The sequence below is a fragment of the Cellulomonas bogoriensis 69B4 = DSM 16987 genome (assembly GCF_000767165.1).
GTDB lineage: Bacteria > Actinomycetota > Actinomycetes > Actinomycetales > Cellulomonadaceae > Actinotalea > Actinotalea bogoriensis.
In genome coordinates this window covers 1-54,240 of record NZ_AXCZ01000003.1, presented here as the reverse complement: position 1 = coordinate 54,240, position 54,240 = coordinate 1, and the positions used below count along the sequence as shown (strand labels likewise).

The 54,240-nt window shown below is 69.9% G+C and carries 40 protein-coding genes, 1 pseudogene and 1 CRISPR repeat array; of the genes and pseudogenes, 20 read left to right on the top strand and 21 right to left on the bottom strand.

From position 1 onward, the window contains the following. The 8 genes from N869_RS00905 to N869_RS16315 form a co-directional block, all read left to right on the top strand. Positions 1 to 1,887 (top strand): hypothetical protein (locus tag N869_RS00905; RefSeq protein WP_232229537.1); only part of this gene is annotated, 1,887 nt, incomplete at its 5' end. Further along, positions 1,884 to 3,467, top strand: a complete 1,584-nt coding sequence (locus N869_RS00900) for an RAMP superfamily CRISPR-associated protein (protein ID WP_035056494.1) — start codon at positions 1,884 to 1,886, stop codon at positions 3,465 to 3,467. The genes N869_RS00905 and N869_RS00900, both read left to right, overlap by 4 nt. 17 nt (positions 3,468 to 3,484) lie before the next feature. Further along, positions 3,485 to 3,985, top strand: coding sequence for a type III-D CRISPR-associated protein Csx19 (gene csx19 / locus N869_RS00895; protein ID WP_035056491.1), 501 nt, complete (start codon positions 3,485 to 3,487; stop codon positions 3,983 to 3,985). 1 nt (position 3,986) lies between these two features. Further along, positions 3,987 to 6,176, top strand: a complete 2,190-nt coding sequence (locus tag N869_RS00890) for a TIGR03986 family type III CRISPR-associated RAMP protein (RefSeq protein ID WP_035056486.1) — start codon at positions 3,987 to 3,989, stop codon at positions 6,174 to 6,176. A 19-nt stretch (positions 6,177 to 6,195) separates the two neighbouring features. After that, positions 6,196 to 6,909 carry a CRISPR system precrRNA processing endoribonuclease RAMP protein Cas6 gene (gene cas6 / locus N869_RS16325; RefSeq protein WP_156968272.1) on the top strand — a complete coding sequence of 238 codons (714 nt, stop codon included), beginning with the start codon at positions 6,196 to 6,198 and terminating at the stop codon, positions 6,907 to 6,909. 213 nt (positions 6,910 to 7,122) lie between these two features. Then, positions 7,123 to 8,802, top strand: coding sequence for a CRISPR-associated endonuclease Cas1 (cas1, locus tag N869_RS16320; RefSeq protein WP_198025916.1), 1,680 nt, complete (start codon positions 7,123 to 7,125; stop codon positions 8,800 to 8,802). Between the two features lie 3 nt (positions 8,803 to 8,805). Then, entirely contained in the window at positions 8,806 to 9,084 is a 279-nt protein-coding gene (gene cas2 / locus N869_RS00875) for a CRISPR-associated endonuclease Cas2 (RefSeq protein ID WP_052104812.1), read from the top strand. Positions 9,085 to 9,237: 153 nt separating this feature from the next. Then, positions 9,238 to 9,618: a CRISPR direct-repeat array (repeat unit 36 nt; unit sequence GTTCCACCCATGGCCCGAAACTGAGGGCATTGAAAC). 192 nt (positions 9,619 to 9,810) lie between these two features. Beyond that, positions 9,811 to 10,788 (top strand): HNH endonuclease, encoded by a 978-nt coding sequence (locus tag N869_RS16315; RefSeq protein ID WP_052104811.1) that lies wholly within the window; start codon positions 9,811 to 9,813, stop codon positions 10,786 to 10,788. Positions 10,789 to 10,795: 7 nt separating this feature from the next. Here the strand turns inward: N869_RS16315 and N869_RS00865 are convergent, their stop codons facing one another. Beyond that, positions 10,796 to 12,451 carry a HelD family protein gene (locus N869_RS00865; RefSeq protein ID WP_052104810.1) on the bottom strand — a complete coding sequence of 552 codons (1,656 nt, stop codon included), beginning with the start codon at positions 12,449 to 12,451 and terminating at the stop codon, positions 10,796 to 10,798. A gap of 692 nt (positions 12,452 to 13,143) precedes the next feature. Between N869_RS00865 and N869_RS00860 the strand changes: the two genes are divergently transcribed. From N869_RS00860 to N869_RS00850, 3 genes are read left to right on the top strand one after another with little or no spacing between them, the layout of a single operon-like run. Continuing rightward, a complete protein-coding gene (locus tag N869_RS00860; protein WP_035056483.1) occupies positions 13,144 to 13,782 on the top strand; it encodes a hypothetical protein in 639 nt (212 codons plus the stop codon). A gap of 16 nt (positions 13,783 to 13,798) precedes the next feature. Further along, complete coding sequence (locus N869_RS17605; RefSeq protein WP_035056480.1) at positions 13,799 to 14,287, top strand: hypothetical protein; 489 nt, start codon at positions 13,799 to 13,801, stop codon at positions 14,285 to 14,287. A gap of 5 nt (positions 14,288 to 14,292) precedes the next feature. Further along, on the top strand, positions 14,293 to 14,610 hold the full coding sequence (locus tag N869_RS00850) for a hypothetical protein (protein WP_156968270.1): 318 nt from the start codon (positions 14,293 to 14,295) through the stop codon (positions 14,608 to 14,610). Here the strand turns inward: N869_RS00850 and N869_RS00845 are convergent. From N869_RS00845 to N869_RS00795, 11 genes and pseudogenes are all read right to left on the bottom strand, one after another. Continuing rightward, positions 14,590 to 15,210, bottom strand: a complete 621-nt coding sequence (locus N869_RS00845) for a 5' nucleotidase, NT5C type (RefSeq protein ID WP_035056474.1) — start codon at positions 15,208 to 15,210, stop codon at positions 14,590 to 14,592. The two genes, N869_RS00850 and N869_RS00845, sit on opposite strands and share 21 nt — an antisense overlap. After that, entirely contained in the window at positions 15,207 to 16,919 is a 1,713-nt protein-coding gene (locus tag N869_RS00840) for a hypothetical protein (RefSeq protein ID WP_035056472.1), read from the bottom strand. Before N869_RS00840 ends, N869_RS00845 begins: the two co-directional genes overlap by 4 nt. Continuing rightward, positions 16,907 to 17,467, bottom strand: a complete 561-nt coding sequence (locus N869_RS00835) for a hypothetical protein (protein ID WP_035056470.1) — start codon at positions 17,465 to 17,467, stop codon at positions 16,907 to 16,909. Before N869_RS00835 ends, N869_RS00840 begins: the two co-directional genes overlap by 13 nt. Then, positions 17,464 to 21,048: a TM0106 family RecB-like putative nuclease gene (locus tag N869_RS00830; protein WP_052104809.1), complete on the bottom strand. Its 3,585-nt coding sequence runs from the start codon at positions 21,046 to 21,048 to the stop codon at positions 17,464 to 17,466. The genes N869_RS00835 and N869_RS00830 overlap by 4 nt, the downstream gene beginning before the upstream one ends. 80 nt (positions 21,049 to 21,128) lie before the next feature. Then, positions 21,129 to 24,110 (bottom strand): restriction endonuclease, encoded by a 2,982-nt coding sequence (locus N869_RS00825; protein ID WP_198025915.1) that lies wholly within the window; start codon positions 24,108 to 24,110, stop codon positions 21,129 to 21,131. Next, entirely contained in the window at positions 24,110 to 26,032 is a 1,923-nt protein-coding gene (locus tag N869_RS00820) for a site-specific DNA-methyltransferase (RefSeq protein WP_035056530.1), read from the bottom strand. Before N869_RS00820 ends, N869_RS00825 begins: the two co-directional genes overlap by 1 nt. Positions 26,033 to 26,089: 57 nt before the next feature. Next, positions 26,090 to 28,987: an SNF2-related protein gene (locus N869_RS00815; protein WP_084136306.1), complete on the bottom strand. Its 2,898-nt coding sequence runs from the start codon at positions 28,985 to 28,987 to the stop codon at positions 26,090 to 26,092. Positions 28,988 to 29,327: 340 nt separating this feature from the next. Further along, positions 29,328 to 29,561: a hypothetical protein gene (locus tag N869_RS00810; RefSeq protein WP_198025914.1), complete on the bottom strand. Its 234-nt coding sequence runs from the start codon at positions 29,559 to 29,561 to the stop codon at positions 29,328 to 29,330. Positions 29,562 to 29,770: 209 nt separating this feature from the next. Next, positions 29,771 to 31,570: a DUF262 domain-containing protein gene (locus tag N869_RS00805; RefSeq protein WP_052104807.1), complete on the bottom strand. Its 1,800-nt coding sequence runs from the start codon at positions 31,568 to 31,570 to the stop codon at positions 29,771 to 29,773. Positions 31,571 to 31,792: 222 nt separating this feature from the next. Then, a pseudogene (locus N869_RS00800) lies at positions 31,793 to 33,031 on the bottom strand (IS256 family transposase). 274 nt (positions 33,032 to 33,305) lie between these two features. Beyond that, positions 33,306 to 34,553 (bottom strand): hypothetical protein, encoded by a 1,248-nt coding sequence (locus N869_RS00795; RefSeq protein WP_035056521.1) that lies wholly within the window; start codon positions 34,551 to 34,553, stop codon positions 33,306 to 33,308. A gap of 151 nt (positions 34,554 to 34,704) precedes the next feature. Between N869_RS00795 and N869_RS16310 the strand changes: the two genes are divergently transcribed. Both N869_RS16310 and N869_RS00785 read left to right on the top strand, forming a co-directional pair. Then, positions 34,705 to 37,113, top strand: a complete 2,409-nt coding sequence (locus tag N869_RS16310; protein ID WP_052104806.1) for an McrB family protein — start codon at positions 34,705 to 34,707, stop codon at positions 37,111 to 37,113. Then, positions 37,091 to 38,305 (top strand): McrC family protein, encoded by a 1,215-nt coding sequence (locus N869_RS00785; RefSeq protein ID WP_052104805.1) that lies wholly within the window; start codon positions 37,091 to 37,093, stop codon positions 38,303 to 38,305. Before N869_RS16310 ends, N869_RS00785 begins: the two co-directional genes overlap by 23 nt. A gap of 136 nt (positions 38,306 to 38,441) precedes the next feature. On the opposite strand, the gene N869_RS00780 is transcribed toward N869_RS00785, so the two are convergent. After that, a complete protein-coding gene (locus N869_RS00780) occupies positions 38,442 to 39,161 on the bottom strand; it encodes a TY-Chap2 family putative peptide chaperone (RefSeq protein ID WP_408606332.1) in 720 nt (239 codons plus the stop codon). Positions 39,162 to 39,292: 131 nt separating this feature from the next. Next, complete coding sequence (locus N869_RS17600) at positions 39,293 to 39,841, bottom strand: hypothetical protein (RefSeq protein WP_198025913.1); 549 nt, start codon at positions 39,839 to 39,841, stop codon at positions 39,293 to 39,295. Positions 39,842 to 40,047: 206 nt separating this feature from the next. On the opposite strand from N869_RS17600, the gene N869_RS17595 reads away from it, so the two are divergent. From N869_RS17595 to N869_RS00755, 4 genes are all read left to right on the top strand, one after another. Continuing rightward, positions 40,048 to 40,857 (top strand): SIR2 family NAD-dependent protein deacylase, encoded by an 810-nt coding sequence (locus N869_RS17595; RefSeq protein WP_035056454.1) that lies wholly within the window; start codon positions 40,048 to 40,050, stop codon positions 40,855 to 40,857. Positions 40,858 to 40,952: 95 nt separating this feature from the next. Continuing rightward, positions 40,953 to 41,237, top strand: coding sequence for a hypothetical protein (locus tag N869_RS00765; RefSeq protein ID WP_035056451.1), 285 nt, complete (start codon positions 40,953 to 40,955; stop codon positions 41,235 to 41,237). 58 nt (positions 41,238 to 41,295) lie between these two features. Further along, positions 41,296 to 42,795: an ADP-ribosylglycohydrolase family protein gene (locus N869_RS00760; protein ID WP_035056449.1), complete on the top strand. Its 1,500-nt coding sequence runs from the start codon at positions 41,296 to 41,298 to the stop codon at positions 42,793 to 42,795. A gap of 28 nt (positions 42,796 to 42,823) precedes the next feature. Continuing rightward, positions 42,824 to 43,312: a hypothetical protein gene (locus N869_RS00755; RefSeq protein ID WP_052104804.1), complete on the top strand. Its 489-nt coding sequence runs from the start codon at positions 42,824 to 42,826 to the stop codon at positions 43,310 to 43,312. A gap of 53 nt (positions 43,313 to 43,365) precedes the next feature. On the opposite strand, the gene N869_RS00750 is transcribed toward N869_RS00755, so the two are convergent. Next, positions 43,366 to 43,551 (bottom strand): hypothetical protein, encoded by a 186-nt coding sequence (locus N869_RS00750; RefSeq protein WP_035056447.1) that lies wholly within the window; start codon positions 43,549 to 43,551, stop codon positions 43,366 to 43,368. A 323-nt stretch (positions 43,552 to 43,874) separates the two neighbouring features. Here N869_RS00750 and N869_RS00745 point away from each other — a divergent pair, with 323 nt between their 5' ends. Further along, entirely contained in the window at positions 43,875 to 45,296 is a 1,422-nt protein-coding gene (locus tag N869_RS00745) for an ATP-binding protein (protein ID WP_084136301.1), read from the top strand. 186 nt (positions 45,297 to 45,482) lie between these two features. Here the strand turns inward: N869_RS00745 and N869_RS00740 are convergent, their stop codons facing one another. From N869_RS00740 to N869_RS00730, 3 genes are all read right to left on the bottom strand, one after another. Further along, positions 45,483 to 46,775: an ATP-binding protein gene (locus N869_RS00740; protein ID WP_035056444.1), complete on the bottom strand. Its 1,293-nt coding sequence runs from the start codon at positions 46,773 to 46,775 to the stop codon at positions 45,483 to 45,485. A 96-nt stretch (positions 46,776 to 46,871) separates the two neighbouring features. After that, on the bottom strand, positions 46,872 to 47,525 hold the full coding sequence (locus tag N869_RS00735; RefSeq protein WP_035056442.1) for a response regulator transcription factor: 654 nt from the start codon (positions 47,523 to 47,525) through the stop codon (positions 46,872 to 46,874). Between the two features lie 58 nt (positions 47,526 to 47,583). Continuing rightward, positions 47,584 to 48,135 (bottom strand): GNAT family N-acetyltransferase, encoded by a 552-nt coding sequence (locus tag N869_RS00730; protein ID WP_232229538.1) that lies wholly within the window; start codon positions 48,133 to 48,135, stop codon positions 47,584 to 47,586. Positions 48,136 to 48,324: 189 nt separating this feature from the next. On the opposite strand from N869_RS00730, the gene N869_RS00725 reads away from it, so the two are divergent. Continuing rightward, positions 48,325 to 49,923: a methyl-accepting chemotaxis protein gene (locus tag N869_RS00725; RefSeq protein ID WP_232229536.1), complete on the top strand. Its 1,599-nt coding sequence runs from the start codon at positions 48,325 to 48,327 to the stop codon at positions 49,921 to 49,923. A 60-nt stretch (positions 49,924 to 49,983) separates the two neighbouring features. Here the strand turns inward: N869_RS00725 and N869_RS17195 are convergent, their stop codons facing one another. After that, a complete protein-coding gene (locus N869_RS17195) occupies positions 49,984 to 51,264 on the bottom strand; it encodes a sensor histidine kinase (protein WP_156968268.1) in 1,281 nt (426 codons plus the stop codon). Between the two features lie 198 nt (positions 51,265 to 51,462). Between N869_RS17195 and N869_RS17190 the strand changes: the two genes are divergently transcribed. Beyond that, entirely contained in the window at positions 51,463 to 52,146 is a 684-nt protein-coding gene (locus N869_RS17190) for an Ltp family lipoprotein (RefSeq protein WP_052104802.1), read from the top strand. Positions 52,147 to 52,331: 185 nt separating this feature from the next. Here N869_RS17190 and N869_RS16775 read toward each other — a convergent pair whose 3' ends face one another. Both N869_RS16775 and N869_RS00705 read right to left on the bottom strand, forming a co-directional pair. Then, on the bottom strand, positions 52,332 to 52,652 hold the full coding sequence (locus N869_RS16775) for a superinfection immunity protein (RefSeq protein WP_269545852.1): 321 nt from the start codon (positions 52,650 to 52,652) through the stop codon (positions 52,332 to 52,334). A gap of 502 nt (positions 52,653 to 53,154) precedes the next feature. Continuing rightward, positions 53,155 to 53,928, bottom strand: a complete 774-nt coding sequence (locus tag N869_RS00705) for a nuclease-related domain-containing protein (RefSeq protein WP_156968267.1) — start codon at positions 53,926 to 53,928, stop codon at positions 53,155 to 53,157. Between the last annotated feature and the right edge of the window lie 312 nt (positions 53,929 to 54,240).

Below are 54,240 nucleotides of genomic sequence, written 5' to 3'. Positions count from 1 at the left end.
CCCGAGGCGGCGCGCCTCGCTGCCGCATGCGTGACGCTGCGACCCGGCGTGGCGCTGGACCCCCGGACGGGCCTGGCGGAGAGCCACACCTTCCGCGTCGTGGAACGGGCGCGGGCCGGCCTGGTGCTCCGTTCCACGGCTGTGGTGCAGCACCCCGAGCTGCCGTGGCCTGCGGAGCTGGTCCTGCTGGCGGCAGCCCGGTTGACCGAGCACGCGGGCGGGAACCGCCGGCGTGGCGGAGGCAGGTGCACGGTCACGGTCCCGGACTCGCCCCGGGGCATGGCGGAGGTGCTGCGCCTGCTCGCGACCGCTGAGGTTCCCGAGCCACCGCGGGCGCCGGCCCACGGGGCGGCGGCACGGTTGGGCGACCGACCGCAGGAGCCCCTGCAGCACGTCGCCACCTTGCACCTGACGTGCCTCACCCCGGTGACGGCTGCTCGGTCGAGGTCAGGCAACCTCGTCACCTGCAGGGAAGAGGTACCCGGCACGATGCTGCTGCCGATCCTCGCGAGGGCCCTCGGTGGGGAGGCCACACCTGCGATCACCGGCGGTCGGGTCGTGGTGACGGATGCGACCCCGGCCGCCGGGCCGTGGCGTTCGCTCCCGGTGCCGCGTTCGATCCAGGCCCCCAAACGCTCCGACCCCGGTCGGGCGACCACTGCCGTCAACGTGCTGGTGGAGGTGGCCGCCGAGCGTTTGCGGCCCCTGGCCGGCCACCTCGCCCCGGGGGCCGACGGGACGGCCGTGCGGGTGGGCGCACCTCTGGTCCAGCAGGCGCACGCCGTGATCGACCCCGATCTGGGGCGACCCAGCGAGGACTCGGGCGGGCTGTTCGTCCAGGAGGCCATCGCCGAGGGCACCGAGCTGCGTGCCGAGGTGTGGGCGGCCGCGGACGTCGACCTGGACCTCGCCATCCTCCCGGGACGGTACCGGGTGGGCTCGTCGAGCAAGGACGACTACGGGTGGGTCGAGGTGGACGTCGCCGACCCTGCACCCCACCCGTGGCTGGGCGGGGACCCTGAGAGTCGGGTCCTTACGGTCTGGTTGACCTCTGACCTGCTGCTCCGGGACGGGTCCGGACGGCCCGCGACGGGTCTCGGCACCGTGCTGGGCGCGCTGAGCCACTCCCTGGGCACAGCCGTCGATCTCGACGAGGGTGGGCACGCGCCGGCCGCGTTCACGACCACGCGGCGGGTGGACTCCTGGTCTGCGCGTTGGGGTCTGCCGCGACCCTCCCTGGTCGGGTTGCGAGCCGGTTCGGTGCTCCGGGTGCGGTGCGCGGACGTCCCGGAGGCGTCGCGGGTCTCCCGGTTGCAGACCGATGGCCTGGGTGAGCGACGTGCGGAGGGATTCGGGCGGGTGCTGATCGGCAGCCCTCTGCTCGCGCAAACCCGAGTCGCAGTGCGACCCGACGCGGGCACCGGCGGCCCCAGGTCCGTCCCGCGACCTGCTGACCTGGACCCGGACGGGGCACAGGTACTCGAGCTGTTGCGCACGGACGCCTTGCGGGCGCTCATCACCGAACAGGTGGCGGCGGTGACCACCGACGCGCAGCGGCGCCGCGCGCTCCTCCCCGCCGGTCCCACCCGGGCCCAGCTCGGGGTCCTGCGGGAGCTTGCACGCGCCGTGCTCGCCGGTGACGACGGCGCCGTCCGCGAGTGGTGCCGCAAGACCAGGGACAAGACGAGGGCCACGGCCCACGACGTGACCCGCGTGGAGGCCCTGCTGCTGGACGGCTCGGTGTGGGCGCATCTCGACATGGCCGACCCGGGTGCCACACCCGCGTTGGTGCGCGAGGCGCGGGCACTGCTGGTGGAGAACCTCGCCCGCGAGGAGAGCAAGCACATGACCCGGGCGACGTCCGGGCAGCGAGGGGGTGCCCGATGACCACCACACGTCCACGCTCAACGGTCCGCTACGAGCTCACGGGAACGCTACGGGCCCTCACCCCGCTCCACATCGGCAGCCTGACCGGCGACCTGGTGGACCGGCCGGTGGCCCTCGACGGCCAGGGCCGTGCCTTGATTCCAGGGAGCTCGTTGGCCGGGGCCCTGCGCTCCGCCTGTGAGCGCGCGTCCGACCTGGCGGGCCTGTCGGCCGAGGCGTCGACACGACTGTGGGGTTCCAGGAACACCGCGGACGAGGGCGCGGCCGCCGGGTTCGTCACCGTGGACGACGCGACCGGTCAGGACCTGGTGCTCCCCGAGGTGCGTTCCTCCACGTCGATCGACAGGCGTCGCGGGGTCGCGGCCGACGGCACCCTCCGATCTGCCGAGGTACTCCCCCGCGGCACCTCGTTCGCATTCCGCGTACTGGTGGCGGAGCCGTCGGGGCGCGAGGGGGACGGTGCGGCGCTCGCGGCCCTGATCGAGGGTGTGCTGACCGGCCCGGGGCTACGGCTGGGTGCAGCCACGACCCGGGGTCTGGGGCACGTCGTTCTCGAGGGCGCCCGTCGCACACGCCGCGACCTCGGTTCGCGTGCGGGCCTGCTCGCGGCCTTGGAGGGCCGGGAGCCGGACGTCTTGCAGGCGCCTGTGGAGGTCGGCGCTGCCCCGGGCACGCTTCGCGTCACGGTTCCGTGGCGCGCGCGCGGCCCGGTGATGACATCCCTGCGGGTCCAGGGGGCTGCCGCCGACACCGTCCCCTTGACGAGCCGCGACGCGCTGGACGGTTCGGTCCGGTTCCTGCTGCCCGGGTCGTCGATCAAGGGGGCGTTGCGTTCGCAGGCCGAACGCATCGTCCGCACGCTGACGGGGAGCGAGGCTCCGTCGGACCATCTGGAGGGCATGGCCGGGCCACCCGCGGTGGTGGCACTGTTCGGGCGGCCGGCCCAGGACGACGCCGCCGGGACGGGATCGTCGGACGATCCCGGTCAGCAGGGACGCAAGGGGGCACTGGTGGTCCAGGACTCCATGAGTGAGCGCGCCGTCCCTGGTGCGAGGTGGCGGGAGGTGCTGAGGGCCGCCCACGACCCGGGGACCGGGCCGGTGCCACCGCTGACCGGCGCGTTGTGTGAGGCGCTCGACGGGCCTGGTGAGCTGCGGTCGGTGACAAGGGTCGCCCTGGACCGGTGGACGGGGGGCGCGGCAGACGGGGCTCTGTGGACCGTGGTCGAGCCTCACCTGACAGGCCCGGGGCAGTGGCGTCCGATCGAGCTGGTCCTCGACCTGGAGCGCGCAGGCGACGAGGCCGAGGCGGCGCTGGCTCTGCTGCTGCTGGTCCTGGTGGACCTGTGCGAGGGCTGGTTCGGCCTCGGGTACGGCCAGACGCGTGGCTACGGCTCGGTGGAGGTGGACCCGGGGCAGGTCAGGTTCGACCTCGACCCGGGTACCGCCCCGCGTTCCCTGGCCGAGGTGGCTCAGGAGCTCGCCGGGGCGTCCCTGACGGGTGTCAGGGCGAACGGCACCGTTCAGGAGTGGTCGGTGCGGGTGCTCGCCGCACTGGCCGGGCAGGGGGTGGGGCTGTGAGGGTACGGACCGGTCCGGTGGCAGAGGGGCGGCTGGTGGGTGCGGACGAGGCACTGGCTGCGTTGGGTGGTGCGGGAACGGCCTTGCTGATGGGGCCGGCCGGGGCCCGCGCGGTCCGGGTGACTGCGGCGGGAGCCGCTGTGGGCCGGGACGGCGAGCCGGTGGACCTCTCGGACGTGTTCGAGGTGTGTGCGTTCGACGGCGTCCGGGAGGTCAGGTGGACCCATGGGACGGGCGGGCTGGGTTGCGCCGTGATGATCGAGGAGGCCGACGACGAGCAAGGCCCCGACCGCCTGTGCGTGACCACGTTCCTCTTGTGGGGCGAGGTGACCGAAAGCACGGCCGGCTGGTCGACCACGGTCTCTGCCCGGGTGGGGGGCCTCGAGGTGCCGATCGACGCGCCGATCGGGTCGCGGCTCGCACTCGAGGTGGTGGAGTACGCCGCCGAGGACGAGCACGGCACGTCCCGCGTGGTGCAGGAACGCACGGTGCGGATCATCACGACGGAGAAGAGCTGAGATGTCCGAGAACCCTCGCGTGGACGACGAACGGCCCCACACGGTGGCCGGCGATCACTTCGTCCACCCTTACGGCTTCGTCCCTGCTCCTGCGCGGTCCGGACTCCCAGCAAGCTTGGCGGACGGGCCACCGGCGGGCCACGACCGGTACCGGTCGGACCGGTTCCACGGCCGTGTCGCCGTGACGATTGAGACCGTCACCCCGCTGCTGCTCCTGGACACGGCCCGGCCGGTGCAGGACCAGGATGGCCTTCGGACGTTCCCGGTGCGGGTCGATGCGGACGGTCGACCATTGCTGGAGGCGACCGCGGTCAAGGGGATGCTGCGCAGTGCCTTCGAGGCGGTGACGAACTCCCGGTTCGGTGTTTTCGGCCCGCACGACACACCGCTCGCGATCAGGCAGCCGGCGAAGTCGGCCCTCGACCTGAGGGCCGCGGTGGTTCAGTCGCTCCCCACGGCGGGTGCGGACGGTCGGCTCCTGGTCACCGAACTGGTCCCTGCCGGGGAGGACCCGTCCGGGCTCCAGGTCTGGGTGCCCGCGTACACCTCGCCCCGGAGTGTGGACGTGGCACGCTTCGAGCACGGGGACGAGGTAGAGGCGTGGGTCCACCTGATCCGGCGCGACCCGGGTCAGCGAGGCAGGGGCGCCACCTTCCGGATCTGGCGGGTCTCCGACCTCGAACGTCGCGGCCGGCTGGCACCGACGGCCTCCGACCCGGTGGAGGGTCGCGCGTACAGGGCCGAGGGCCTGGCGCCTGTGCGGGTCGTGGGCCGGCTGATGAAGTCCGGCAAGAGCTTCATGAAGAAGCACGACGAACGACTGGTCGTGACGGAGGTGCTGGAGGGTCCCGCGAGTCTGGAGTGCCAGACTGCGAACCTGACCACACGCCATCTGTCGTCCTGGCGGGCAGTGATCGACTCCTATGTGGCGGCGAGCGACGGCCGGAAGGATGCCGCGGCCTACGTCACGGACCACGAGAGGTGGCGGGACCTGGAGCCTGGCCGGCCGGTCCACGCCGTCATGGTGGGCCGCGACGTCGACCGCATCGTGCCCTCCATGATCGGGCGGGCGCCGTTCGCGCGCTCACCCCGTGAGGTCGCCGGTCCGGACCTCCTCCCGGCGACGGATCCCGACAGGCTCAGCCCTGCCGACCGGGTGTTCGGGTGGGTGGCACCGGCCGGACCGGCGGACGGCACGGTCGCCGCCTACCGGGGGCACGTCAGGCTGGACCCGGTGGTCTGCGTGACGGACGGGCAGGCCGTGCACCGGCTGGAGGTGTCCGCCAAGCTCGCCGTCCTCAATTCCCCGAAGCCGAGCCAGTTCCGCTTCTACGTCGGTGATGGCAGAGGCGAACCGCTTCGCCGTGGAACCGCGCACAGCGCCTCGATGGGGTACGCGCCGGACCAGACCTTGCGGGGCCGCAAGGTGTACGTCCACCACCACCACAAGGACCTGCCTCCGGAGTACTGGGCGCCCGGGCCCGGGGCCACGGCCGAGGATCGGGTGGGCGGTACGTTCCGCTCCTACCTCGCGCCCGGCGGGACACCGGACTCCGTGACGCGTCGCGTCGAGGGTTGGGTGCCTGCGGGCACCAGGTTCGCGACGACGGTGCGCTTCGACAACCTGACGGGGACCGAGCTCGGTGCGCTGCTCTGGGTGCTCGACCCGCCCTCCGGTGCGCACCACCGGTTGGGTGGCGGACGACCCCTGGGTTTCGGCAGCGTCCGGGTCGGCCTGGACCTCGCTGGGACGCAGGTGCTGGCAGGCCGGGCCGTCGCGGGACGGTACACGTCGCTCGCCCCGCAGAGTGACGCCTCGGACTCCGCCCGCATCGTGTCGCTGTGCCGGTCCAAGTTCGACGACGTCCTGCGCGAGGCCTTGCCACAGGTGCGGAAGGCGTGGCTCGCGGCCGCCTGCGGCTTCCAGACGTCTGACGGCGCGGGCGCCCCGGTGCACTACCCCCGTACCGGTGACCCGTCGGCCGGGCCCGTCCCCCCGCAGAGGGAGTCGTACAAGTGGTTCGTGGCGAACACCCGGGACAGGCGCCTTCCCCTCCCGGAGCTGGGCCCGGACTTCGGGTTGCCCTACCTGGAGGACCGCGACACCAGCAGGGGGTCGACCAGGGGCATGGGCGGCGGTGCCCGGCGCGGCAACGCTCAGGGGCGTGGCCGAAGGGGAGGCCCACGGTGACCCGCGGGGAGCGTGCGTCATGCCGCTGACCCTGGACCTGCTGCTGCCCGCGCCCGCGGTGGAGCATGGTACCCCTGCCAGGCTGCATGCGGTCGCCTGCTCGCTGCTCGAGGGCGAGGGTGGCCACCGTACGCAGGTCAAGCCATGGACGGCGTGGCCGCTGAGGGATGCGGACGCCACCGGGGTTGCGTGGCGGTTGACCTGGCTCGCCGACGGGCACGTCCCCCCGGCCATGCTCGAGCCACCTCTGCAGCTGCGGCTCGGGCCCGCCGATCTTCGGGTCCACCGGGCCGAGCTGGCTGCGGTGGAGTACGAGGAGGTCGCCCAGGCGCCGCCGGCCGGGGGTGCCGGGTTCCACCTCGTGACCCCGACGTACTTCAACCGTGAGGGCACCGACGTCGTCCTCCCGGAACCGACTCTCCTGCTCGGGTCGCTCCTACGACGGTGGAACCTGTTCGCCCCGGCGCCGCTGCGGTTCGGACCCGAGGACCGCGGGGCACTTCTCGAGCACGCGCGAGTGTCGCAGTTCGACCTGCGTACCGTCCGGACGAGCACGGTCCGGGGGGTGCCGCGGCGCGGTGCGGTGGGCAGTGTCGAGGTGGATCTGCCTCGACGGTCCCCGACACGGTCACGTGAGGTGCTGGGTGTCTTGACCGCCGCCGCAGAGCTGCTGGGTGCGGGACGCGCGACGACGTCGGGCAGCGGCGTCGTCCTGGGCCGCCCCAAGGGCTGAGCGGGGCGGACGATGACAGGGTGGGATGAGGGTGACGTGATGGCTCGCGTCGCGGACGAGGGTGCCCTGACCCGTGCGTGGTCGGAGGTGCTGGAAGCCGCGGAGCGGGACGGGCGGGTGCCCGTCTCGGTGCGTCGTTTCGAACGCGGGGTCGCGGCCTCCCTGGTCCGTTTGTCGGGGGAGCTCTCGAGCGGTCGGTACCAACCTTCGAGGGTGAGCGAGGTGAGTCTGCGCACGGGGTCCGGGTCTGAGCGCGTCCTGCGGATCGGTGCGGTCGTGGACCGGGTCGTCGAGCGGTCCCTGCTCAATGCGCTGACACCGGTGATCGACCCGTTGCTCTCGCCGTTCGCCTTCGGCTTCCGTCGCGGGCTGGGGGTCAAGGACGCGGTCGCCGCCCTGGCCAGGGCGCGGGATGAGGGCAGCACCCACGTATTGCGCTCCGACATCGCTGCGGCGTTCGACTCGGTACCGCGGGCCCGGGCCGTGCAGGCCTTGTCGCGTCTGGTGCCGGACCGTCGGGTGTGCGACGTGGTCGCATCCCTGCTCGCCCGCCTCGACGACTACGGGCTGGAGGGGGTCGGGATCGCGCAGGGAAGCGCCGTGAGCCCGTTGTTGCTCAACCTCTACCTGCTCCCGTTCGACGAGGCACTGATGGCCAACGGGTTCACCCCTCTGCGCTATGCGGACGACATCGCCGTCCCCGCCATGAGCGAGTCACAGGCTCAGTCCGCAGCGCAGGACGTGGCGCACCAGCTCGAGTGCCTGGGACTGGCCTGCAGCGCGCCGAAGACGTCCATACGCAGCTTCGACGAGGGCGTGCACTTCCTCGGTGTGACGCTGCGCGCGCGGCCGAGCTCTACCGCCCCACCTCCGGCCCGCTCCCGCCCACAGCGGATCAGCATGGTGGTGAGCGAAGGGGGCGCGGTGGTGCGGACGCGGCGCGGGCGCGTCCGTGTGGATCGTGACGGTGAGACCGTGGCATCCATGTCGCTGTCGCGGGTGGCGCGAATCGTCGTCCAGGGCCGGGTGGGGCTGACCACACCTCTGCTCCACGAGGCGGCACAACGTGGCATCGACGTGGTGATGCTGTCCCGCTCCGGCGGTTACGTGGGCCGCTTGTCGCGCCGGCGCCCGGGCGACCCGTCGCTGCGCCGCGCGCAGGCACGCGCCTACGACTCCGGGGCCGACCTGGAACGGCTGACCACCGCCTTCGTCTCGGGGAAGATCACCAACATGCGGGTGGCTGTCCTTCGTCATCAGCGCGGGGCGGGCACAAGCGAGGAGGGCGCGCGGGTGGCCGCTCAGCTGGCCGAGGCGCGCGCCCGAGCCTCGGTGATGCGGTCGGTCCCCTCGCTCATGGGTGTGGAGGGCGCTGCGACGCGTGCGTACTTCGGGTGGTTGGGTTCCCGGGTGGGTGAGGAGTGGGGGTTTCACGGTCGCGCACGTCGCCCTCCACCCGATCCGGTGAACTCGATGCTCTCGTACGGGTACGTGTTGCTGTGTGCCGAGGGCGTCTCAGCGTGCGAGCAGGCAGGGCTGGACCCGGACATGGGTTTCCTGCACTCGGACCGGTGGGGCCGCCCCAGCCTGGCCCTCGACCTGATGGAGGAGTGGCGTCCCGTGATCGTCGACTCCACGGTCCTGCGGATCATCAGCAACAAGCGGCTGAAACCGTCCGACTTCACCTTCGACGCGAAGCAGGGCGCCCGGATGACAGCACACGCGCGCCAGACGTTCCTGAGGGAGTACGAGGCCCGCATGCTCACCCTCGCCGGCTCCGACGCGGGCGCAGGCCGCCAGCCCTACCGCAGGCTGATCGCCACGCAGGCGATGCGACTGGCGGAGGCCCTCCGCACGCCGGGCGGCCCCTACCGGCCCTACGTGTGGCGTTGAACCATGATCTGGATCCTCGCCTGCTACGACATCGCCGACGACGACCGCCGCAGCCGCCTGTCCGACCTGCTCGCCGAGCTCGGCCCGCGCGTGCAGCAATCCGTGTTCGAGTGCCGCCTGCCGAGCAAGAAGGCCCTGCGCCGGCTCCTGGGTGAGCTCGCAGCGCTGATCGACCCTGTGGAGGACCAGGTACGCGTCTACGAACTCGGCGGCCAGGGCCCACGCCCGCAGATCGTCGGGACGCGCATACTGGAGGAGTGGAGAGACATGTGGGTCGTGTAGAGCGCGGGGACCGCGCGCGCGACACATCTGCGCTGGTCACAGCCATCGATCCGCCCCAGTCCCCCGCTGGCGCGCACGCCGTCCCGCGCGCACGCCCTCGCGCGCGCGTTCGCCCGCGTCAGCCCTGGTCAGCCCGGGGTCAAAACGGGTAGGGTTCCACCCATGGCCCGAAACTGAGGGCATTGAAACTAAAACATCCCCTGAGGGGATGTAAAGGGTTTAAAGTTCCACCCATGGCCCGAAACTGAGGGCATTGAAACGGGTACTCCAAACGCCAAGCCTTAATCGTGTCAGTTCCACCCATGGCCCGAAACTGAGGGCATTGAAACATCGAACCCACACTGGATCGATTTTAAGTCGAGTTCCACCCATGGCCCGAAACTGAGGGCATTGAAACCTTTAGCGGCAGGACGCACCCCTAAACCACTTGTTCCACCCATGGCCCGAAACTGAGGGCATTGAAACTCGTCCCTCATCTCCTGGTTGTGACATGTCACGGTTCCACCCATGGCCCGAAACTGAGGGCATTGAAACCAGAAGTCCAGCCCCGACATCTTTCCGTAGGCGGAGTTCCACCCATGGCCCGAAACTGAGGAGCTGCCGGGGGCGGGCGGCTACGCCAACGAGAGGCGGGCGGCCGCGCGTTCGGGCGGCTCCAGCCTCAGGTCAGCGAGCGGTATCAATTTCACCCTTGTGCACGGCGGGGCGTTCTGATGAGCTCTCACGATGGTCGAGTCGCTGTCGCGTGCCGTGTGGAGCTGCCACTCGCACGTCGCCTCACCGGAGGACCTCCTGTACGGCGACCGCCTGGGCCACCGGTACGAGTACGACTCCCATGTGATCAACCACGCCCAGGTCTCCGTGGGCGACCTGCTGGTGATCCGTGACGCACACCTGGTCTACGGGTACGGGGTCGTGGAGTCGATCGACCGGCGACCGGGAATCAAGACGATGCGCCGGTGCCCCACCCCCACGTGCCGCTCCGCGGACATCGTCGCGCGCAAACGCTTGTCACCCACCTACCGCTGCAACGACTGCAAGAACACGTTCGCGGTGCCCGTGCCGGAGGAGAAGGACGTCCTGCTCTACTCGGCGACGTACCAGAACTGGTGGTTCGAGTTCCCGTCCACCGTGCCCGTCCGGGTACTGAGCGACCTCTATGCGGGCGGGGACCGGCAGAACGCCATCCGTCGCCTGGTCCCCGATCAGGCGACCAGGCTCCTCGGGACGCTCGGTGGGGTTGAGGCCTTCCTGCATCTGGAGCTCCTGGGCGGCAAGACGGCGGCGCCCGGGGGTCACGTGGAACGGCTCGTCCGGCAACGGGTCGGACAGCAGCAGTTCCGCGAGCGCCTGATCGACCGGTACGGCGCGACGTGCGCGGTGACGGGCACCCAGCCGGAGGCCGTCCTCGATGCCGCGCACCTGCTCCCGTTCGCCGACCGGCCCGTTCACGACGAGGACGGCGGGCTGCTCCTGCGAGCCGACCTGCACCGCATGTTCGACCGGTTGCTCCTGACGATCGACCCGGCGACGTGGACGTCGCGGGTCGCGCCGGCCGTGCTGCGCAAGCACGAGCGGTTGTCCGCGTTCGACCGGCAACCGGTCGCGGTGGCCGATCGGGTCCGTCCACGACGCTCGCTCATCGAAGCGCACCACCTGGCCGCGCGGCGGCGGTGGCGGGACCTCGAGCCGACGGTCCGCTGAGCGGGCATCAGCTCACGTCCGGGTCGTCCGGTTCCGCGAGGTGACGCGCGTGGTCGAGGATCTCTGCCCACAGGTGGCGCGGTGCGACCTCGGTCAGGAGGTCCAGGACGTGGTGGGCGTTGGCGTCGACCACCGTGCGCCGCACCGGGGACGACCCGGACTGGCGACCCTGGCCGCGGAGGTCCCGCCTCGTCGCACCGGGGGCCGTGCCTGCTGCGCCCTGGTCGACAGGCGTCACGTCGGGGGCTTCGGCCACGTGGACCTGGTCGAGGAGTGGGGCGGGCACCCGACCCGGGTGATGGACGATGTCCAGGTACCCGGTGGTCCTGGTGAGGGCCACGTACAGCATCCGGAGGCCGTGCGTGCCGTCCGCCGCGATCGTGTGGGGGTCCACGACGACGACGGCGTCGAACTCCAGGCCCTTGGCCGCGGCCGGCCTCACCACGTTGATCGCCGTGGTCAGGCCGCCCTGCTCGGCGTCGGACCAGTTGATCTGCGCCTCCTTGAGTGCGCCCACGACCCGCTCACGGTGTTCGTCGGGGCACACCACCCCGACGAACAGCCCCCGGGCGCTGTGCCGTTGCACTGCCGAGACGACTGCCGACGCCATCGCGCGCCCGTCCACGGCCTCCGTCCACGTGGGTGGTCGATCGACGCCGGTCACGACCTCGGGAGCGTCCACGCCCGGGGCGGCGTCCGGCAGCAGGCGCGCAGCGAGCTCCATGACCGCTCGCGGGACCCGGTACCCGAAGCGCAGCTGCTCCACACGCCTGGGCAGCGGGGAGGCCAACGCCTCGACGATGCCGTCCCATGACTCCCGCGCCCAGGGCCCGGTGGACTGGGCGATGTCCCCGACGATCGTCATGGCACCGGCGCGGGAACGCCGACGGAGAGCCACCAGTTGCATCGGCGAGAGGTCCTGGGCCTCGTCGACGACGATGTGCGCGTACGTCCTGCCGTCGCCCCGGATCTCGTCGGCGACGAAGTCCAGGAGCGGCAGGTCCTCCTCGCTCCACGCCTGCTCGGCCAACCTCGGCGCCGGTGGCCGTCGCAACAGCCGGAGCTCCTCGTCGTCCAGGGTCCCGTCCGCGGCGGCGGCAAGCCGCTCGCGGGACCCGAAGAGGTCACGGAGGAACGCCTGGGGCGTCAGTTGTGGCCACACCCGTTCGACGTAGGCCTCGATCTCGACGGCCCGGGGCTTGACCGGGCCGGCGAAGGCTCGCCTGTCTGTGCGCCGGCCCTCCCTGACGACCAGCCCTTCGATCGCCTTCCGCGCCGCCCTGCGACCCTCGGCGTAGGGGGTGCTCTCGAGGTCGGCGAGGAGCCCCTCGACCATGGCGGGCGACAAGGTGACCGACCAGGGCACGCCGTCGAACCCGACCCGCACGTCCTCCCGTGGCACCCTGACCCGCTGCCGGAGCCCGCGGGCCAGCACCTCGCACATCCGCTCGTCACCCTTGAGCTGGGCCGCCCGCGGCTCCTCCGTGACCGACACGCTCACGTCGGCGTCCATGAGCCGGTGCAGGTCGAGGTGAACCACGCGCTGCTCGCCGAGCTCAGGCAGCACGCGGGCGATGTAGCGCAGGAACGTGGCGTTCGGCCCGACGACGAGGACGTCGTCCCGGTCCGTGTCCCGCAGCTCGTTGAACAGAATCGCGGCCACAGCCGTCCTTCTCGAAGTCGGCCGGGGCGGCGTACAAGATCGAGTTGATCGCGCTGCGGCGGGGGCCGCGACGGCTCGACCTCGACGGGCGCTGGCGGGACCGTCGGCAACTCGACCCTGGCCCGCCTTGCCGCCATGTAGGCGTCGTCGTGCTCGTCGAACCGCATCAGGTGGATCGTCGACCCTGCGAGTCGGACGATGAGCCGCCGTCCACCACTGGCGTAGATCGTCCAGTCGTCGCCGCCTACGCGATGGAACTCCTTGAAAGAGGCTGTGCCCTGCCTGCTGAGGCGGGCCTCGAGCTCCGTCAGCTCCCGCTGGACCCGTGGGTTGTCGAGGCATCTCCGCTTGTCCCTGAGGTACTGCTGGGAGGGCATGAGCTGGTAGGTGCCTGGCATGCCTCCCCCGTTCGCCGTCCCGTTCAGTCAGGATCGGCACCGGAGGATGGTTGCTGAAGGGACCCCGCGTTGATCGGTGGCCCGCCGGCCAGCCAGCAGGGAGCAGGGGTGATCGGAACACTAATCTCCGACGAGGCGAGCCTGAACCAGAAGGGCGCGATCTGGGTCGACAGGACCCTGACAGCCCCACCGACGCGGGCCTTCGCCTCACCAGCCTGGGCTGGCGAGGCGGCTCATGTTGCCGGCAGTTCTGCCGATGGAGCAGGCGAGCGCTACGCGAGAGGATTGGTGGGCATGCCTGAGGATCACGGCACGGGGCCGGTCGATGTCGATGCGGAGTGGGCGGCCCTCACGGCGCGGATGATCTCTGGTCAGCCCACCGCCACGGCGCAGCTCACGGTGGACGGGCACGGTCCTGACACCTACGTCCTGGACTGGATGGAGCACGCCACGGGTGGGCGCGGGTTCGTAGCCGCAGTCGTGTCAGGTTCGGTCCGGACATCCGAAGACCCGATGAACGCCACCTTCGACGCCTTCGATGCGCTGCCCGGGGCCGTCGTCGCGGGAGGTGAAGGACCGTGGTTCAAGGGGGTGCTGTTCATCCCCCCGGACGCCGACGTGCAGGTCGTCAGGCAACGCGTCGAGGACGCCTACGCCGCAGGCGGTGCTGATGCCGTGGTGAGTGAGGTCCAGCGGGTCGACATCGAGGGCCTGAGAGAGTGCGTCGTGATGCTGACGGGCATCGACGCGCACGACCTCGACGTGCTGGCTGCCAACTTCTTCGTGCACCACGGCTTCGACCTTCGGCGCCTGCACCTGCTCGATCAGGAGTGCGCCTACCCGGACGTGGACCACGCGTGCGAGCTCGGTTTCTGGCGGGATGTGCACGCCGCATACCGCGAGGGCCACATCGCGGCCCCGTACACCCTCTGATCTGAGCGGAGCCCTGATGAAGCAGACCACGACCACCGTCCTGTGCGGCCCGGCCATCACCGACCCGTGGGGGACCCCCGTCGCCCGCCCGAGCCACCTCGTCAACCTCATCGAAGGTGGCCGGCCTGCGTGGGACGTCCGCCACGCAGACTCCGGCTGGGGGGCTGCTCCACGTCCAGCTCTCGCGTGCGCAGTCGCAGACTCGCCGCGCCCGTTGGCGCACGACCTGGTGGTACTCATTGCGGCCCAGGTCGCAGTCGACGAGCGAGTCCTGACTCACCCCGTCGCGAGGTCTACCTTCACCGGAATCGAGGACGGCAAGGCACCCTTCCCCGACGGCGGCTTCCCTCAGGATCTTGTGGATGTGGCGCGGGCGATCGTCGCCTCGGGCTGGCGACTGTGGGTCGCGCAGCTTGACGCCAGCTCCGCGCTCCTGGGCGACGGCTCGATCGACCTGCTCCGCGAGTGGGACGTTGACCTCACGCTCCTCCTCCCCGGGCGGTGAACACCGTGGCCACCGTCTTCGTCGTTCGCTGCGGGGACCTGCCCGGTTACGCCACAGACGACGAGCGCGTAGCCTTCGTCTTCGACGACGAGAACGCCGCGTCCAAGCGCTTCTTCGACGACATCGGTGAGGGCTCGTACTCCTCGGAGCACGGACACCTCGTCTCGCGCCTCGACGGTCCGGATGACCTCGTGCCGGATCTTCGACGCGACCCGCAGGACGCGCTTCTCGCGGCTTCCCAGGATGGGACGTCACACCCCTCGACCAGGTCGGGGGCATCTCATGACCACGCCCCCCAGGAGTCACCCCTCGAAGAGTCTTAGGACCTCGTCTGTCGCACCGATCCAGGACGTGAGGCGCGGCCCGGCCAGGTGCTCGTTGTACGGCTGGTCGAAGACGAGCACCCTGCCGCCGACAGCACGGAAGCTCTCGACCATGTGCGGGGCGTCGTCGACGTGGAGCGTCGCGTCGACGGAGTCCTTCAGTCCGGTGAAACAGAGCGACATGTAGGGAATACCCCACTGCTCGAGCCACGCGGCCGTGTCGGCCACGACCTGCTCGTGGAGGCCGCTGAGGAAGAGACGGTGGCTCACGATCCTGATGTGGACCTGCGCCGCTGAGAGCTCGTTGAGGCACTCCACAACACCAGGCACCGGCCGAAGCGCCCGGAACAGGCCGGCCTCGACGGCGGCACGGTGCGTCTCAAGGTACTGCTGCGTGGTGCTGAACGGCCATCCTGACCGGGTCAGGTCGTAGTGCCGGGGCTCGGGGAAGCGCGACGCCGGCAGGCCTGTCCGCTCCATGCAGAAGGCACGGAGCCCGCCCGTGTAGTCGGCGCACACACCGTCGAGGTCGAGGCCGAGCACCCGGTACCCGGTCGCGCCGACACGCTGGGACTCGAACTCCGGTGGGACGACTCTCATCTTTTCCCCTTGTCGTCGAGGACGGCGCGCACCACGTCGATCGCGTCGTTCGTGAACCCCGTGAACAGAGCGGCCTCGGTCGCCGCGACGCCCGCGGCGTCGACTGGTCGCTGAGGCGCGGGTGGCTGTCGCACCGGAGCGACCGTGAGGAGCTTCCGTGGGGCGGCACGGCCCCACAGGATCATCGCCCACACGCCCAGGACGACGGAGCAGGAACCAGTGGCCGCGAGGACCATACCGACCGCGTCCACGGCATCCGGTGCGACGTGCGCCTGGAAGGAGAGGGCGAGCAGCATGGAGCTGAAGAGCACTGCCGCGCCACCGATGACCCACCTGGCCGCGGCCGTGACGCGCCGCTCCACGTCGTTGAGCTGCACGACGACGAGCAGGGCCGCGACGAGGCTCAGGACGAGCGTGACGATCGTCATCGAGTTGGTGTCGCGCAGGAGCCAGAGGTGCTCGACGACCTCCGACGCCACCGGCGGGTCATCGCTGACGCGTTCCCGGTCCAGGGCGGCGGCGATCGCCCTCTGGCCCAGCAGGAGCCCGAGACCTTGCAGGACGAGGTTGAGGATCGCCCCGACGAGCGCGACGACCACGGTCCCGTAGCGGCGCGGCACGACTGTCACGAGCAGGTCCACGACAGCGCCGTGCGGCCCCCCGTGCTGCGCCATGAGGTGGTACCTGCCTGCCGAGCGGACCACCTGGAAGGACCCGGAGTCGCCCCGGTGTCGCCCCTGAGTCCCGACGAGCTGCTCGACCGACTTGACCTGCACGCTCGGCGTCGTCTCGATCTCGATGTGGGTGCTGCGGGATGCGCGCGCAGCGACGGATAGGCGGAGGCGCTCCGTCGTGAGCAGGCCCCAACCCGCCCTACGCAGCCCACCGTCGACGTGACTGAGGCTCGAGGCGTATGCGACTTTGACGATCGTCCGTCGGAGCGCGACTGCGGAGTCGATCTGGACGGCGAAGACGTAGCTGTCACTCAGGGTCGCCAGCATCGCCGCGATCAGGGCGGCGATGCGCCTCCCACCGTCACCTGCGGTCGTCACCCGGGCCAGCCAGGTCACGATTCGGGCCAGGTCCGTGTCCGAGTCGCCCTCCACCTGCACGGCGAGTGCTTGGGCATCACCGGCGCGGTCGCCTGCGAGCGCGCGACCGAGCTGGGTCAGCACCTTCCGCCGCCGACGGTCGTCACCTTGCCCCGTGCTTCGGACGATGGCCGCCACGGCGTCGTCCACCTGCGGGCGGCGGAGCCGCGCCGTCCCTGCGAGCCGTTCGACGAGGTGCTGTACGGCCGCGATCGCGAGGACGGCGTTCTCGCTGCTCGAGAGGACGGGAAGGGACCGGCCGGCCTCGTCGACGGCGTCGAGGCCGATGAGCGAGCCCTTGCGCATGAAACACAGGGGCACGACCGCGACGTCGCCCTGACTCCCGCGGACCTCGCCCGATACCTCAGCCTGGAGCCCGGTCCCGCCCGTTGGGATCTCGGACGCCTGCACGGCGAGGCTCCGTGGCACCGCAAGGTCGAAGCTCACCCTGCGCCGCGTCTCCCCGTCGACACGCAGGGAGACCGTCTCGACCCGCCTGACGATCCACGAAGGGTCCACGAGGAGCCGCACCACGCGCTCACCCAGCTCCAGCTGGGACTCGTGGAGGCCGGCCGCTGCCTCTCGCCGGACCCGGCGGGAGGTCCTCAGGATGGCCACGCCTCAGGGGCGAACGCGAGCTGGAAGGCGGCCTCCGCGAAGGTCGCGTCATCGTGCTCCACACCGGCTCCTGCGAGCGCGTCCTGCATGACGCCGAACCGGGCCCACACCCCTGCCGTGATGCTCCAGTCCGGGCCGATCTGTGCTTCCGGGTCCCACAGTGTCACGATCCCACCGCGGGGCGTCGACTTCCCAGCCGCGAGGACGCCGTGCCGGCCGGCCGTGCCTGTCCACACGAGAAGGGGAACGAGCGGGTCCGGGAGCACGTGGTTGCCGAGGAGCGCGAGGAACGACTGGCCCGCGCGGGGGGTGGGGTTCGCCAGCGCGGCGGCGATGTAGTCGACGGTGTTGGAGGCGTCGATCTGCCCCGGACCGGTCGCCTCGAGGAAGTAGATGCTCTTTGCGCCTGCCGGCACCGGCTTGCGCACCTCGTGGGCGATCGTGAAGCCGTCCGCCTCCGCGCCGGCACCGCCGAGGACGGTCGCCCGCACCCCGGCGAGAACCTGACGTCCTGTCGTGTCCTCAGCCAGCTCAGCCTTCATCTTCATGGGGTGCTCCGTGGTGTCGGTGGGTGTGGTGGGGTCAGGAGTCCGACGAAGGCGCCGAACTCCTCGAGAGCGTGGGGCGTTCCGGGCAGATGGTCCAGGAGGCGTGGCGAGTGGACCACGTAGGCGCTGTGCTGCCCGCGGGAGACTGCGACGTTGAGCCGGTTCCGGTCGGTCAGGAACTCCATGCCTCGTGGGACCTCAGCGGGGGAGGATGCGGCGAGGGTGACGATGGCGACCGGGGCCTCCTGGCCCTGGAACTTGTCGACCGTTCCGACTCGCGTGGCCGCGAAGCCGGCCCGGTCAAGGGCGGCCCGGGTCGTCCAGACCTGCGCGTTGTACGCCGCGACGACGATGACGTCGCTGGGGTCGAGGGGGCGGTCGGCGCGAGCCTCCTCGTCGACCCAGCGCCGTCCGACCAGGTTCCGGAGTAGCCCGGCCACCTGATCGGCCTCGTCCTGTGACGTGGTCTTGTTGCCCTGGTGGGAGACGGCCACGGTGTGGAGCCCCGGGCTGACTCCCTCGAGACGGCGCCGTGCGGCGACGTCCACGCTGGTCAGCCGGCCTTCGTAGGAGAGGCGCGACACCGGCGCGCACAGCTCAGGGTGGAGACGTCGGGTGCGGGCGAGGAAGAGTCCGAGGTCATCCGGGAGGGTCCGCGCGCCTCCGGTCAACCAGCCGAGGGCCGCGTGGTCCACGGGCTCAGGGTGGTTGCCCTGGCTCACCTGGGGGAGCTGCTGCGGGTCCCCGAGAAGCAGCAGACGGTCTGCCGATGCGCTGACGGCGATGGTGTTGGCGAGGGAGAACTGGCCGGCTTCGTCGATGACGAGGAGGTCGTACCGCGGGTCTGGGACACGGTCACCGACGAAGTCCCAGGCGGTGCCGCCGATGACGTAGCCCCCGGCGTCGTCCGAGCCGAAGGCGGCGAGCGCCGCTGACTCGACCTCGGTCCACGGCACGGGTGGCGCGTCTGGGCCGTCGTCCTTCCTCTTCTTCCCGACCCGCTCGGGTGCGACCCCACGGGTGAGGACGCCGTGCAGCACGTTCTCCACCACGGCGTGGGACTGGGCCACGACCCCGATGCGCCACCCTCGCTCGATGAGTCGCGCGATCACGTGCGTGGCGGTGTACGTCTTGCCGGTGCCGGGCGGGCCTTGGACGGCCAGGTAGGAGTCGGCCATCGCGTCGAGCGCCGTGATGATCGCGTCGATCGGCTGGTCCCGGTCGAGCTCAAGGTCGTTCAGGGTGCGGCCGTCGCGGAGGCGAGGGGGGACCCGCCGCAGGATGTCGACCACAGCCGCCGTGGGGAGCACGGGCAGACGTGCCGCCGCGCCGGCAGCAACCCCGCGGATCGCCTCGACGAGCGTGCCGGCTCGGACGGGTTCACCCGGGCCCAGGGCGAAGGGCAGGTGGTGGAAGTCGTCCGGGGGTTCGGTCGTCCTGCCTGCGCTCTCGGAGATGACGAGGACGTCAAGGTCACCCTCGACGCCGACCTCCAGCACCGTTGCGCCGCACGGGTTCCAGCCGTTCGGGCATCCCTCGGGCTGCTGCGCGACCGACGGCAGCGTGTCCCGGTAGTAGGGCAGCACGGTGGCCCCCACTCGGATCTCGCTCCCGGGCTCCAGGGCCCCTCGCATCCGCAGGGTCCGCCGCCACGCCTGGCGGCCGTTCTCGCGCGCCCACCCGGACGTCTCCTCGGCTGTCCCGTCGACACGGAAGCACGAACGGGAGTCCGGCCACTCCTCGTCCGGGTTCGAGAGCCTGTGGAAGTGCGCCCACCAGTAGGGCTTGTCCTCGCGCCGGTGGTAGTCGACGGCGGCGGCGAGCAGCCGTGCCGCCACCGCGTCCGCGTCGGGTGCTGTCGCGGCGTACTCGAGGAGGGTGCGGACCGAGGCATCAGCCTCCGCGGCGGCTGCCTTCTGCCGCTCCTGGTTGGCCCGTTGTCTCTCCGTCTTCGGCTTCTCGGAGCGCTCAGCACGCCTCACCCCGGCGGGACTGACCCCGTGCTCGGCTGCGCGGTCCACGAGCCAGTCACGCAGCCGCAGGGTGGAGACGCAGTCGTACTCGTTGTACTGGGCGATGTCGTCGAGGAGTGCATCCGCTGCCTGGGTTGCGCCCGCATCCCTGTCGGCGCAGGCGCGGGCGTACTCGGTGATCGAGTCGGCCGCGTTGTCGAGGCCGGTGCGAAGCTCGTCCCCCATGTACAGGGGCTCGAGCTTCTTGATCGAGTAGGACGGTTGGGACACCCGGACCGATCCGCGGACCACCGGGTAGAGGTCGACAAGGACCCCGGCTCGCAGCAGCTCGTCGAGCTCCTCCTCGCGGGTTCCGTGCCGACCGACGAGGCGCTTGAGGGCCGTCTGCTCGTACGCCGCATAGTGGTAGACGTGCATCCCCGGGTTGGCTGCGCGCCTGGCCGTCACGTGGTCGATGAACTCCTCGAGGGCGGCCTTCTCCTCCTGACGGGTGTGCGCCCACAACGCGGTGAACCGCGGGGTGGCGGCACCCGACGCTACGTCGACCCACCCGAACAGGTACTCCAGGCCCCAGTCCCGGGGGTTGCCGTCGTTCCAGAGCGGGTCACCCTCGAAGTCGAAGAACATGTCCGCGCCGTCCGGGACGGGCAGGTGCGCGAGAGACCCCGCATCGAACACCTCGTAGCTGACCGCGGGTGCCGCCCCGTCCTCAGCGATGGGCTGCATGACCTGGAGCCTTGCCTGGGCCCGGAGGCGATCCAGGGTCCGGCCCCCGATCCTGGCGACGGTCCCCTGCGACGCCGCGAGCTGCTCGATCGTCGTGATGCCCGCGTCGCGGAGACGATCCCGCTGGACGACGCTCAGGCCGGCGACCAGGAGCACGTCCCGCCGTGCCGCGACCTCCTCAGCGCAGTCGTCGCAGCGACCACAGGCACTGTGGACCCCGTCGTCCCATTCCGCCGGGGCGTCACCGGCGAGGTGCGCGGCGAGGACCGCCTCGAGGCGCGCCCGACGGTGCAGGTACAGCGGGATCACGTCGGTGAGCGAGTGCTCCGAGACGGAGTCGTCCCCGAGGACGAGCTGCGCTCTCGGGTGGACAGCGACCCCGGCGCGCTCGAGCTGGTCTGCGTAGGCCGCGAGCTGGAGCACCGCCGTCGTCCGTGCCGTGCGGGCGAGCTTGGTGTCCTGCACGAGGTAGCTGCCGTCGGGCTGACGGACGATGAAGTCCGCCCACCCGTGGAACGAACCGTCGAAGAAGCCTCCCTGGACCACGACGTCCGCCCCAGCCCGAAGGGCATCGACGGTCTCGGTGTGCTTCGCGGGAAGGGCTCTCAGGTAGGACGAACCGCTGGGCCGCTCGACCACGTAGACACCGCGGCCTGTCGCTTCGTCCCACGGCCCGACCTCTGCGAGGTATCGCGCAAGGAGCCGCTCCTCGTGGGCGGCACCCAACTCAGCGGTGCGCGCCATCATCGCGTCAGCGGCACGGTCCGCCTGAGCGACCCGGCCGAGCTTCCTGTCCAGCTCCCGGAGGACCGAGTATTCGCAGTTCGCAGCCCTGGTCAGGTCGGACGAGCTGTGGATGACTCCCTCAGGGGACACGAGCATGCCCTTGGTATCGGCCTACGTAGCTGGATCTTGAGCCAGCCGTCGCCGAGACCGAGCGACTATCGCTCCAGACCACTGGGTCATAGGCGCCACGCGCCTGGTGCGGACCTGGCGTAGTCGACGAGCCCGATCGCCTGGAAGTGACGCTCTGCCGCCTTGATCTTGGCGACCTCCGTGGGGCGCAGCCTCGAGTAGTCGAGGGTGCTCTTCGTCTCGCGAATCATGTAGACGCGCTCCTCCCCGTCCTGCTGCTTGATGATCGCCCAGTCGGGGTTGTACGGCCCGACCGGCGTGTCGATCCTGAACTTGGCGGGGAGCTTCATGAAGAGCTTGACGTCCTCGCGAGAGTCGAGAAGCTCAGCGAACTGTCGCTCCACGTCAGAGTCGAACACAACATGGTCGAAGTCGGTCTTCTGGGTGTTCTGGACCTCATACATCTGGTCGAGGAAGCGCTCCTTCTCCGCCTCACCGTCCTTCTGCAGCTCGCGAAGCTCGTAGACCGAGCCAGCGATCCGCTCGTACTGGATGCCGTCGACTACCGCCTTGGCCAGCTCGCTTTGTAGCGCGCGCTTGGCCATCGCGATGAAGTCGTTCGGGTTGCTGATGAACTCAGCCAGCCGCTCACTGCCGATCAGGATGTCGACGATCGTCCTGCGGGTCAGCGAGGTGGCCTCCTGGAGTTCGGTGATGACGTCGGGCAGGTCGTAGCTCCCCTTGAGGTCTGCCGAGCGGGTGCCGAGCTCCTCTCCCTTGGCGCCGCCGCGCAGCACCTTGACGCCCGCTCGCGTGACCTGGACGCGCAACGGGTCGATCGCGGGCGCTTCCTTGATCGCACGGATGGAGTTCTCGATCAGCCGCTTCCGGTCCACCGCCACGCGGTAGGTGGTCTTCTTGCTGATCGCCTCCCAGAACTCTTCGAACTCGGGAGTGGAGTAGAGCCGCTTGTTGAGCGCGCGCGCACGCCGCTTGCTGACGGGCTTGACGTACGTGCCGATGTTCGCGCGCTCGATCAGCTCGACGATGACCGGCCCGGCCCAGGCGAAGTCGACCGGCAGGTGGAGGTCGAAACCCAGCTGGTTCGGTTGGAACTTCGGAGTGACGACGCCGTGCTCGTCGATGAAACCGTTGTCCTTGAGGTGCTCCCAGATCTGCACAGAGCGCTGGTAGCCGAGCTGACCGTTGGTGAGGGCGCCGTCCTCGCTAGGGAGCGGGATCCTCGAGAACTCGGCCTTGCGCACCCGGCCGATCTCGACCCCGGCGTCCTTGTACTCCTTCTGGAGCGCGTCGGCGAACTTCTTGTAAGACTCATTCGCCACGACGGTCAGCGTTGCGATACCCCGGTCAGCGACCCGGGTGTAACCGTCCTCGGTCCGCGCGACCGGGAGGCGCAGGCCGCGCCCGAGCGTCTGGCGGCGCTCGGTCTCCGCGCCCATCTCCCGCAGCGTGCAGATCTGGAAGACGTTAGGGTTGTCCCAGCCCTCGCGTAGGGCGGAGTGGCTGAAGATGAACCGGACAGGCTCGTTCTCATCCAGCAGCCGTTCCTTCTGCTGCATGATCAACTCGTAGGCGTCATCATCGGCCTTGGTCGTGCCGGACGAGTCCTGGAAGGTCGTCGTCTTGCCACGCTTGATCTGGGAAAAGTACGCCCGGCGAAGTTCGCTCGGCACCTGCGGCAGCAACTCCTGGTAGCGCGCAGACTTTGCACGCTCCTCGATGAAGACCTCGTCGAACCACTGCACGATGTCACCGCTCGCGTCGTCATTGCTCGTGCCGTCGCCCAGGTAACTGACGACCTTGTCGACGAAGAAGAGGCTGAGCACCTTGACGCCCTTCGTGCGCAGCATCAACTCTTTGCGGAGGTGCTCGCGGACGGTCTCCCGGATCATCTCCTTGTAGAGCGCGCCGGCCGACCCGCCGACCGTCTCGCCCTCGTAGAGGAAGCCGTGCCTGGTGAGGTCGACGTAAGCCGGCTCGATGCTCATCTCGTTGATGCGCCAGCCCTCGTACACCGGGTTGTTCGTGAGGCGCGGGTCCGACAGCTCCTGGTGCTGCTTGACGCGCACGACGCGACGCTCGAGCGACCCGTCGGCCTTGCGGCAGGCGAGTTCCAGCCGTGCCGACCACGACGGCTCACGCCGCACCTCGACGAGCCTGACGTACGGCGCCGCATCCGCGCCCTGCTGCTGCACTTCAGCGACGACGATCTGCTTGACGAGCCCGAAATCGTGAGCGTCGACAGGATCGAGGCGGTAGACGACGTTGCGCTGCTTCTTGTGCGTTGCGCTATAGCGCAGGGTGAACACCGGGTCGAGCTCCCCGACGGCCGACTGCGAGAGCCGCGACTCCATATTCTGCGGCTCATCCATGATCACGACGGGGCGGGTTCCCTTGAGGTAATCGATCGGCCGCAAGCCGTTCAGCTGGTTGCGCGGCTGATGAACGATGCGAGTGTTCGCGTCGCCCCGGATCGAGTCGATAGTCATGATCAGGATTTGAACGTTGGTCGATGTCGCGAAGGACCGCACCTCCTCTGGGCTCTTGCCGCTGTAGATCGACGAGTCGAACGTAATGCCCCGGGGTCTGTAGAGCTCCTCGAAGTGTTCGCGCATGAGCCGGATGCTCGTGCTTACGCCTTCACGGATCGCCACACTCGGCACCAGGATCACGAACTTCGTGAAGTTGTAACGGACCGCGAGCTCGAAGATCGTGCGCAGGTAGACATAGGTCTTGCCGGTACCGGTCTCCATCTCGATGTCGAAGTCGAAGGCGTCGCCCGCGAGTGCCGGTGCCACCTCCAATCCGCTTCGATCCTGCACGCGCTGAAGGTTCGCAAGGACCAAGTCCCGGTCGAGCACGAGGCTGTTGCCGACGGCACCGACCTCCTGGGTGAGGTCGATGTCGAACGCCGCCTGATCCGCCTCGGACACGACTGCGGCTCCGCGGAGGGTCATGACCAGCTTCTCAGCGTCCTTGGGCTGCCCGTCGAACAGGTCGACCACGGACGCGATCGCGTCCAGCTGGTACGGCTGACTAGGGTCGAACTGAAACTCAGAGCGTTCCATCACGCCGTCCAGAGTTCAATGCCGTTGCTCTTGCAGAGCTGGGCGACGTTGGTCTTGAGTTCGTCGTCACCCTGGAAGGCATCCTCCAGGACGATGATCCGCGCGGGCGCTTCGTCAACAAGCGCGCGAAGCTGTTCGAGTGTCGGCTTGACGTGCTCGTTCAGGTACGCCATGACGGCGATGTCGCCGTCGCGATCACGGACCAGCCGCACGTCGAGCCCGCCAACCTCGAAGGGCGAGACGGTCTCGGTCAACGAGTAGCCCTGCTTGAGCAACAGCTCGGTGAGTAGCTCGTCCGCAGTAGCGTCGTCCGCCGCGCTGTCACGAAGGCTGAGCAGGTGCTGTTGCAGTGCGCCCTCCTCGACGTCGCTCGACACGCGCCACTTTGGAAAGTTGCTATCGGCGAGTTTGTACGCACGAAAACCGACATCGAACGTCCCGTCCAGGCCCTCTTGACCGTGGACCGCTCCAACGAGTTCCGCCCCAGCCAGGTCAATACGCTTCCGGGCGACCTCCGCAATTGTGTCGTATCCGCAGGAAGCGGCGACCGAGTCGGGCGGGGTTGGCTCGGGCAGTTGCACCACAATGAAGCGACACTTCCTGCTGGCCGAGGCGTTTAGCGCCAAAACTGCATGTGCAGTACTCGCTGACCCCGCAAAAAAGTCGAGCACAACCGCATCGGGATCTTCGCTCGTCACGGAGTTGATGAGATAGCTGAGGAGGGTCGTCGGCTTCGGATGATTGAACACGCGCGCGCCAAACAGGCCGCGGATCTCTGCTGCTCCTGCGAGCACATCGCCGACGTGATCTCGAGGCACGAGGGTGGTCGGCGCGAGTGCGGACGTGGTGACCTTTCGGGAGTATGGAACAAAGCTTTCACCCTTAATTACGATGCGGGTTCCCTCGGACACCTGCTTCTCGAGATAGTTCTGAGACCATATGACACGGCCAGTGAGGCGGAACGGCGCAGTAGCCCTGCCCTCAACGACGGTTACGTCCGTCTCGAGCGTGTAGCCGGAAGGACGCGGGCCGGCTTCGTACTTGCCGTCGGAGAGCTGGAATTCAACCCAGTCGGGGTCAAGAGCCAGGGTCGAGGGTCTCATAGACGATTTCGTCAGCGACGGGAGCCCTTCCGTCACCTTTTGGGCCCCCACAAGGCCGGAGATGAGTGACTTATTGCGCGCGTAACACAAAATGTGCTGAGCGTTCTCGCGCTCGAGCCGCGAGCTATTATCGGGTCGAAAGCTGCTCTCCCATATGTAGTTCTCAATGAAGTTCGACTCTCCAAAAATCTCATCGAGGGCCCGGCGCAGGTTGGCGACCTCGTTATCGTCAATGGAGACAAATAATACGCCATCGTCTCGGAGTAGGTTCCGCGCGAGCTTGAGCCGCGGATACATCATGTTTAGCCAGTTGGAGTGGTACCGACCCTCGGTTTCCGCGTTGGTCGAGAGCTTCTTGCCCTCCTCATTAACCTGCCGCGTCCACTCGAGATAGGTCTCGAGGCCCTCCTTGTAGTTGTCCGGATAGACGAAGTCCTTGCCGGTGTTGTATGGAGGGTCGATGTAGATCATCTTGATCTTCGCATGGTAGTGCTTCTGGAGGATCTTGAGCACCTCGAGGTTGTCGCCCTCGATGAAGACGTTCTGCGTCGTGTCCCAGTCCTTCGAATTCTCGAAGTCCGGGCGAAGCGTCGCGGTGGTTGGCTCCTGTGCTGCACGGAGCGCACGCTTCTTACCGGGCCAGAACAGTCCGAACCGCTCACTGGAGTCGGCCGCATCACCGTCGAGCAACTCCTTAAGCTTCTCGACGTCCACTTTGCCGTCGGCGACGGCCTCGGGAACCAGGTCGGCCAGCTGGGCTGCCAGCTCGGTCCGGAAGTTCGGGGTCGACGATGGCGTCTCGTGGATCTCGTCGGTCATCTCGCGGCTCACTTTCATTTTTCTCGCGCTGGTTCGGGTTCACGAGCGACCCGACGTCTACGTGACGATCCGCCAACGGATCGTAAACAGGTGCTCAGTGTGCTGGGTCCCCTGGAGCGACTGCTCGATCAGTTCAAGATAGGTATCGGCCTCGGCTCGGAGTTTCCTGCGGGTCTCACGAAAGTCCTCGTCGGCTTCCTCAGCGCGCTGCTCCCAACGCCGAGCGACCTTCTTGAGACGCAGTTGCTCCATCGGGTCGTCGGCCTGGCGCGCGAGCCTCCGGGCTTCCTTCTCCCTTGCCCGGTACTCGCGGATCCTGCTCTCGTGCTCGGCCTTGCGGTCCTGCTGGTTGCGGTAGAGCAGCTCCTCCTGCTGGTCGTAGTAGCGGGAGTTGCGGCCCTGCACCTCCTTCTCGAGCTCCGCCCGGCGTAGATCGAGGTGCGGCCTGAAGCGGCTCTCATCGATCGCCAACGGCTCGTCACTGACACCGAGACAGGTCAGGTCGAGGATGTCCGCGACGTACTCCTCATCGAGCCAGCGGCCGTCATCGGTCAGCGCGCCTGCGAGCATGTACGACTCCGAGACGTTCTCGTCTCGCGCTTTCATCCGGAAGGTCGCGAGTTGAACCGTGAGCTCGCCGCGGGCTCCCTCCAGCGCGCGGACCGCGCTGCTGGCGCGCTGGGACTGCCCGAGTGAGAGGGTCAGCTCTCGTGCCGGCGTCTCGCGACTCCTCGCGCCATCGACGACGTGCTGGGCCAACGTGCTCGCATACCGATACTGGTGGGCGTTGGCGAGCGGCTGTGACTTGAAGTAGTAGCGCCCGGTCTGCACACCCGGGACGGGCGGCTCGTTGAGGACGAAGGTTCGGCCATCCCCTTCGAACGTGGCGAACGGAGCCAGCTCGTGCCGGGTCACTGCGAGCAGCAGGCGCTCGAACTTGTTGAGCACCTCGCCTGACTGCGCGTCGTACGCCTTGAGACGGTCCTGCACGTGCGGGTCCAGGTTGTCGAACACCTTCGCCTTCGCAGTCGCCATCTCGCGCGAGATTTCGCTCGAGTACTGATCCTCCAGTGTTCGGAAGGCGGAGTCCAGCTCGTCCGCAGTCTTGCACCGGGTCAGGATGTCGCTGATCGTTTTCTCGAAGTCGAGACCGTCCTCGATCGAGCCGAGCACCTCGTCGCTCGCGCCGAACACGCTCGAGAACAGCTGGAACTTGTTCGTCAGGAGCTCGAGGATGCGCTGCTCGGCGATGTTGCCCTTGTTCGCGAAGTTCACCACGACGACGTTGTGCTTCTGACCGAACCGGTGCACGCGTCCGATGCGCTGCTCGACACGCTGCGGGTTCCACGGCAGGTCGTAGTTCACGAGCATCGAGCAGAACTGCAGGTTGATGCCCTCTGCCGCGGCTTCCGTCGCGATCATGATCGTGCCCTCGGTGCGGAAGTACTCCACGAGGGATTTGCGGCGGTCCACCGCGGCGATGCCGGTGACGAGGTCACCATCCTTGTTCTTCTCCAGCCACGCCTGGTAGATCGCGGTCTGCTCGGGCGAGTTGTTGGACCCGTTGAACAAGACCAGCCCGTCGGCACGTCCGGCGTCGCGCAGCGTCCGGGCGATGTACTCCTGCGTCTTCGTCGAGTCGGTGAAGATGATGACCTTCTCCGAGGCCCCCAGCTCACGGAGCCGCTCGAAGCCGAGGTCCAACGCTTCCCCGAGCTTGACGGCCTTCTGGTTCTCGCGGATCGAACGGGCGAGGGCAGCGTACTCACGCAGCTCGGCCACCTCGGCGCGCATCGCCACCAGGCGCGAGTCGTCCAGCGTGGACGCGGCGTCGCGGCAGCGCGGGTTCGCTGCCTCGAGCTCTTCGGCTTCTTCGAGCTCGTCGCTGGTGATCTCATCGTCGACGGCGAGATCCGCTGCGACAAGACCAACCCGACCCTCCCGGAGCCGCCCGCCAGCAGCCTCGTCTGCGAGACGGTTCGCGATGTTCTCCAAGGTACTGGCCACCGCGTGCGTGGAGGAGCCAAGGCGCTTCCGGATGATCAGGGCTGAGAGTTGGCGCTGACTCCCGGTGAACGCGAACAGCTCCTCGCGCTGCAGGTAGTCACTCACTAGGTTGTAGAGGCGTACCTCATCGGGAGACGGGGTGAACTCGATCGTCAGGGGCAGCCGTTTGGTGAAGTGGATGTACTTGTCCGCATCACGCCGCAGCGTCCGCTTCGAAATCGCGGCGACACGCTCGACCAGGTCGTCACCAGCGAGGTCGCGGTGCTTCACGTACCGCTCCCGGAACGCCGCGAGCGAGTGGAAGTAGCTCGGGTCAAAGATCGACACGAGCCCGTACAGCTCCTCAAGCCTGTTCTGCAGAGGCGTCGCCGTCAGCAGGACCGTCTTGTGGGAACCCTGCACGATGTGCGCCAGCGCCGCGGCAGCTTTCGTCCGGCCGGTCCAGTGGTTGCGCAAGCGGTGCGCTTCGTCTGCGACCACGAGGTCCCACGGCCGGAGGAGGGATGCCTCATGGCGGAGCGCGAACTCGTAGGAGCAGATCAAGACTTGTGATGAGCGGTGACCAACCTGGCTGAGCAACTCATCTTTCGACCTCGGATCGACGATTGACGAGGGAATCAGGAACTTCTCGTAGAGCTCTTGCTTCCACTGCTGCCGCAGACTCGACGGGGCGACGATCAATATGCTCCGGCGGCGTTCGGCCCAGTACTGCGAGATGACGATGCCTGCCTCGATCGTCTTGCCGAGCCCGACCTCGTCAGCGAGGATCACGCCCGGCAGGAACGGTGTCTGCAACGCGAAGAGAGCAGCATCGATCTGGTGTGGCTTCGGTTCCACCTGTGCGTCGAACAGCAGACCGGCGAGCTTTCCGACGTGATCATTGGTGTAGCTCCGCTGCAACTCGTTGGCGTAGTACTTCGCTTGGTAGTCCGTCAGCCTCGCCGTCACGGGCATTCCCCAGAACTGCGGAGCGCCGCGTCGACGACACCGCCACCTGGCAGGCCCTCACGGCCGCCCCGGGGCAGCGGCGCACAAGACGCGACGAGGACCTGCGCCGGAGAGGCCACACCGGCCCGTACGACCCTACTCATCGTCCGGTCTCCAACCGAGGTGCGGGCCATGGACGCGCCGTCCTACGGACAGGCCGCCTGGCCCATCGGCACGGGACGGCGCTTTCGGATGCCAAGCATGCGTCCGGATCATGGCACTCCAAGGTCCGTCCTCATCCACTCCACGTCGGCATCTTTCACAATCTACTTGAGCAGGTCCTCCCACCGCGGCCGCCACCTCACCAAGACGCGGGCTCGGCCGGGTCGAGCGGGTGGACGGCGTCGAGCCTCGTGTAGAACCGCTCCTCGGTCTCGCGGACCAGCTCGCTGAGCCCCTGCGCCGTGATGAGCGGGCCGTCAGCCATCTCCTCGGTCGCGGCGACCAGCCACTCCTCATCGCGGACCACGACCCCCGAGCCGGGGGCGATCGTGTCAGCTGGGATCGCTCCGGCGGGCCGGTGCTCGTCGGTCACTGCCGTCATTGCCGTGAAGCCCCTGTCGACCGTCATGCCGTGGCTGCGTGCAGCCTGTCACTCCGTGCTCTGTTGTGCCATCGGCGTGGGTGGGGTGAGACCTGGGTTCGGCGTCACGACATGACCGCGGGCGTGAGCGATTGCCGAGCTCGGCCAGGGTCAGTCCAGCCGTGAGTCTCGCCGACTGGCGGCAAGCCCACGTTCATCACTCACGCACCACCTTGAGCCCGCGCCTGCGCCGCCACCTCCACGGACTCACCGTCCTGAGACACGAGGACAGCCCGGATACGCCGCGCGAGGCGCTCGCGTCGCTCATCGAAGAACCGCGCGAACTCCGCAGCCGACGATGGCAGCCACCCGAGGTCGTGGCGGTCGAGGTAGCGCTCGTAGGCCTCGCCTGAGCCATAGCGGTCAGCTGCCCAGGCTGCCGGGAGCTGGTTCGACTTCTCGATGTTCGTGGGCCCCTCGAGGAGCTGCAGGTTGGGCAGCAGGTCCCGCTTGCCCTGGACGTCGTCGATCTCCTCCTCGCTCAGCCCCGCATCACGAAGACGGGACCGGTGGAACAGCGAGCGCGGGAAGACGTGGTCGACGTGATGAACGTTGCGTGTGTCGACGTGCGGGAACAGCATCGCGAGCACGGCGAAGGTCCGGCTCCTGCCGTAGCCGAGGTCCAGGATGTCCTCGACCTGCTCATCGCTGAGCACCAATGGCTTGCCGAGCGCAGCCATGCGCGCCTCGATGGCCCGCGCCGGGAAGCCCTCGGATCCCTCGCGGTTGAGCACGTCGCGGAGGTCCCTCACCAGGGTGTCCAGACCGGAACCCCACACGCCCGGCATCACCAGAGAACGCAGCACCCACGAGCGCAGCGACGCGCGGTCGGCAGCATCCGCGCCACGCGTGCGGTATGCCTCGGTCAAACCGCGCGTGTGCACGTAGTACGCCACGGGGATGAGGACGCTGTCAGCGGACAGGGTGGCGTCAGAGAGCCCGAAGTCGGAGAGAAGCTCCGCGGCGAGGACGAGGGACTCGCCGATGGCGTCCCACTCCCGCTGGAGCAGCGCCATGTTCTCCGCGTTGAAGTTCTTCACGCGGAAGGCGAAGTCACCGACGCGGGCGAGCACGAGCCCTGCCTTGAGGACGACGTCCTGCGAGAAGTCGAAGCCGGCGCCCGTCCGGTTCAGGTTGTCCACGAGGCCGTGGATCGCCTCCCGGGCGTCGCGTTCCTTCCACTGCGCCGTGGCGATCGACAGGAGCAGGTCGCTGTAGGACAGGACAGTGCCGCCCGAGTTCACGCGGATGAAAATGTCCAGCACGCGCTCCACGTCCTGGTCCGTCTCTTCGTAGAAGTGGACCAGCGGCCGGTTGTGGACGGCGTCCCAGAGCCGCGACAACATGCGTCGCACCTCGGCGTCGTCTCCGAGCCCCAGCCCTGCGGCGATACCCCAGACGTCGAAGCTCTCCCGCGCCTCGAAGATCTCGCTCACCGGGAACCACACGGCGTCGGACTCGTCCCTCGCAGCGGCATGCTGCTTCTCGGTGAGAAGGCGGAAGTCGTAGATGAGGCCCGCCTCGTTCTCCGGGGCGAAGGCACCGAGGTTCAGATAGAGCCGACGAGTCGGGTAGGCCTGCGGATTGTTGCGCCACCCCCCGGAGACCCGGTGCGCGTAGGTACCACGCAGCCCGATGTTGAGCGACGTGAGCCGCTGCTGCCCGTCCAGCACCGCGGTCACCGGCCGCGACGGAGGCACATCAAGGCTGGGGCAGTGCCGGGCGTCGAACTCGGAGTAGTCCTTGAGGAACCCGTAGAAGCGGAACTGCCGCACCGTCTCGGGCTCGACCTTCCACGAGAGGAAGCCCCCGATCGGGTAGCCCCTCATCAGTGAGTCGAAGAGCGCGACGACCTGCGATGGCCTCCACACGTACTCCCGCTGGATCGCGGGAAGGATGAGCTCCCCGCTCTGGATCCGTCGAAGGGTCTCAACGATCGTCGTGGGTGGCTGGTAGCCCATCACATCTCCTGTGGGTTGCCGACATCCGGTGCATCGACTGCAGACCACCGGCCCTTGAGTTGAACCTCGTGCCGGTCATCGAGCCGCTCGTCCACCCCGCGGCCGGCACCCTCGGCCCACCCCGCTGGTGTCGCGTACGAGTCCACCGCCGCGGGCACCTCGGCCGGCGTCCCCGGTCAAGTCCTGGGGAGTGGTGTGGCGGTTCGGCGTGACCCTGGTGGGTCAGGCGGTCAGGGCCAGGGGCGGGTCGATCACCTCTTCCTGTCCGGGGAGGATCTTCAGGTGGGCTTTGGCGAGGAGCTCGAGGCCGAGGTGGCGGCGTCCTTCGGCTCACTCGTCGTGCTGCTCGGCCAGGACGGCGCCGACCAGGCGGATGACCGAGGCGCGGTCGGGGAAGATCCCCACGACGTCGGTGCGGCGGCGGATCTCCCGGTTCAGGCGCTCGTTCGGATTGTTGGACCAGACCTGGCGCCACAGGCCCTTGTGGACGGCGGTGAAGGCCAGGACGTCGGCGCGGGCGGCGTCCAGGTGGGCGGCGACGTCGGGGAGCTTGTCGGACACTGCGTCCAGGAGCTTGTCGAACTGGGCCTGGACGTCCGCGGCGGTGGGCTGGTCGTAGACCGAGTGCAGCATCGCCTTGACCGCCGGCCGCGACGCCTTCGGGGTCACGCTCATGAGGTTCGCGGCGTAGTGGGTGCGGCACCGTTGCCAGGTCGCTCCGGGCAGGGTCGCGCCGATCGCGGCGACCAGGCCGGCGTGGGCGTCGGAGGTGACGAGCGTGACCCCGGACAGGCCGCGGGCGACCAGGTCCTGGAAGAACGTCAACCACGCCGGTCCGGTCTCGGCGGTGGTGACTTGGACCCCCAGGACCTCCCGGTGCCCGTCGGCGTTCACGCCCGTCGCCACCAGCACCACGGCGCCCACCACCCGACCGGCCTCGCGGACCTTCATCGTCAGCGCGTTCGCAGCGAGGAGTGTGTAGGGCCCGGCGTCCAGGGGGCGGGTGCGGAACGCGCTGACCTGCTCATCCAGGTCCTTGGCCATCTCGCTGACCTGGAACCGCGGCAGTGAGGTGATGCCCAGGGACTGCACGAGCTTGTCCATCCGCCTCGTGCTGACCCCCAGCAGGTAGCAGGTCGCGACCACCCAGGTCAGGGCCGCCTCCGCGCGCCGGCGGCGGGTCAGCAACCACTGGGGGAAGTAGGTCCCGGTGCGCAACTTGGGGACCGCGACGTCGATCGTGCCGACCCGGGTGTCCAGATCCCGGTGGCGGTAGCCGTTGCGCCGGTTGGTCCGGCCCTCGGAGACCTGGCCCCACCCGGCGCCGCAGACCGCGTCGGCCTCGGCCGACAGCAGCGCGTTGATGAACGTGCTCAGCAGCTCACGCATCAGGTCCGGGGACGCCTGGGCCAGCTGCTCGTGCAGGAACCCGGCAGGGTCGATACTCGTGGGTGCGGTCATCGTGGAGTCCTTCTTCGAGTCGGTTGTGAGAGATCACTCGAAGGGTCACGCGGTGACCGCGCCGCCGTCTACGACGACACGATCACCGGGCTACCGGTACACCACCCTGACGGACGCAACTTCGTGCGGCTTGAGCCAGCGGGCTCGCGCCGCACCAGTCCCACCCTCACCCGGCTGAGGGTTACGCATGTGCGCATAGACCGATGTGGGCATATGCGCCGGCTGCGCATATCGCGCATAACCCCTGACCTCGAGCAAGGACTGGTCGCGGGCCTCAGTCCTCCGCGCTGCCGCCCTCCTCCCGGCGCCAACGCCGCGCGCGCTCGGTGATCCCGCCCGGCAGGCGGTCCTTGACCGATCGCGCCTGCTCGACGGTCCCGGTGCCGAGACGCCGGGCGGCGTCGACACCCCCGGCGCCCGTCTCGACCACCTTGTCCCTCACGTCCGCCGCAGCCTCCACCCACCGCCTCACCTCGAGCGACTGGCCAGCGCGTTCGATTCCGAGTCGCCCGTGGAACTCGACGACGTCGCCCGCCACGCGGTTGCTCGCGTGCACCACTGTCCGGGCCTTCGTCGGGTGCAGAAGCACCTTGGTGTTCGCGGCCCCGGCAGCGGCCTGCATGCGGCCCATCAGCTGTTCCGTGGTCCGTGCGATGAGGTCGAGACGATTCCGGCGGGCCGTCCGCAGTGCGACCCGGTGCTGATCGAGCTCCTCCGGTGAGGTGTCCAGCACACGGTCCAGCTCAAGGACCGCCATCGCGTCCTGCAACCAGAAGCACCGGGCCAGCACCGCGAGCCACTCGCGCACCTTCCCCTCGACCTCCTTGGACGCCTTCGCGAGGTGGCCCATCTCAGCCTTGCGCTCCACCTTCTCAGCGAGCGCGTCCAGCTGACGCAACGCGTAGGCCTGGGTACGGGCGATCGTCATCGACGTGCCCTGCACCTTGGACCAGGTGACCTCGTTGACCCGGCCGACCTCGTCACGGATGGTCATGGCCTCCTCGATGACGAGCTCGGCACCGATCATGTCCGCCAGGACGGAGTCCTTCTGGGCACGGAGCACGTCGTCGACCTTCTGGTCGATGACGGCCAGGTAGTCGGTGATCTGGTCCATCGTCTGCTTCATCGCGAGCTGCGCCATGATGCCGGCGGCACCGGCGAGGACCGCGGGGTTCGCGACGAACGCACCGGGCGTCCTCACGATCTCGAGGATCCCGGTGATCTTCCCGTTCTCGGTGAGCACCGTGCGAGCCAGCTCGCGGTCCGACCCCGTCATGAGCTCGTACTTCTTCATGGCCCGGGCCGACTGCTCGCTGAGCTGCACCCATCGCCCGGACTGGGAGGCGATCCCCGACCCGGCCTGCGCAGCACCGGCACCGGCGTTGAAGGCCGAGCCGAGCCTCGCGAGCCCCAGCTCCTTGGAGTGCAGCCCTTCGGACGTGAGGAACCGATCGACCGCTCCTGGTTCGCCGATCACGGCCAGCCCGTCACCGTCGCTGATCAGCTCGATCTCGGTGTGCATCATCCGCTCCTCGGCTGGACGCGGGGACCCGCGCCCCCTCCCAACGGATGTCGGGACGTCGGAGGCCTGCCTTGAAAGTCGTTCGGGTGGAAGTCGGGCGATCGCCGTGTCAGAGAGTGGTGGTTTCGCATGCGTCCGGTTCGATGAAGGAATGTCGGCCACGCGCATGCCCTACCCGTCCGCCCAGCCGGCCTACGCTGCCGCCGCGCTCTGGCGTGATCGTTGCCTACGGGATGACCTCTCGCTCTTCTCCGAGGAACGAGGCTCGACCCTGGAGCAGGCGCAGGAGTTGGTCCGGGACTTCGTAGACCAGCCCGACGTGGGCAGCGGGACCTTCCACGGGAAGCTGGCCGTCCAGCTCGCCAACTCCTCGCCTGGGGCGGTGCAGCTGGCGGCAGAGCTGCTGTACGTCCACCTGCTCATTGCACGGTCGGACGCCGTCGGCGGCTCCGCGAAACGCAAGATCGTCACGCAGGTCCTGGACATGGCCCCCGGCACGACGCCGGTCCCCGACGATCTGGCCCGGGCCCTGGACGGCGGACTCGTCCGTCCCGGCACCGCCTTCGGGACCTACCGCTGGAAGCTGTTCGCATTCCTCATCGAGGTGGTCGTCGCCGTCAAGTCGCTCCCCGCAACCGAGCGGGCGGCGGTGCTCGACGACGCCGAGGCGTTCTCCGCCCTGCTCGGCACCCTCGACCTCTCCTCCGGGGCCGCGACCCAACGGAACGCCCTTGAGCACCTGCTGTTCCCCGACGTGTTCTGCCCGGTCACGAGCACCGACGGCAGGGCCGACGTCCTGCAGACGTGGGGTCACCTGGCGGGCCCCGAGGGCCTGCCGGAGTCGGTCCGCCTCGGCAACGTGTACCGGTCCCTCGCGCGCGAGTCGGGCGAACCCGACACCTTCGTCAACCTGCGGCGGGCGCCCTACCTGTGGCAGTGGTCCGCGATGACTCGGGCGTGGAAGACGACCGACGCGTGGCTCTGGTGGTTCGCCGAGCGGGTCGACCTGGATGCGGTTGAGCGCTCCTACAAGGTGGAGACCGCAACCCGACTCAACGAGGTCCAGCGCCTGGCCTCACAGGAGGACCCCGAATGGTTCACCGAGCTCAAGCGCACCGTCCGGGCCACCAACCTGGTCGACTACCGCGCATACGGGCACCTCTTCCAATGGGTTGAGTCGGATCCCGCGGCAGCGCGGTCTGCGTTGCTCGAGCTGTGGCGAGACCCTTCCCTCACCGCCCTGGACCGCTTCCGGGAAGCCCTGCCTGAAGGCGTGCTGCAGGAGGAGGGCGCACGGCTGAGCGTCTCCTCGTTCCTCCACATGGCGCACGACATCGCCGCGTTGCCGCCCTGGCGCGCGACCTACGTCGAGAAGTTCACCAAGCTCGTCGGTTCGCGCCGCCCACAGACGAACGCCCCGGACAGCGAGATCTACGACGACTTCCTCTCGCTGCTGGACCTCGTCCTCGACCTCGCCCGACGCCATGGCGCTACCTTGCGGGACCGCCTCGACGCCCAGGGGCTCGTGTGGACGGTCATGTCCCAGGACCCGGCGGCGCTCTCGCCCGACGTCGCCCGAGCCCTGACCGAGTGGCGAGCGACAGGCGCCACCCTCCCTCCCGGAGACGGGGCCGCCGCAGTCGAGGAGTCGCAGCCCGATGAGGCCAGCACGGGGACGCCGACCGCCTTGGAGAACGACCGCTCACTGTCTGACCTCGCCGACCAGCTCCACCTCGACACCGGGTTCCTGGAGGTGGTCGTCGACCTGCTCACCGACCGCAAACAGGTGATCTTCACCGGAACGCCGGGAACCGGGAAGACATTCGTCGCGCAGGCCGTCGCGACGTTCCTGGCAGGCTCGGCCGATCGCGTCAGGCTGGTGCAGTTCCACCCGTCGTACGGCTACGAGGACTTCGTGGAGGGTTTCCGGCCCGTCGCCGAAGGCGGCTTCGTCCTCCGCGAGGGCCCATTGAGACAGCTGGCCGACCGGGCCGCAGCAGACCCCGGGCACACCTACGTCCTCGTCATCGACGAGCTGAACCGGGCCAACGTCGCCCGGGTCTTCGGGGAGCTCTACTTCCTCCTCGAGTACCGGGGCGCCGCAGTGGACCTGATGTACTCCGACGAGCCCTTCCGGCTGCCGGCCAACGTGCACATCATCGGCACGATGAACAGCGCCGACCGGTCGATCGCCCTCCTGGACTCCGCACTACGTCGCCGGTTCTCCTTCGTCGAGTTCGACGCCACGCAGCTCCCGGTCTCCGGGGTGCTGCCCTCCTACCTCGACCGATCGGTGCCTCACATGCGCTGGGTGGCCGACGTCGTCGCCGCTGCCAACACCATCGTCGACGACCCACTCGCGGCCATTGGCCCCAGCCACTTCCTGCGAGCCGACCTGAACGAGGCGATGGTCGCCCGCATCTGGCGGCACGACGTGCTCCCCACCTTGCAAGAGCACCTACCCGCTCGGGCGGATGTGCTGGACCAGCTGGACCTGGCCACACTGCGAACGGCCACAGGGGCGGGGGTGGACGGGGATGGTGACGACTCGGCTGAGTGAGTGGCGGACCTCCTACAGCCTGTCCCTCGATAAGGACGCCCTCACCGTCCTGCAGTCACGGTTCGGCGCCACGGTGGCGCCTTCCCTCCGGTCCGACGCAGAGACGCGGTGGGACGTGACGCCCGGGAGCACCGTCGGGACGGTACGTCGCGGAGTCCACCAGCTCGTGGTGCTCCCGAAGATCCCCATCGGCAACGTGCTCTACCTCCTCGCCGTCGGATCCGGACAGGACCCGTGGTCAGCTGCCGACGACGCCGCCCTCGCCGACGCTCCCGACCTCACCTCCGGGGTCGTCTCCCTCTTCACCAACCTGCTCAACCAGGCTGTCACCGGCGGTGTGCTCCGCGGGTTCCGGGTCGCCGAGGACGACCTCCACAGCGTCCGCGGGCGCATCGACATCGCCCGCCAGCTCCGGCAGCGCCCCGGGCTGAACCTGCCTCTGGCTGTGACGTACAACGAGCACGACGCGGACATCCTTGAGAACCGTCTGCTCCTGGCCGCCACGAGACACCTCCGGCAGACCGAAGGACTGCCGCGCCACCTCTCCCAGGCACTTGGCCGGGCCGGTCGCCACTTCGCGGACGTCGAGGCCGTCGCCTATCACGCCGATGACGTCCCCCCGGTTGCCTGGAACCTGCTCAACGCCCGGTACCGGTCAGCCGTCGAGCTCGCGCGCCTCATCCTTCGCGGCACCGCGGTCGACATCGACGCAGGCAGCCGCGCGGGTCACGCCCTGACGTTCGACATGAACGAGGTGTTCGAGAAGTTCCTGGTCGCAGCCATCGGGTCCGCGCTGACTCACCAGGACGGCCGTGCCCAGCGCCAAGACACCAGATGGCACCTCGACGAAGGCCGGACCATCCCCCTCCGTCCGGACCTCACCTGGTACGGACCCGACGGCACCGTCCGGGCGGTCGTCGACGCCAAGTACAAGGCTGAGCGCAGCAGCGGCCCCGTCAACGCCGACGTCTACCAGCTGCTGGCGTACTGCACGGCCACCGGCCTCAACGACGGCCACCTCGTCTATGCCGCCGGTGAGCAGCGACCAGGGCAGGTTCGGGTCATCCGCGGCGGGCCCGTGATCCACGCCCACGCCATCAACCTCTCCGGCCCACCCGCCGACATCGCCAGAGAGACGACAAGGGTCGCCCGGCACATCGCCCAGGCCGCGTCGCCAGCGATAGCCCTGTAGCCCCGGTCGAGCGGGGCTACAGGGCGACAGCCATCACCCGCCCGTCGCCAGACACTGGCAGGGTCGACTCACCGGGCGGTCTGCAGTTCTGCCTCCGGAAGTCGCCGCCGGGGTCAGCGACGGGCGTGCTCACGCCCTAGGGCAGCACGCTTCCCAAGCCCGCCACCATCGCTGCGGTGACGCTGCGGCCACTGAGCCGATAGGCCGGCAACATCGGCACCGCCCCGGTCCGCGTGTAAGCGATTCCTTCGTGTGCGTCGAGCACAGCGAGCGCCTCCTCTTCCCGCAAGACCGCCCACACTCCGGAATCGATGGGATTCCGGGTTGCCCATGCGCGAAGCACCCCGTCCCGTATCGCGTCACTGGGGAAGAGCCTGTCGGCTCCAGCGCTCGCCAACCACGTCGCCACCGTCGGCTCCGGCCCCCCGTAGTAAGGCTGACCCGGGTTGGCCATCCGCACGTCCCAGTCATCCCTGTGATTCACCAGCATCCCCAGTGCCCGAGCGACAACGCGATAGGTGAGGGTTGTCGCCGTGGTTCGCGGTGCCTTCTGGGGGCCGGGCCGGCCCCAGGCGGCCTCGATCGCCACGACCGCATCGTGCGGATCGGGCATCTCGAGCGCGCGCGCCCAGGTCATGAAGCCGATCAGTTCGGGGTGCACGTGGATGCGCCCCTCACGGTTGAGGTCCACGTACCCAGGGCCTCGGCCGTGCAGCGTCAGGCAGTCGTACATGCCGTCGCAGGGGTGCGTCTCCGTGAGCGACACCCCAGGGTGTCGACGCACGATCTCCGCCGCCAACCACCACGAGTGCGCCAGCACCCGGCGCGGTGGCGCCACACACTCATCCGTAGTCATGTCCTGCCATCGGCATCACAGCGTGGTGGCTGTAGAGCAGGCACCCTTGCGCGCGTGACTAGCCCCCGGGCGCGAGGCGGGCGACCGACGGAGACTGACGGGACCGATCACCCGCCCGCCCGTTCCGGGCCCTAGCGTTCTGATCGCGCCCCACGGCGCCGCATCCTCTGGAGGAATTCATGACCGCAGCGGGCCACGTGTTCGTCGTCCACGCACGACTCGAACACCTCGACCACGACGTCGTCGTGCTCCCCACCGACCGGTCGTTCGTCGTGACCTACACGTGGCAGGCCGTGCTCGGCGAGGTCGATGCTGCGTCCGGGGCCGCCCGGCGAACCCTCTGCCCCGAGGGCTGGGCGGAGCGCCGGTACGGGCGAGCAGCCGAAGCGCCCGGCTTCGCCCCGGTCTCGCCGGTCTGGTTCGTCGACGTCGCCGACGTCGCCGCGAGCGACCCCACCGAGGTGCCCGCCCGCAGCGGGCGTCCGCGCCGGCTGGTTGCCGTGCCGACCCTCGGGGTGGGCGCCGGAGGGTTCGACCAGGTCCGCGGTCGGGTGGTGGACGGGCTCCTGGCGGTGTGCGAGGCCGCGTGCGCCCAGCACGAGATCGACGTCGTCCTCGTGGCGTCCCGACCGACCGACCACTCCGCGTTCCAGCTGCGCCGCCGCCAGGGGGCCGCACACGCTCAGCCCCTCGACCCCGAGCGCCTGCGGTACGCGCAAAAGCTGGCCACGCGCGCCCGGGACGGGTCGCTGGCCCTGTTCGTCGGCGCCGGGGTCAGCATGGGTGCCGGGCTGCCGTCCTGGGGTGGACTGCTCGAGGAGGTCGCCGGACCCGAACGGGCCGCCGACCTGGGGCTCCTGGACTCCCCCTCGACCAGGCCGAGTTCTTGCACCGCGAGCTCGGTCCCGCACTCAGCGAGAAGGTCTCCGAGATCACCTCCCGCACCCGCCGCTACGCCCTGGCGCATTCGCTCTTGGCAACCCTGGGCTGCACGGAGGTCGTCACCACCAACTACGACGACCTCTACGAGCGGGCCGCCGCGGACGCCGCCCACGCCACAGTGCCCGTGCTGCCGTTCGACGACCCCCGGCCCCGCACACCATGGGTGCTGAAGATGCACGGCGATCGGCGCGACCCGGCGAGCATCGTCCTGACCCGCTCCCACATGGTCGGCTACGACAGCCGCTCCCGACCGCTCGGCAGCATCGTCCAGGCGCTGCTCCTCACCCGGCACCTGCTCGTGGTCGGCGCCTCCATGACGGACGACAACTTCCTCCGCCTGGCCCATGAGGTCCTGGCCTTCCGCACGAGCTCAGGCCGCGGGTCGGACGCAGCGGCGCCACTCGGCACCGTCGTGACCCTCACCCCCAACCTCGCCAAGCAGAGACTCTGGACCGGCAGGTTCGACCACCTCTCGGCAACCGACGAGCAGAACGACGGGAACCCGAAGGCGCGTGCCGGCGCGGCCGCGCGGCTTCTGGCGATCTTCCTTGATGCTGTGGCGATGCACGCCGCCACCGCGCGCCACCTGGTCGACGCGCGGTACGGGTACCTGCTGGACGGAAGCGACCGTGCGGTCGCCGCGGCCTCCCGCGAGCTACTCACCCTGCTCGGGACCACCGGTGGGGATGATCGGTGGGCTCCGCTGCGGGAGGCGCTCGTCGCCCTCGGCGGGACCCCGCCAGCAACGCCCTGAGCCTTCTATGCAGCTGACCTGGGCAGATCGTGTCACACCCTTGTGGGACGGTCAGTCCAATGGCGGACCCACCGCCCTGATGAAGGGAGGGCTCCATGACCGAGTGCTTCCAGCCCGGAGACCTTGGCTGGCTGTCGATCGAGCTCGTCGCCGGGCCGCTCGACGGCCAGCGCTACGGGGACATCCCGATGCTCCCCGCAGGCGCGCCCGACAGCATCAGCATCCCGCTGGGTAAAGACCCGAAGACCGCTGCGCGTGCTGCGTACCGTCGGCGCGACGAGGTACCGGGCCCTGATGGCGCCTGGCTCTACGACTACGCCCCTGAGGACCCCAGCAGCACGGAGACGACGGCCGCCCAGGCGTCGACGACCTCCGACTGACCACGCCCGATCGCACCACCCCGTCCACCCACTCCTTCCCCACGCCCCGGAGTCGCCCATGAACCCAGCCCTGCCCGCACCTGCCCCTGTCCGTTGGGACGCGCCCACCTCCGACCGTGCCGCAGGGGTCCTCATGGGCCTGGCGTGCGGAGACGCCCTCGGGGCGCCGTTCGAGTTCGGGCCACCCCTGGCCGCCGACACCCCCGTCGCGATGGTGGGCGGAGGCTCGTTCGGTTGGGCACCGGGCGAGTGGACCGACGACACGCAGATGGCCGTCGTCCTCCTGGAGGCCGCCGAACGCGCCGTCGCCGGGGAGGGCGCCCTCACCGACCACCTCGACGACGTCGCAGCCGGTTGGGCAGCCTGGGCGGAGCAGGCGACCGACGTCGGTGTCCAGACGCGCGGCGTCCTCAGCGCTGCATCCCGGCACGGTGCACCCACGGCCGCCGGTCTGACCGCGGCTGCCGTCGCGCGGCACGAGGCGACGGGACGCTCCGGTGGGAACGGGTCGCTCATGCGCACCGCGCCCGCCGCCCTCGCCTACCTGCACGACGAAGCCGGGATGGCCGAGGCGGCGCGCACCATCAGCGCGCTCACCCACACCGACCCCGAGGCCGGGGACGCCTGCGTGCTGTGGTGCGCGGCCATCCGCCACGCGATCCTCACCGGACAGCTCGATGCCCGGCACGGGCTCCACCTCCTCCCGGAGGACCGGCGAGGAGCCTGGGCTGCCCGCCTTGACGAGGCCGAGGAGAACGAGCCCGCAGCGTTCGACCACAACGGGTGGGTCGTGCATGCCCTCCAGGGCGCCTGGTCGGCCATCAGCCGCACCGCCGTCCCCGACCGCACCGGCCACCTGCTGCCCGCCGACCACTTCCGGCTCGCCCTTGAGGCCGCCGTCCGGGGCGGGCGGGACACCGACACCGTCGCCGCCATTGCCGGTTCTCTCCTGGGCGCACGCTGGGGGGCATCGGCCGTCCCTGCCGGCTGGCGGCGGGTCGTGCACGGGTGGCCCGGGCTGCGCGTCACCGAGCTGGGCCTGCGCGGCCTGGCCGTCGCGCGGCGGCACAGTGACGTCTCTGCCTGGCCTCTCAGCGACCGTGTCGACTACAGGGCTGTCGCCTCCGGCAGGCTGATCCGCCACCCGCACGACGCGGAGGTGTTCCTCGGTGACGCGGCCGTCCTGGACGCCTTGCCGGTGGAGGTCGACGCAGTCGTCTCCCTCTGCCGGGTGGGCCGCCGTCGCCCCGACCGCGTGGACGCCGCAGACCACGTCGAGGTGTGGCTGGTCGACTCCCCGGACCCGGTAGCTAACCCGCACCTGGACTACGTGCTCCGGGAGGCAGCGGACGTCGTCGCCGAGCTACGCGCCTCTGGTCGCTGCGTCCTGGTGCACTGCGCCGCGGCCCAGAGCCGCACCCCGACCGTCGGCGCCGCCTACGCCGTGCGGCACCTGGGCATCGACGCCGACCGCGCCCTCAAGGACGTGGTCGATGCACTGCCCGACGCCAGACCCCACCGGACGTTCCGCGACGCCGTCCGGCAGGTCACCCGATGACGTGCACGGTCGGACGTGGTGAGAGCTAGTGACGTTCCTGGTGCAGGCACGGTCCGCAGTCCGTGATGTGTGGATCCAGCCCAGGTGGGAGGGCAAGCCAGCCCTGGGTCCCTGGCACTCGGCGGACGGCCGGGACGTCGTGGATCTGATCGCCGGTGGTGACCTCGACCAGATCTCGTTCCCGGTGTGGTTCCAGGCGTTCGGCCGTGGCACCCGCTGGGGCGACATGCTCTGGACCGGTGGGCTGCCCTGCAAGGTGGCTTCCACCCGGTTCGTGGCGGTGCTGGAGTCCATCGGCGCGACGGGGTGGCGCACGTTCGAGGTGGACCTACGCGCCAAGGGCGGGGACCCGGTGCCTGGATACCTCGGAATCGCGACCACCGGCCCCGGGGACGACCTGGACGTCACTCACCTGTTCGGGTTCCAGAACCTTGCCCTTCGCGTCAAACGTCACGTGCTGGAAGCCCTGCTGGGGGCAGGTGTGGACCAGTTCGACCACGAGCCGCTGGACGAGTAGCCGGGCCCTCCGGGCCTCAGCACGTGGTCCCGTCAGCGCACCGAGCGTCCGCGTCAGGGAAAGGAGTCGAACGCCCGGGCGATGAGGCGGAAGGGAAGCGCGATGAGCCTGCCGACGAGGGTCAGTAAATAGATGACGTCGATCGACTCGACGAGGGCCCGCAGCCCTCTCCGGACTCCGCGCGCAGCCCGATGGACACCACCGCGACGGGGACGGCTCAGCTGATCGGCACTGCTCATGAGGCGGTCCTCCCGGTCGGCGCTCAGTATGCCCGACGACGCGCACCGGACACGTCGACCGCGAGAGCCACCCAGACCCCCGACCCGGACGTCGAGGCATCGCTGCGGCTGAGGCCCATACTGCGGCGCAGGACGACCCGGGGAACTGGGTTCTGATCGTCAACGACCAAGACTGCAACGCCAGGGTCGCCACACCACGCCGGTCGAGCGCCCACTGCAGGCTCGCCAGCGGATGGCCGGTAGGCCTGCACCCGCCGGGCCGGTCCGACTGATCCCAGCGATACTATCTTGCACGATAGTATCCTTGATGACAGTCTTTACTTATGGCGCGCTTCGTCGGCCGTTCGGCCCAGCTCCACCGACTCGAGCAGATGCTCACCTCCCTCACGGACGGTCGGCGTGACCGGCCCGGCCGAGCGCTGCTCATGCGGGGCCGGCGCCGCGTCGGTAAGTCGCGGTTGGTCGAGGAGTTCCTTGAGAGGTCCGGCGTCCCGCACGTCTTCTTCACGGCGTCAATGCAGCCACCGGAGGGAGAACTCGGGCTGTTCGCCGCCGAGGTCGCGTCCTCGAACCTGCCGGGCGCCCGAACCTTCAGCGGTGTGACCGTGAGCTCGTGGGACGCGGCGCTGCGGTTGCTCGCGACGGCGCTCCCGCCGGACCGGCCCAGCGTGGTGGTGATCGACGAGCTCCCCTACCTGACGGGCAAGGATCCCAGGTTCGAAGGCACGCTGCAGAAGGCTTTCGACCGTGAGCTCTCCCGCCTGCCGGTCCTCCTCATCGGCATCGGCTCCGACCTCGCGATGATGGAGGCCCTCAACGAGTACGGGCGCCCGTTCCACCAGCGCGCGACCGAGATGGTCGTCCCCCCGCTGACCCCGTGGGAGGTCGGCGCCATGCTGGGCCTCGAGCCCGCCCAGGCGATCGACGCCTACCTGGTCACCGGCGGACTGCCCCTCGTCTGCGCGGAGTGGCCGGAAGCGTCCGACCTCGGGTCCTACGTCGCCGCCGCAGTCTCCGACCCGACGTCGGCTCTTCTCGTCAGTGGTGAGCGGGCCATCGCCGCCGAGTTCCCGCCGGACGCTCTCGCCCGCCGCGTGCTCGGTGCCGTGGGGGCCGGGGAGCGCACGTTCACGGCGATCCAACGTGCTGCCGGGGACATCCAGCAGGCCTCCCTCAACCGCGCCCTGCAGATCCTCCTGACCAAACGGGTCGTCGTCGCCGAACGGCCCCTCTCCACGCGCGCCTCACGCGAGACGAGGTACCGCGTGGCGGATCCCTACCTGCGGTTCTGGTTGGCCTACTTGGCCCCCGGCCTCGCGGAGATCGAACGCGGGCGGGGCGACGTGGTCCACTCCCGGATCCGTTCCGGCTGGACGTCCTGGCGGGGCCGGGCGGTGGAGCCCGTGGTGCGCGAGGCGCTCGAGCGCCTGCCGCTCCCGGGCGTGGCACCCGGCGGGATGGTCGGCGGGTACTGGACCCGGTCCAACGACCCCGAGGTGGACGTGGTGATCGCCGATCGCAGCCCTGTCGCCGACCAGGTCCGGGCGGTCGGTTCGATCAAGTGGCTCGAGCGGCAGCGCTTCGACCGCCGTGACCTGAGCCGCCTCCTGACGCACCGTTCCCAGGTGCCGGGGGCTGATGAGGACACACCGCTCGTCGTCGTCAGCCGATCAGGCTGCGACGTCCCGGACGTGCCGTGCATCGGGCCCGACGAGCTGATCAGGGCGTGGGCTCCGCCGGAGTGACAGGCGCTGCAGTTTCGACGGCCGCGACCAGGAGCTCGACGCACCGAGGCCAGGCGAGGCGCCCGAACAGGACCGGTGCCGGGAGGCGCCGCTCCTCACCCGTGAGGTGCTCGCCGAGCACGGGGACGGCGGTAGCGGGGTCGCCCGACCCGGGACGGGGGTTCCCGCCGAGATCAGGGGGTGCTGTCAGGGCCCGAGTAGCGCTGCCGGCACAACGGCCACCCCGTCGCGGCGCCGGTAGGCGTCCCGGCCTGTGGTCACGACGACAGCGTCGACGAGGTCGCCGCCCATGCGGTCCCGCAGCCACAGGAGGTGGCGAACGTCTGCGTCCTGCACGTCCGCGGCAAGCTTGACCTCGAACGCGACACTGCGCCGCCCCCTCCCCGTGACGATGAAGTCCACCTCGTGCGCGCCATCGCCCGTCCGTAGGTGCCCGACGGTGGCCTCGGCCGCCTGGGCGTACACGCGGAGGTCGAGTGCGACCAGCGACTCGAAGAGGCCACCCAGGAGCGTCCCGTCGCGGGGTACGGGCGGACCTGCGTCGCGGCCGGACAGCAGGAGGTCCTCGTCGGCGTCGAGCAGGGCCGCCGCGAGCGCCGGGTCCGCCAGATGGTGCTTCGGACTCGCCGCGAGACGGGAGAACGCGTTGGTGGTCGGCAACCATGCGGGGACGGGGTCCGAGATCCAGATCCGCTTGAGGGTGTCGCGGTATGGGACCGTCGTGGACCGCGGGGGCTTGTCCCCCTGACCGGCGGTGGCTGCGTCGCGGATCCGCTCGAAGCTGGCAGTGGTCGACGTCGCGGCCGCGTACGCCCGTAGCCACCGGCGAAGGAGCGCCGGGTTGCGGGGCTCGTGCCCGGCGTCCTCGAACTCGCGGTCGACGATTCGCTCGACGTACGTCCGCAGGGCCGCTCGCCGGGCCCGGGGTGACCCGCGGCGCATCCCGGGGAAGCCGCCCGCCAGGATCTCCGCGACGTAGGTGTCGAGGTCGACCTCGGTCTCGCCGGCGACTTCGGGTCGACGACCGGACAAGAGCGCGGCCACGGATACCGTCGGCACGCCGACGCCGCGTTCGGCGAGCGAGAGCGGCCGCATCCGGATGCTCACGATCCGGCCTGCGCCGGAGTGCGTACCCGGCGACCTGGGCGACGCGGACCCCGTGAGCAGGAAGCGGCCCGGCCGGGGGTCCTCGTCGACGGCGCGCCGAACCACGTCCCACGAGGGGGTGTACTTCTGCCACTCGTCCAGGACCACCGGTGCGGGGGCGGATGTCAGCCGGTCAGGAGCAGCCCGGAGGAGGTCCGTCCCGCCCGGCCGGTCGAGGGCGAACAGGGATGCGGCGCGCTGAACCGCGGTCGCCGTCTTTCCCACGCCCTTCGCGCCGTCGATGGCGATCGCCGGGAGGTCGGCAAGAAGCTCATCGAGCTCGTCGTCGACGACTCTCCTCGTGTACGGGCGGGAGTCGTGGCTGTCGACCATCCGGCTAGGCTACAGATTTCAGGTCAGCAACGCTACAGATTTCAGGCTGGTGACGCTACAGATCTCGGGAAGTCCAGGCTGCAGATCTTCAGGGGCTCACCCGGGCCCGGTCCCCGCCCGCGCGACGAGGACGGCGAGCTCGGTGCGGTTCGCCAGCCCGAGCTTGGTGAGGGCACGGGTGAGGTGGGTCTTCACGGTGGTCTCGCTGAGGAACGTCCGCCCGGCGATCTCGGCGTTGGCGGCGCCGGTGGCGACCTGGGCGGCCACCTCCCGCTCCTTGTCGGTCAGGACCTCGAGGCGGCGGAGGGCGTCCTCGCGTTGGCGGGCGTCCGGGTCCTGGGCCACGTGGTGGGCGACGACCCGGGCCGCGCGAGGCCCGAAGGCGCCCTGACCGGCCGCGACCTGGTGGATGGCGTCGGCGATCTCCTCCGTCGCGGCGGTCTTGTCGATGAAGCCGGCGGCCCCGGCGCGGACTGCCCGCAGGACGACGTCGTCCGTGTCCAGCGAGGTGAGGGCGACGACACCCGGCGGGTCCGGTAGGCGCCGCACGGCCTCGGTCGCGCGGATCCCGTCCACCCGGCGCATGCGCAGGTCCATGAGGACGACGTCGGGGTGGTGGGCCTGGACGGCCGGCACGACCTCGTCCCCGTCGGTGGCCTCGGCGACCACCTCGATGCCGAAGGGGGCGAGGTTGCCGCCCAGGAGCCGTCGGACGATGGCGTCGTCGTCCACGAGCAGCAACCTGACCATGCCCCGACCGTAGGGGGTGGCGGTGACAGCGGGATGACACGGGCGGCGGGTCACCGTGTCAGCGCGGCGCCGCCTCCCGCAGACGGAGTCCGAGCACCAGGCCCGGGCGACCGTTCGGGGCATCCGGGCCGTGGCCGACCTCGGTCCAGCCGCCCGCCCGGTACAGCGCGCGGGCGGGTGTCTCCTCGTCCCTGGTCTGCAGCCAGGCTCGACGGGCACCCGCGGTGGCCAGGAGGTCCTCGAGCAGCACCCGTCCCAGCCCGGCGCGCTGCACCGTGGGGTGGACCGCGAGCAGGTAGACGGCGAAGGAGTCCTCCAGCCGGTGGGCAGCGGCGCCGAGCCGCTCCTTGAGCTCAGCCGACCACTCGTCGGTCTGGTGGGCCCACTCCCACGGGTGCCCGTACGCGATGCCCACGAGCGCACCGTCACTCCGGGCGGCGACCCAGGCTGCGTCGCCGCGGGCCAGGACGTAGCTGAACACGCTCGCGTAGGCGGCCGCCTGGGTGCGTGGCTCGCACAGCGGCGGTCCCTGCGTGGCCGCCGCGTAAAGGTCCTCGACCTCGTCCGGGGTCGGCGCACCGTCAGCGGCGCGACCCGCACTCCGGCTCATCTGCACGCAGCGACGGTAGCCACAATCGCCGCTGCCTGTCGTCGGGGGCCCTCCCCAGGCCCCTCTGCCGTCCCGGGTTCTTCACCCGCGGGTCCCCTCACCCCCGGACCCGTCGGCGCGATGGGAGAGGAAACGGTGTACCGACCCGGGTTGGGAGCAACGAGGATGCGGCAGAGTTTCGGAGCCACGGTGCGCGGGCTCACGGGCAGGTTCCTGCTGGTCGGTGCCGTCGGGGTCATCGGTGCCCTGAGCATCGCGGCGACCTCCACGGTCGCTGCCCGGGCGGTCGCGACCGAGCTGGTCATGATGGACGAGCTCAACGGCGTCATGGCGTCCGTGCAAGAAGTACGGATGTACAACTCCGACGTGACCGGTTGGCAGGTGGCGTACGCCGGGGACGTCCGGCGGATCGGTGGCGCGGCGGCGGTCGCCGAGTCCAACCTCAACCGGGCCGGGTACCTGGAGTCCGCCGCTGGCCTGCAAGGCACCCTCACCGCGACGCAGGTCGAACGGCTCGTCCCCCAGGAGCGCACGACCTTCGACAGGATCGTCACGCTCTGGGACGAGTTCTTCGCCGCCGACGACGCCGTCGTCGCCCTCTACCGGCAGGACACCGAGGCGAGCATCGAGGCCGCCGACGACCTCATCGTGGACGAGGTGTACCCGGTCTACGACCAGATCCTCGAGGAGACCGCGACGCTGGCGGCGCTGCTCGACGATCGCCGCGCGGAGGCGAGGCAGAGCATCACCGCCGCCCAGAACCGGGCCTCGACCGTCACCGGGATCGTGCTCACGGGCGCGCTGCTGGGGGTGGTCCTCGTGACCATGGTGCTCGCGAGCCGCTCCAGGCGGTCCCTGGCACACGTCCAGCACGCCCTCGAGGCGATGGCGCACGGCGACCTGACCGTCACCGCGGACGTGGCCGGTCAGGACGAGATCGCGACCATGGCGCGCTCGTTGACCACGGCGCAGCAGTCGCTGCGTGAGACGCTCGGCAGCGTCGCCGAGGCCACGGACACCCTCGCCGCAGCGACGGAGCAGATGTCCATGGCCAGCGCTGACGTGACGGCGACCGCCCAGAGGACATCCGCCCAGGCCGGCGTGGTCGCTGCAGCAGCGGATCAGGTGTCACGGAACGTCCAGGCCGTCGCCGCCGGGTCCGAGCAGATGGACGCCTCCATCCGGGAGATCGCGCACAACGCCACGAAGGCGGCCCACGTCGCCGCGCAGGCCACCGAGGTCGCCGCCGAGACGAACGCCACCGTCTCGCAGCTGGGCACCTCGAGCCAGCAGATCGGGGACGTCATCAAGGTCATCACCTCGATCGCCGAGCAGACCAACCTGCTCGCGCTGAACGCCACGATCGAGGCCGCCCGCGCCGGAGAAGCAGGGAAGGGCTTCGCCGTGGTCGCCGGTGAGGTCAAGGAGCTCGCGCAAGAGACGGCCAGGGCCACCGAGGACATCTCGCGCCGTGTGCAGACCATCCAGGACGACTCGACCGGCGCGGTCGGGGCGATCGGCCGCATCGGCGACATCATCGCCAGCATCAACGACTTCCAGCTCACCATCGCGAGCGCCGTCGAGGAGCAGACGGCGACCACGACGGAGATGTCCCGCGGGGTGGCGGAGGCGGCCACCGGGTCCGGCGAGATCGCAGCCAACACCACGGGCATCGCGGAGTCGGCCTCGACCTCCAGCGAGGGACTGCAGCAGATCGACGGGGCCGTGCAGGAGCTGGCCAAGATGTCGGAAGCCCTGCGGGCACGGGTCGCGACGTTCACCTACTGACCGGCGCGTCCGCGACCGGGACGGGCGGGCCCGACGCCCGGGGCCGAGCGGGGGCGGTCGTCAGGTGGGTGAGGTGGCGGCCACCCACGGCAGGGTCGCCTCGACGACGAACGCGTCGCCGCGGGGCCCGGCGTCGACCGTCCCGCCCAGCAGTGCGGCGCGCTCACGCATGCCGGCCAGGCCCGAGCCACGGTCGGCGACGTCGACGGCGGCGGTGAGGGAATTGGTGACGCGCAGGCGCACCCCCTCCCGGGGGGTGGCGTGCAGGGTGATGTCGACCTCCGCGCCGGGCGCGTGCTTGACCGCGTTGGTGAGGGACTCCTGGACCAGCCGGTACACGGCACGGGTGAGGGCGAGTGAGGCGTACCCGGCGTCCGCGACGTACACCGAGGAGCGGATGAGGGCGCCGGCCTGGCGGGCGGTGTCGAGCAGCGCGGGCACGTCGTCCAGGGTCACGGGCGCGGGTTGCAGGGCGGTGCCGGGGGCGGGGTCGCGGAGCATCTCGACCATGTCCCGCAGCTCCCGGCGGGCACGGTCGGCGGCTTCGCGGATGGACTCGGCGCCCTCGGCGACGGTGTCCGGTGCGCCGCCGCGCAGGGAGGACGCGTGCAGGGCGACCAGGGAGAGCTGGTGGGCGACGGTGTCGTGCACCTCCCGGGCGATGAGCTCGCGCTCCTCCTGCCGGGTCATCTCCGTGCGCAGCTCTGCGGCCACCCGCTCCTGCCGGATCCGGCCCGTCTCCGCCGCGCGGACCTCGTCGCGGTAGCGGCGCAGCAGGCCGAGCCCGACGGCGGCCGCCACCAGCACCACGCCGATCACCACGTACCCGGGCCCGGGGAGCACGTCGACCTCACCGGTCACCGGGTCCGTGGCAGCGAGGAGCGTCGCGGTATCCGGGCGCAGATGGTCACGCAGCAGCGCGGCCCCCGTGGCGACTGCGACCGCCGTCCCGCAGCCGACGGCGACCCGCAGCGGCCGCCGGGCCACCACACCGACCAGGGCGACCAGCGCCGCGAACGTGTCCAGCGGCAGGAGCAGCGCCGCGGCCGACGCGGTCAGCGCGAGCGCCACCGGGAATCGGTGCCGCACCACCAGACCGACCGCGAGCGCAGTGCCCACCATCCACGCGATGAACGGGATGAGCAGGGCGTCGTCCTCCACGGCGTACGCCATCGCGACAGAGCTGCTGAACGCCGCCGTCAGCACGAGGCCCGTCGTCCGCAACCGGCGAAGCACCACCGTGCGTTGCGGCGAGGGGGCGGCCCGGGGCGGCCCGGACGCCGCTGGCGGTGCCCAGGTCACCGGCGCAGCACCGGGGTGCCGGGGGGCGACGGGGTCCATGGCACGACGGTAGGGCCGGGGACCGACAGGGTCGTCGTCCGTCCGGTCGGTCCGGTGGTCCGATCGGCCCGTCAGGTCCGACCGGTCGGAGGACGTGGCGGGCGGGGGCGGGCGGCCAGAGTCGGTCCCGTACGAGGTGCCGCAGAGGCGGGACCCGCCCGACACGACGCCGGCCGACCTCCGGCACGAGGAGCCCTCATGTCCGACAGCCACTCCCACCAGCAGGGCCTGCCCGCGGGCCAGCACCCGCCGCAGGAGCCGCACCCGGGCCAGCACCCACCCCAGCAGCCGACTCCCTCGGGGCAGACCGCGCGTCCCTGGTTCCGCAAGAAGCGGGTCATCATCCCGGCGGGCGTGCTCGCCTTCTTCATCATGGTCGGTGCCCTCAGCGGTGGTGCGGACGACGGCCCCGAGCCGGTCGCCACAGCCACGCCGACGGTCGAGGCGACGCCTACCGACGAGCCGTCGCCCGCCGACGAGCCCGAGGCCCCTGCCGAGGAGCCGGAGGCCGTCGAGGAGGAGCCCGACGCCGACGCCGCCGCCGAGGAGGAGGCCCCCGCCGGGACCGTCTCCCAGCAGAACGCCTACCGGTCGGCCCAGAGCTACCTGTCCTTCACGGCGTTCTCCCGCACCGGGCTGATCCAGCAGCTCAGCAGCGACTACGGCGAGGGGTACCCGCTCGAGGACGCGGAGTTCGCCGTCGCCCGCCTGGAGGCCGAGGGCGAGGTGGACTGGCTCGAGCAGGCCGTGAAGTCGGCCGAGAACTACCTGAGCTTCACGTCGTTCTCGCGTTCAGGCCTCATCGAGCAGCTCTCCAGCCAGCACGGTGAGGGCTTCACCCGCGAGCAGGCCGAGCACGCGGCGGACGAGGTCGGCCTCTGACCTCACGCCCTGCAGCCCGCGGCGGCCCCCGGGGCCGGGACTCCCATGATCGGGACCGATCAGTTGCGGATTCCGCATCGAATCGGTCCCGATCATGGGCGCGCGAGGTGTCGCCCCGGCCCCGGCCGCGTCAGCGGCTCGTGCGAGCGGGTCAGCCGTACGGTTCGGTTCGGGACGGGACGGAGCTACGGGGCGCGGTGCCCGGTCCAGGCGGCGCCGTCCCAGTACTGACGACCGACTCCGTCCGGCGCCGCGTACCAGCCAGCAGGCACCAGGGTCACCTGGACCTGAGGTGGGGGCGCCTGGCCCGCGAACTGCGCACCGGGGAACTGCTGCGCGACGACGACGTTCACAGGTCCCGCGGCCACAGCAGGGGCATGCGCCTGACACGCCATGACGAGGGAGACGATCCACCCGATCAGGCTCCAACCGAGGAGCAGGTTCAGCACTCCGACAGCGGCCATGTTCGACCGACCTCGCGTCACAGCGATCGCCCACGGCAGCATGTACCCGAATGTGAGGGCGGCGCTCACCCACGCGATCGCGACGACTGACCCGGACGTCTGCCTCTGGTCCGTCATGACGGCAGGCCGATGCCACTGCTGCGGCGGGACGTGCTGAGCCGAAGGGGCTACCGGCGGCCCCGGCTCGCCCGGCTGGATCTCGCTCATGACTTGCCCCCTGGACGCCTGCGGCTGGTCCACCCATCGTCCCAGCCCAGGTGCCCTGGAGATACCCCGTCGGCGGGTGGAAACCACCGTGACCAGGACGCCGATCCGGGCCCCCGGCGCGGTGAGCACCGGCTCGCGTGCCTGTGGCCGACTGCGCAGCGACCCTGTTTCGGACACAGGGCGTCGAACGCCCGGGCGGTGGGCGAACTCTGGCCTCATGCCGCGTCGCCCACGGCGACTTCCAGGCCGGGATGCTCATGATCGGGACCGATCAGTTACGGAATCCGAATCAGATCGGTCCCGATCATGAGCGTGGGCGTTGCGGTGCAGGTGCCGGTCACCTTCGGTGCCGACCTGGTCGCAGCACCTCGCACACCGATTCCAGGTCCGTGGTCGGCTTGGATGGCAGCCGACTGATCCGGGTGACGAGCTCCTTGCCCTGGACGACTGCCACCCCCTCGACCGTGCGGCCCCCGTCGGGGTAGGGACCCCACCACACGATGACGGGCTGCACCCAGACCTTGCGACCGCTTCGCTTCTCGATCTGGTTCCGCAGGGCAACGGCCTCCCACTTGGCACCGCTGATGTCCCGGTCGATGCGCTTGGTCAGCGTCGGGTCGTCCACGTGCACCCCGACCAGCGCACCAGACTCCGCGGCCTGAAGGCGGTAGGCCGAGAACTTGGAGTTGAGGCAGAAGACGCCCGGCGGGCCGATCACCACGTGGTCGAAGTTGAACCTGCCGTTCGCCAGGTCGTGCAGAACGGTCCACTGCCCGGCCGGGAGCTCGCCCAGCACCTTGGCCGTGGCCTCCTCACCGTAGGCACCGTCCTGCCACATCTCGATGCTCCCCGGAGGAGTCAACCGCAAAGCAATCACCATGGTCATGGCCGCCCCGGCGACCACCCCGGAAAACCAGATCGCCAACGACTGGGGCCAGATCACGGTGAAGAGATAGCTGGACGCGGCCCAGACGACCGCGAGGCACACGACGGTCCAGCACCACAGCGCCCTGGTGCGACGCAACCAGCTGCGACGCAGCTCGTTGTACTTGCGCCGCGCACGCGCCCCGGCGCGACGACGATCCTGGCGGCCTCGCCACCAACCCCGCACGTCACATGCCACTCCCCCACCATCGGCGCAACCCCACCGCACATGAGACCGTCCCTGCGCTGCCCCCCCGTGCCGGGGTGCTCGGTGTGTGGATCGGCGAACGACGCCCGTGCAGGCGAGGTACTTTCACGCAAGACCATGGCCACAAGCAGGAGCACACATGACCAGCACCGCAGGACGTCACGGGCGCCACCGCGCCCGCGTCCGAGCACGGATCGCCGGGGTGCTCGCCGCCGCACTGAGTGCACTGATCGCAGCCGCACCGGCTGGGGCTCTCGGTGAGAACGACGGGCTCTGGTACGTCGAAGCCGC

Excerpts from the sequence above, each read along its gene's own strand:
- N869_RS00730 (WP_232229538.1), bottom strand. The coding sequence starts at position 48,135 with ATGAGCCGGAGTGCGGGTCGCGCCGCTGACGGTGCGCCGACCCCGGAC.
- N869_RS00805 (WP_052104807.1), bottom strand. The coding sequence starts at position 31,570 with ATGGGCTACCAGCCACCCACGACGATCGTTGAGACCCTTCGACGGATC.
- N869_RS17190 (WP_052104802.1), top strand. The coding sequence starts at position 51,463 with ATGTCCGACAGCCACTCCCACCAGCAGGGCCTGCCCGCGGGCCAGCAC.
- N869_RS00750 (WP_035056447.1), bottom strand. The coding sequence starts at position 43,551 with ATGAGCAGTGCCGATCAGCTGAGCCGTCCCCGTCGCGGTGGTGTCCAT.
- N869_RS00830 (WP_052104809.1), bottom strand. The coding sequence starts at position 21,048 with ATGCTCGTGTCCCCTGAGGGAGTCATCCACAGCTCGTCCGACCTGACC.
- N869_RS00735 (WP_035056442.1), bottom strand. The coding sequence starts at position 47,525 with ATGGTCAGGTTGCTGCTCGTGGACGACGACGCCATCGTCCGACGGCTC.
- cas2 (WP_052104812.1), top strand. The coding sequence starts at position 8,806 with ATGATCTGGATCCTCGCCTGCTACGACATCGCCGACGACGACCGCCGC.
- N869_RS00900 (WP_035056494.1), top strand. The coding sequence starts at position 1,884 with ATGACCACCACACGTCCACGCTCAACGGTCCGCTACGAGCTCACGGGA.
- cas6 (WP_156968272.1), top strand. The coding sequence starts at position 6,196 with ATGCCGCTGACCCTGGACCTGCTGCTGCCCGCGCCCGCGGTGGAGCAT.
- N869_RS00765 (WP_035056451.1), top strand. The coding sequence starts at position 40,953 with ATGACCGAGTGCTTCCAGCCCGGAGACCTTGGCTGGCTGTCGATCGAG.
- N869_RS00745 (WP_084136301.1), top strand. The coding sequence starts at position 43,875 with ATGGCGCGCTTCGTCGGCCGTTCGGCCCAGCTCCACCGACTCGAGCAG.
- N869_RS16775 (WP_269545852.1), bottom strand. The coding sequence starts at position 52,652 with ATGCTGCCGTGGGCGATCGCTGTGACGCGAGGTCGGTCGAACATGGCC.
- N869_RS00845 (WP_035056474.1), bottom strand. The coding sequence starts at position 15,210 with ATGAGAGTCGTCCCACCGGAGTTCGAGTCCCAGCGTGTCGGCGCGACC.
- N869_RS16310 (WP_052104806.1), top strand. The coding sequence starts at position 34,705 with ATGTCGGCCACGCGCATGCCCTACCCGTCCGCCCAGCCGGCCTACGCT.
- N869_RS00795 (WP_035056521.1), bottom strand. The coding sequence starts at position 34,553 with ATGCACACCGAGATCGAGCTGATCAGCGACGGTGACGGGCTGGCCGTG.
- N869_RS00860 (WP_035056483.1), top strand. The coding sequence starts at position 13,144 with ATGCCTGAGGATCACGGCACGGGGCCGGTCGATGTCGATGCGGAGTGG.
- N869_RS17195 (WP_156968268.1), bottom strand. The coding sequence starts at position 51,264 with ATGGACCCCGTCGCCCCCCGGCACCCCGGTGCTGCGCCGGTGACCTGG.
- N869_RS16315 (WP_052104811.1), top strand. The coding sequence starts at position 9,811 with ATGGTCGAGTCGCTGTCGCGTGCCGTGTGGAGCTGCCACTCGCACGTC.
- N869_RS17605 (WP_035056480.1), top strand. The coding sequence starts at position 13,799 with ATGAAGCAGACCACGACCACCGTCCTGTGCGGCCCGGCCATCACCGAC.
- N869_RS00825 (WP_198025915.1), bottom strand. The coding sequence starts at position 24,110 with ATGGAACGCTCTGAGTTTCAGTTCGACCCTAGTCAGCCGTACCAGCTG.
- N869_RS00780 (WP_408606332.1), bottom strand. The coding sequence starts at position 39,161 with ATGACTACGGATGAGTGTGTGGCGCCACCGCGCCGGGTGCTGGCGCAC.
- N869_RS00760 (WP_035056449.1), top strand. The coding sequence starts at position 41,296 with ATGAACCCAGCCCTGCCCGCACCTGCCCCTGTCCGTTGGGACGCGCCC.
- N869_RS00890 (WP_035056486.1), top strand. The coding sequence starts at position 3,987 with ATGTCCGAGAACCCTCGCGTGGACGACGAACGGCCCCACACGGTGGCC.
- N869_RS00820 (WP_035056530.1), bottom strand. The coding sequence starts at position 26,032 with ATGACCGACGAGATCCACGAGACGCCATCGTCGACCCCGAACTTCCGG.
- N869_RS00785 (WP_052104805.1), top strand. The coding sequence starts at position 37,091 with ATGGTGACGACTCGGCTGAGTGAGTGGCGGACCTCCTACAGCCTGTCC.
- N869_RS00740 (WP_035056444.1), bottom strand. The coding sequence starts at position 46,775 with ATGGTCGACAGCCACGACTCCCGCCCGTACACGAGGAGAGTCGTCGAC.
- N869_RS00835 (WP_035056470.1), bottom strand. The coding sequence starts at position 17,467 with ATGAAGATGAAGGCTGAGCTGGCTGAGGACACGACAGGACGTCAGGTT.